We start from the raw sequence: 55546 nt of genomic DNA on the forward strand, positions 1-55546 counted from the left end.
CGAGGGCCTGCGACGCATGGTGCTCAGCGACTGGGACGTCGCGGCGCATCCCCCGCGCGCGCAGCTGCTTTGCCTTTCGGCCGCGGGCGCACAACGCGTCGACCTGCGCTAGCCGATGTTCAAGTGGCTGCGCCGGCTGCGCGCCCTGCCCCCGATCCCCGATGCCGCTTGGCAGGCCACGCTCGCGCGCTATGCGTTTCTGCGCGAACTGCCTGCGGCCGACCAGGAGCGGCTGCGCGCCTTCACGGCCGAGTTCCTGCGCGACAAGGAATTCCATGGCACGCAAGGTTTCGTGATCACCGACGAGGTGGCACTCGCAATTGCCGCGCAGGCGGTGCTGCCGGTACTTCACCTCAAGGGGGGGCTCGACTGGTATGCCGATTTCGTCGGCATCGTGGTTCACCCGTCGGAGGTGGTCGCGCGCCGCAAGGTGGTCGACGAAGCGCAGGTGGTGCACGAGTACGACGAGGTGGTCGCCGGCGAGGCCATGGACCGCGGGCCGGTGATGCTGAGCTGGCAGGACGTGCTGGCCAGCGGCATCACGCGCGACGGCGGCTACAACGTCGTGATCCACGAGTTCGCGCACAAGATCGACATGCGCGGCGGCGACGCCGACGGCTGCCCGCCGCTGCCGCCCGGCTTCGGCGGCAAGCGCAACGCGCGCGAGGCCCGCGCCGCCTGGCTCGCCGTGCTGCAGCCGGCCTACGAGGATTTTCGCGAGAAGACCATCCTGGCCGAACGCTTCGGCGCCGAGCCGCCGTGGCTCGACGACTATGCGGCCACCTCGATCAGCGAGTTCTTCGCGGTGGCGTGCGAAGCCTACTTCGTGAACCGCGCCAATTTCGGCCGCGACTTTCCAACGGTGCTCGCGCTGTTCGACGCGTTTTTCGGCCGCCGCAGCACCTGATCGCCCTGCATCGCGCAAAAGAAAAAGCGCCCGTCGCGGGCGCTTTTTCTCGTCAGCCTTCAGGCTCGGCGCGGCCTACTTCCGCAACAGTGCCTTGAGCGCATTCTGCAGCCGGCGCGCGGTCGCCGGATCGTGCGGCGCGGCCAGCACCTTGCCGGCGTCCTGGCCCCAGGTCTGTGCCGGCGTGGGATCGCCGCGCTTGGTCAGCAGCTTGAGCTGAAGCGCGCGGCGCGCGTCGATCTGCTCGGCGGGCGTCGGCACTTCGGCCGCCATCTCGAGGCGCAACAGCGCTTCAGACGCTTCGTCGGCTGCCGCCTTGGGCGGCGAGCCCACGGCCTGCGACCAGCCGCTGCGCACCGCCGGCGACACCGCGCGTCCGAGTTCCTGGACGTTCGGCAGCCGCGAGGCGTCGCGCTGCTCCCAGGCGCCGAGCACTTGCGTCAGCGCTTCGCCGTGGGCCTGCGCCGCGAGCTTGCGCAGCGACAGTTCGGCGCGCTCTAGCGCTTCGCGCTGGGCGCGGAACGCTGCATCGCCGAGCCGCGGTCCTCGGTCTTCGAAGCGGGGCGGACGGTCGCCGAAGCGTCCGCCCGGCGCGCCGCGGTCGCCGCGGGCATCGCCGCGCGGCGGTGCGCCGCGGTCGCCCGGGCGGCCTGGACCACCAGGACCCGGCCGGCCGCCATCGCGACGGTCGCCAAACCGGCCGCCGGCGCCGCGACCCGCGGGCGCGGCCGCCTCGTTCCTGCGGCTGCCGGGACGGTCGTCGCCGCGCATCGCCACGACCGGCTTGGGCGCCGGCTTCGGTGGCGCCTTGGCTTCTTCGGAACCGGCGGGCTCGGCACCTTCTTCGCGCGCTTCGCTGTCGGCGCGCGCGGAACTGTCGGCACCTTCGGCCGGTGCAACAAGATCGCCGCCGGCGGTCGGCGCGGCTGCCGCCGGCGTGCCCGGCTGGGCCTCGGCATCGCTGGGTGCGGGCGCCTGCTCGGCGCTTTCGCCGAATTCGGCCGCGGCCTGGCCGGGCGCGACCTGTTCGGTGGCGCCGACCGACGGACCGTCGGCGGACGCTGCGGCCGCGGGCTTCGCAGCCGGTGCCGGCGCGGGGGCCGGCGGTGGCGCCTCACCGCGCAGCGCGGCTTCGAGACGCGCGATGGCCGCGCGGATCTTCTGGGCGTCGCCCTCGGCATTGGCGGCGTCGAGCGCCTTGGAAGCCTCGAGCACGTGGCGGTCGTGCTCGCTCATCGCGGCGGAGGCCTTTTCGCGCTCGGCGGTCTTGCGGTTGAAGGCGTCGTCGATCGGCGCGCGGAACGCATCCCAGAGCTTCTGCTCGTGGCGGCGGTCGAGCGGCACGCTTTGGGCTTCCGCCTGCCAGCGCTGCTGCAGCGCCTTGACGGCATCGATGCGCAGCATGGGCTGGGCACCGAGCTCGGTGGCCTCGGCGATCATGGCCTGGCGCCGGTCGATGCTGGCCTTCTGCGCCGCCTCGATCGGCGCACGCGCCGCACCGAAGGCCTCGTTCCACTGCGGCTGCAGTTCGGCGAAGACCTTCTCGCCGACATGCCCGCCATCGCGCCAGCGGTCGGCGAACTGATGCAGCGCGCGGTTGTGCGCCTTCAGGTCTGTGGGTTCGGCATTGGCTGCCGCCCAGGCACGCACCTCCTCGATCAGGGCAACGCGGTGGGCACGATGTTCGGCCGCATCGGCGCGCACCTTTTCGAGCCAGGCTTCGACCACCTTGTGGGCTTCGTTGCACGCTTCGTCGAAGCGCTTCCAGAGCGCATGGTTCGGTACGCCGCCTTGGTCGGCCTGCTTCCACTGGTCGCGCAGCGAGCGCAGCGTTTCCTGCATCTTGCGGCCGCCGAGCGCCTGGCCTTCGGGGCGCTTGAGCAGGCCTTCGGCCTTGGCGACAAGGTCTTCGCGCACCTTGTCGGCGCTCCAGCGCTGCCAGCCTTCGAGTTCGCCGGCCGCCACCAGCGCCGCATGCACGCGCGCTTCGAGCGGCGCATCGACCAGCTTGCCGTGCTCCTTGAGCACCGCACGCAGTGCGGCGGCAGCGCCGGCGCTGGCCTTGCCGTGGCCTTCGGCCGTTTCCTGCTCCAGCTTGACGAGCGCAGCCTGCACGGCCTCCTGGGCGGCGGCACGCACGGCCGGATCGACCTTGGGTGCCGCGGGCTTGGCAGGCGCCGCCTTCGGCGCCACCACCTCGCCGCGGGCGGCGCGAAGTTCGTCGGCCCACACGGGCACCGGCGGCAGCGGCGCTGCTGCATCTCCGGCCGCGGCCTGCGCCTGCGCCAGTGCCGCGTGGAACGCGTCGGACACCACGAGCAACTGGGCCTTCGACGATTCGAGCTGCGGCGCAAAGCGCGCGTCGAGACTGTTCCAGTTGGGGTCGGCCGTGATCTCGCCGGCCTGCTGCTGCCAATGGGCCACGTCGTTGCGCAGCGACTCCTCGGCGGCCTGGGCGTCCTGCCAGCCCTTGGTCGACAGCACCTCGAAGCGCTGGGCGAGCAGCACTGCGGCCTCGCGATGCACCTGCGCGCGATGCTGCAGGTCTTCGATGCCCTTCACACGGTCGGCCAGTTGCACCTTGAACCCGGCGAGCGGTTCGCGCGACAGGGGTGCGCCGGCCTTGGCGGCATCGCGCTGCCAGGCCAGTGCATCGGCGATGTTGAGCTTGGGCTGGGCCAGCAGCGCTTCTGCTTTTTGCGCCCATTCGGCCGCGATGGCCTCCTGGCCCTTGGCGCGCTTGAGCTCGTCGAGCTTTTCGCGCAGCAGGCGGGCCGCGCCCTTGTCGCGGCCGCTCAGCTCCTTGAAGACCTCCTGCATCTGCTCGGGCGCGGGATTGCCCGCGAGCCATTCGCGGATGCGCGCAGCGCGCTCGCCGGAAGTCGGCGCGGTGAAGGCGCCGCCGGTGAGCGTGTCGAGGGCTTGGAGGTCGTTGGGCTTGGAAGAAGTAGAGGTCACTTGCGCGAGTCGTTGTCTGAAGAGAGAAAGCGAAGGCGCCGGCAAAGGCCGGCGCACGCGACATTTTCACCCACTTGGGGGCGCGGCGTTGAATTCCACGGCGCAACTGAAGCTAAAAGACGCTGGAATCGTGGCGCGCTGCCCGCATATGGGCTGGCTGCGACCGAAACCCTCGGCCGGCCAGCGTTGCACTGTTTCTACCTCATGGCCAGATCGAGTTCAGCGCCGGGCTTCCAATCGGCGCCACTCGCCTTGGTCTTGACGGCGCCCAGGAACAGCCGCTCGCTCGCAAGCTTCTGTGCCAGCAGGTAGTCGCGCACGACGGCGCCGCGCTCCACGGCGAGTTGCCGGATCGACTCCTCGTCGACCGGGATGCTCGCGAGCAGCAGGTCTTCCATCTCCTTGACCGGCAGGTCCCGGGTCAGGCCGACCATGTTGCGCGGCTTGGTGATGTCGGCACGCTTGTAGACGGCCGCCAGCAGTTCGGGGTATTCGGCGTCGGTGACGGGCGGCACTTCGGTGCCCGCCTGCCCGCCGCGCACCGCGATGCGTCGCTTCTCGGCCTGCGCGAGCTGGCGCAGGCGCTGGCGCTGGTAGGCATCGCGTTCGCGCTCCAGGCTCGCGGTGCCGACCACCGTCATCTGCAGCGTGGGACGCTCGGTCAGCGCCTTGGCGACCTTGTCGAGGCTCTGTCTGGCGCTGTCGCCGAGCACCGCGCTGCCGGGCTCGAAGGCAATGGTGCTCGATTCGCCGCTGCCGCCGCCGAGCCCGCCGGTCAGCAGGCTGAACGGCGAAGTCACCGCCTTGACGATGAGGTTGACCACTGCCTTGAAGATCAGCGGGCCGATGCTGAACTGCGGATCGTTGAGCGAGCCGCTGAGCGGCAAGTCGACGTCGATCACGCCGTTGCGGTCGGCCAGCAGGGCCACCGCGAGCCGCACCGGCAGGCTGTTCGGCGCGCCTTCGACGGCGTCGCCGAACTGCAGCTGATTGAGCACCAGCTTGTTGCTGGCCGTGAGCTGCCCGTCGGGCGCCACCTTGTAGTTGACGTCCATGCTCATCTTGCCTCGATTGATCCCATGGCCGGCGTAGCGCACCGCGTACGGTGACAGCGGCGCCAGGTCGAGATCGCGCATCTTGGCGGTGATGTCGAGTTCGAGCGGCTTGGCGAGCGGGTTGAGCTTGCCGGTGATCTCGAGCGCGGCGGTCTGCTGCGCCTTGCCGCGCAGTTCGAGGGCGGCGAGCGCGGGGCGTCCGCCCTCGCCCTTCGGCGGGTCGGACGAAAAGGCGCTGAGCCGGCCGGTCAGCTCGCTCAGGTCGGCCGAGTAATTGGGCTTGACGAACAGGTCGGTGAAGTCGATCTTGCCATTCACCAGGCTCATCGGGCCGAAGTTGATGACCGGCTTGGGCCCGGTGTCGGCCTCGGCCTGCGCAACGGCAGCGGGCGGCGCTGCCGGCGCGGGCGTGGGGCTGCCGCCCACCATGGCTTCGGCCGACAGCGGCGCGCCGCCCGCACGCGGCTGCTGCGGCTGGGGCTGCGTGGGGCCGCGCGTCGTGGTCGTGGTGCCGCCCAGGCTGCGACGGGTTTCGGCCGCGGCCGCGGTCGCGGCGTTCGCCTCGGCCTCGCCCTTCTTGGTGAGGCTCAACAGGTTCAGCTGGCCGTTCGGATCGACGATCACACGGGCGAAGAAGTCGGTGAGCGTGGTCTCGCGCACATCCACCGTGGGTGCGGCCTTGGGCGCCAGGCCCACCTGCAAGCCGCGCAAGCTCAAGGTCTTCCAGCTCAGCAGCTGGTTGTTGTTGCGGTCGAACCCCGGCGACTGTGTGAGCGAGGTGCTGTTGGCGCGGAAATCGTCGAGGGCCGTGTCGCCGGCCAGCTTGAGGCTCATGCCGGCAGGCGCGCTCGAATAGCTCACAGTGCCACGGTAGCTCAGGAAGGCCCGGCGGATATCGACGTTCAGCGCGTCGGCGTAGTACGCCTTGAACGCATGCGCCGGGAACGAACCCACTTCGAGCCGGCCTTCGGCGGCCAGCGGCTTGAGCACGACGTGGCCCTTGTAGTCGAAGCGGCCCGGATCGGCCCGGCGTCCCGAACCGATGCGCCCCGACACCTGGAGCGGCGACTTGACGGCCGTCTCGGGCGCGAGCTTCTGCGCCTGCAGCTTGAAGGCGGTGATCTCGACCGCAACTGGCGTGGCGCTGGCCTTGTCGGCATAGGAGAGCGTGCCGTTGTCGACCGCCAGGGTGCCGATGGTCAGCGCCCAGGGCTTGGTGTTGGCGCCTGCCGGCGCCGCGCCGGGGCCGCTGCCGGCCGGCTTGGGCGCAGCCACCTTGGCCGGCGCGCCAGCGGCGCCGCCCGCGGGCGCCTTGAGCCAGCGCTCGAACATCCAGCGGCTTTCGCTGTCGCGCTCGACGCGAACCTTGGGATTGGTGGCCGTGAACGAGGCGATGTTCAGCGTGTGCCGGGTCATGTCGACCTCGGCGTCGACCAGCTCGAAGCGGCCGACGCTCGCGAGCGCGGTCTTCTGCTGTGTGAGCGCCAGGCCATCTGCCGCCAGGCGCCGCGCCTTGAACTTGAGTTCGGGCGCGGCCCATGCCACGTCGATCTGGCCACTGAGCTTGCCGTCGAGCGTGGGCTCCAGGCTTTGCGCGAGGTACGGCGCCGCGAGCGACAGCGGCAAGGCCTCGACCTCGGTCTGGACATTCGCGGCCTTGTCGGTCGCATCGCCCTTGAACCGGAGCGTGGCGCCGGCCACCGCCGTGCTGCCGCTGAACTGGGCCGGCTTTTCCATCGGCCATGTGATGCCGGCAAGCTCGATGCCGAGCGCCGTGGCCTGGATCGCCGCCGCAGGCTGCACCGTCTCGTCGCGCCAGCCGATCCGGCCGCCGCTCAATGCCACCTTGTCGACCTGGACCCGGAGCTTCGGCTTCGGGGGTGCCTTGCCGTCCGGCGCGCTCGCCGCCGGGGCCGGCACAGCCGCCACCTTCTCGGGCGCACCGCCCGCGGGATCGGTCGCGAGCAGGTTGAGCCGGCCCTGTGCGTCGCGGGCCACCGCGAGCTGCGGCCCCGCCAGCGCGACTTCGCTCAGGTGGAACACCGATTCGAGCGGACGCACATCGGCCAGCGCGAGCTTGAGCGAATCGAAAGCCAGCAGGTCGCGCCCCCGCGCATCGCCGAGCTTCGCGCCATGCGCTTCGACCGTGCCCGTGATCTTGAGTCCGGCCGTCTCGGCGCGCGCGAAATCGATCTTCAGGTCCGCGTCGAGGGTGCCCGCCTGCAGTTGCACCGGCACGCCGGCCGGGATGTAGCCCAGGTACGGCACCAGGTCGAGCCCCTTGAACTGCACGTGCGCGTCGGTCTTGCGGCTTTCGGCGAACGGCGTGGTGAGTGCGGCCGAATCGAACTGGCTGCCGTTGAGCGAGAAAGCGAGCTTGGGTTCGGTGTCGACGTCGCGCTGGGAGGCCAGGTTGCTCAGGAACGGCACCTTGAGAACGAAATCGCGCAACTCATGCTTGCGCTTGACCGTCTGGTCGTCGAAGTCCACCGCACCGTCGGTGATCGAGATGTTGTAGATCGCGAAGCGCGCGGGCTCCGCGTCAGGGTCCGGCTGCGGGCCGGCGGCGAGCTTCTGGAGGATGTCGTCGATGTCATACCGGCCATCCGCCAGATGCGTGAGCAGGATGGCCGGGGCCTCGACCGTGACGGCGTCAATCACCGGCGCCAGGCGGATGATCGATTGCAGCTCCGCGTCGGCATAGATGCGCTTGATCGCCACCTGCGGCCGGCTGCCGTCCGCCGTGGCGATGCGCAGGTCGTTCAGCGTGACTTCGAGCGTCCAGGGCTTGAAGTCGATCTTGCCGACGGTGACCTGGCGCCCCAGCTCCTCGCTCGCGATCTTCTGCAACTGGCTCTTGGCGATCGGCGGCACCGCGAGCCAGGCAACGGCCCAGAGCCCCAGCACAACCAGCAAGGCGACGATCCCGCGTCGCAACCATTTGTTTTGTTTGAGCGAAGCTGCATCCATCGCGGGAGTGTGCCGCAAAGAAGCGCTGGACCAGAAGCAAGAAAGCCCGGCAACGCGACGTTATGTCTTGTTACCGGGCTTGATGGCGGGCATAAGACCCATGCCATCTTTTCGCGCAACAGGAAGACAAATGGTTCCTGCCGAGCTGGCAGCAAGAGATTGCCGCCTTGGATCCTCCGTCGTTCGAGCCCAACTTGCACAGGGCCGTTCGACTTCGGAAAGCCGCCTGACAAATCAGGCAGGTCCAGATTAGGCGCCTCGCGCCGGCAATGCAACGCCTCTTTATCAGGGTTTTCCCCAAGGCATTGTTTAAACTTGTAATGGCATAAGAATGCAAGTTCATATGCTTGACCGGGTATTTAGCCACGATAGAATCCCGCCTGCTCCTGGCTGTCCATCCAGCAGGAGGTCCCTGGATCCGCCGCCGAATTCCCCCGGCTTGATCAGGCCGCCGCGCTCCCACCCACATCTTCCCTCCTCGCGCGGAGCCTGGTTCGTACCAATCAAGCGCCGCCGCCTCCTTCCATCGCCTCGGCGCTGAGAACAGGTGCCGCATAGAAAGGAAGAGCGATGAACAAGGCGTTTGATGCCACAGCCCGCGGGCTACGGACTTTTCTGTCCGACGTGGCAGACGGCTTTTTTGAAATCACCCACAACGGGTTCGCACTGGTCGGGCTGGCCATCGTGTTCGCGGTGCTCGCGCTCGCGGCACGACCCGACCTGCGCCAGACCGGCGAGGAGCAGCTCATGGGCTGGCTGCAGTCACGCAAGCCACCGCCCGAAGCCACCGACCTCGACGCCTCCGCGATCGTGCGCACCACGGCGGCGAGTCCGGATGACCTGCCCAAGCAGCAGGCAGCGGTAGCCTTCTGGCTCAGCAAGAAGTACCGCGTCGCACCGGAGCCGCTGAGCGTGCTGGTCGCCGAGGCCTATCACCTCGGCAGCCGCACCAAGCTCGACCCGACGCTGATCCTCGCCATCATGGCGATCGAATCGAGCTTCAATCCCTTTGCCCAGAGCCATGTGGGCGCGCAGGGGCTGATGCAGGTCATGACACGCGTGCACGGCGAAAAGTACGAGAGCGCGGGCGGCACGCTCACCGCCTTCGACCCCGTGACCAACATGCGCGTGGGCGTGAAGGTGCTGCAGGAGTGCATTGCGCGCGCCGGTTCCGTCGAAGGCGGCCTGCGCCATTACGTCGGTGCCGCCAACCTCGACGACGACGGCGGCTATGCCAGCAAGGTGCTCGCCGAGCGCGACCGGCTGCTGCAGGTGGCCAATGGCCGCGGCCTCCCGACCATCGTCGTCCCGCCGGTCGTGCGGGCGCAGGCCATCCCGGTTGCGGCGCCGCCCAAGACCGAACAGCCCGCCGATCCTGCGGCAGCGGACGGCCAGAAGGTCGCGCTGCTCTTCGGCGTTTCCTGAGTCCTTCGGCATCGGCAAAAACGCCGGGTGCGCTACACTTGGCGCCGTACGCGACTGGCGATAGGCGCAGCATCCTCACCGGTGCCCCGCGCTGACGTGGAATACCACTGGGAAGCGTGCCGCCTGGCATCCGATACAGGCGTTCAGCCGTTCGCCTGGGCAGCCCTTGTTTGGTTGAAGAACAAGGACCTCGTCTTCAAAGGACTGCCATGTACCAACGCAACATTCTGGTCGAACAGACCGATCCCGAGATCTGGGCCGCCATCCAGGCCGAGACCGCGCGCCAAGAACACCACATCGAGCTGATCGCAAGCGAGAACTACGCTTCGCCGGCCGTCATGGCCGCCCAGGGCTCGCAGCTCACCAACAAATACGCCGAAGGCTACCCGGGCAAGCGCTACTACGGCGGCTGCGAGCACGTCGACGTGGCCGAGCAACTGGCCATCGACCGCATCAAGCAGATCTTCGGTGCCGACGCCGCCAACGTGCAGCCGCATTGCGGCGCCTCGGCCAACGAGGCCGTGATGCTCGCCTTCCTGAAGCCCGGCGACACCATCATGGGCATGAGCCTGGCCGAAGGCGGCCACCTCACCCACGGCATGCCGCTGAACATGAGCGGCAAGTGGTTCAACGTGGTGAGCTACGGCCTGAACGACAAGGAAGAAATCGACTACGACGCGATGGAGCGCAAGGCGCACGAGCACATGCCCAAGCTCATCATCGCGGGTGCCTCGGCCTATTCGCTGCGCATCGACTTCGAGCGCTTCGCGAAGGTGGCCAAGGACGTCGGCGCGATCTTCATGGTCGACATCGCCCACTATGCAGGCCTCGTGGCTGCGGGCGTGTACCCCAACCCGGTGCCCCATGCCGACGTGGTGACCTCCACCACCCACAAGAGCCTGCGCGGCCCGCGCGGCGGCATCATTTTGATGAAGGCGCAGCACGAAAAGGCCATCAACAGCGCCATCTTCCCCGGCCTGCAGGGCGGCCCGCTCATGCACGTGATCGCCGCCAAGGCGGTGGCGTTCAAGGAAGCGATGGCGCCGGAGTTCAAGGCGTACCAGCAGCAGGTGGTCACCAACGCGCGCATCGTGGCCGAAACGCTCACCGCGCGCGGCCTGCGCATCGTGAGCGGCCGCACCGAGAGCCACGTGATGCTCGTCGACCTGCGCGCCAAGGGCATCACCGGCAAGGAAGCCGAAGCCGTGCTGGGCGCCGCCCACATGACGATCAACAAGAACGCGATCCCCAACGACCCCGAGAAGCCGATGGTGACGAGCGGCGTGCGCATCGGCACCCCGGCCATGACCACGCGCGGCTTCAAGGACGAGGAGGCCCGCCTCACCGCGAACCTGGTGGCCGACGTGCTCGAGAACCCCCGCGACACCGCCCACATCGACGCGGTGCGTGCCAAGGTGCACGCGCTAACGAGCCGCTTCCCTGTCTACCGCTGAACGTCATCGGCAAGCGGTGGCCGCATGAAATGCCCTTTTTGCGGTCATCTGGAAACGCAGGTCGTCGAGACCCGCGTCTCGGAAGACGCCGACTTCGTCCGCAGGCGCCGCCAATGCAGTGCCTGCGACAAGCGCTTCACCACCTACGAGCGACCGGACGTCAACTTTCCGGTCGTCGTCAAGAAAGACGGCAGCCGCGCCGATTTCGATTCGTCCAAGGTGCGGGCCTCGATGATGCTCGCGCTGCGCAAGCGGCCGGTGAGCATCGAGCAGATCGACAACGCTCTCCTGCGCATCGAACAGAAGCTGCTCGCGAGCGGCCTGCGGGAAATCGACTCGACCAAGGTCGGCGAACTCGTGATGCGCGAACTCAAGAAGCTCGACAAGGTCGCCTACGTGCGATTTGCATCGGTGTACCGCAGCTTCGAGGACGTGGACGAGTTCAGGCAGCTGCTGCGGGATATCTGAGAGGCTGAGGCTGGCCCGCGGAGGGCGGTGCCAGCCCGCGTTGCCGCATCAGCGGTTCCAGCACGACTGCACCACATCGCTCGAGGCATCGGTGCTGTCGTTGGCCAGCTTCACGCCTTGTTGGTTGACGGTGAGCGTGCCGCATTCGTCGTTGGCCGAGACGCCCTGCGGAACGGCCCGCAGCGTGTAGGTGGTGGCGGTTCTGCCGTCGACATAGCCGATGCTGTAGCTCGCAGTGCCCGACGAAGGGGACTGTGCCAAGCCCGCAGGCAGGTCCACGTCAACGGGCGGATATCGGCCATTGGCCGACATGTAGCGTTCGGTCCATTGCGCCGCCTGCAGCAGTTGCTGCTTCGCATCGGCGCGCTTGGCGCGCAGCACGTAGCGTGAATAGCTCGGGTAGGCGATGGCCGCGACGATGGCGATCACCGCCACGACGATCATGAGTTCGATGAGGGTGAAACCCCGCGAGCAGGAGTTCGCAAGGATCCAATGCCTGGTCTTCTTGTTCATGGGCAGATCCACGCTCATCAATATGACGAGAACAGGCTGCGCCAGCCGAAGCGGCGTACTGCGTCTGGCCGCTTCACGTCCGTGCAATCTCCTGCTGCGTTGCAGATCACGTCCGCGTTCTTCCCGTCGCCGGGCGGCATGAAGCTGAGATCGTCCCGACCCGAGTAGTTTCGGTACCCGAGATAGAGGCCAGCCGCAGCAGAATCGGCATAGACGATGCCGTCAGGCGCCGAGCCACTGAAGAAGTCGATCAGTAAGGTCCAGCCGTCGTCAGGGGTGCCAGGCGTGCAATCGACGCGGTCAGCAGCAGTGCCTGGGATCGTTGTGGAGAACAATCCAACGCTGTTGCTCAGCACGTCGCCCGGATAGACGATCCGCTCCTTGCTGGTTGGCAATTCGAGATACCAGCCGCGCTTGCCGCTTTCTTCCCGATAGCGCACGCTGTTGTTTGAAACGGTGCGGAACTCGGTGCCGAACCTAGCCTCCCCCGCTTCAGTGCTCAGATCCGTGACCGTCTCGGTGTCGATGGTCTGTTGCACAAGGTCGGTCAGCGCCACAGTATCTGAAGCCGCGCCCGCCCGATCCCATATGCCGTAGAGATATTGAGCGCTGATCGTGCTTTCATCGCCCTCGGCAAACAGTTGACCCGTGCCGAATACCACCATGTAGCCGCCCATAGGATGGTCGACGACCATTGGTGCGGCTGTGATCGGTTGCGTGACGCCAGCTGCGAACAGCGGCAACTTTTTGGGGCCCGAGGCGGTCGCACTCGACTCCATCGCTTTCCAGCTGCTGCTCTCGGCCCCGCTGAGATCGAACTTCCAGAGATTGCCGAGCAGGTCACCTGCATAGACAAGGTCGATCTTGCCATCGCCATTGCGGTCCATCGGCCGCGGAGCGGACAGGCCGTTGGCGGCGCCCGCTACCTGACTGGCCGGCGCTGGAATCTTGAGGATCGATTTGTCTCCGTCGAGGTACTGAATCCAGAGAATCGCTTTCTCGTTCTTGCTGTTGTAGCCGTTGCCCAGGATCAAAGCTCTGCGGCCATTGTTCAATGATGCGACCTGCACTGCTCGTCGCGAGAAGGAGTCGAGCGCGGGTTGCTGGAACTGATAGCCCAAATCGTCGTCCGCGAGGACCGTTGTATCGGCAAGAACGACGCCGGTCGCATTGCGCTCCAGAACATTCTCCGGATTGGTGACGTCAAGCACGAAGTAGCCCCTGCCTCCCGCCCCGAGGGTTCCGACGAGCACCGACTTCCAGAAGTTCTCTTTCAGCTTGCTGTCGTCGGAACCCATGTAGATATCTGCCACGAACGGGCTTCCGTCGACGTAGTACTGATGCGAATACGCTTGCTCGCTGAGCCGCTTGAGAACAGGCGCGTCCGCAGTGCCGTAGAGGCCTGCAGGCACATAAGCGAATGCCTCGATGCCGTCCTCTGCATTGAAGGCGTGCATCATGCCGTCATTCGCCCCGACATAGACCATCGCCTTGCGAGGCTTCGCAGCGAAGGAGGCATACGCGTCGCGAGTGAAGCCGCTGCTCGGCTGCCCGGCATACCACAGGCTGGAGCCGACGATATCGCCCAGCACATGGTCGCGCTCTCTGAAGTCATCTCCGCCGGGTCCCTCCTTGCTGCGGTCGCCGCGTAGAAAGTCGAGCACCCCTTGTCCATGCGTTTTCTTCTTCTCGTCGGCCGCAGCATTTGCCACGCCTGCAAGCGCATCCTGCTGTGCACCGCTAAGGCTGTCCCAGAGGAATGGAATGCCGGAACCGCCCGCTTCGGTGCTCGAGAAACTCAGCACCTCCCGAGTGGCGTGCGCACCCGTCTCAGCCATGCGTTCGTCGAGCAAAACGCGCGCATCCCAGATGGTCTCGTTATGGAGTCGCGCTTTCTCGCCGAACTTGGTGGCCGTAAGCATGCCTGACCAGTCTCCCGTGTCGTACCCTGCTCGATAGGCCGTGGTGCTGGTCGAAATCTTGGAAGCATTGGCCGAGATAGAGGTACGCGACTTGCTGGGTTCAGAGCCGAGCGGGGCGAGGATCGATTCGAATGCGTCATTGAGCGCACCCGCATTGGCAGCCGGCAGAAAGCGACCCCGACCATTGATTGCGGCATGCCAGAGGTCCATCCGCACGATGGAGGGATTGAACGCGTCGTAGTCGAAACCAAAGCTGAATCCGGCTTCGTCCCAACGCAGCCGCGCGTCGTTTTTCGGCCTTGTCCCGTCCAACGGATTGGGCCAAGCGAGGGTGCCCGCGGCCAAGGCCGCGAAATCTTTGCTGTACGTGGGTTGCGATGCCTTGTTGTCGAATGCGGGCCTTCCCGTCCACGACGACGCAGAGCCAAAGCCGATCGTGTGCGTCCTCAGGTGCTGCCAGTTGGCAGGGTCGTTACGCGGGTTCCAATATTCGGAGTTGCTGGCCAGGTACTTCGGCTCATCAAGCTTGTTCACGTTGTCAGGCACCTGCGGCTGCAGATCGATGGCCCAATAGTGGAACGCCAGGTCGGCGAGCGTGGGCCGATACTCTTCGGTCGGCCTCCACACGCCATCCTCGCCCTTTGTCCAGGGGTGCGCCTCAATCTTGGCTCCTGCGTAATCGGCATAAGGAGCGCGCGGCTCGTATCTGATGCCGCCCGGCAAGTCGCGCCGGGTGCCATCTGCGTTGCCGATGTCGGGTATGCCAAATGTCTCGGGGTCGTTTTGAAAGCCGAACAGCGTGTATTCGCCATCGGTCATGAAAATGTGGAACGACTTGCGGCAGCTCGACTGGCTGGCGCCTTCCACGCCCGGATCGTCGGAATAGGGACTCAGCCTTCCCGTGGTCTTCATGTATTCGCCAGCACGCACCATCATCGCGTGCATGGGGGTGCCACCGTCGGCGTGCAGCGCGTCAACCCAGGTCATGAAGTTCTTCCGATGGGCACCCTTGAATGGGCGGAGCAGGTTTGCGTTTGCGGTGCCATCGACGACACAACTGCTCGCTCGGTAGTCAGCGGCCGCTTTTTCATCGGGGGCAAAGCCCACGCAGCTCTCGGTCGTCGTGTGATTCATCGCCTGCCAGGCGAGGCGAATGCGACGATCAGGGATCTTGCTCTCCGAGAAATTGGACTTCAATGCCTTTTTCAGCGCAGCCAGGCGAGTGGGTACGCCGCTCGGAGGGTACCTGCTGCCGTCCGACGCACGCGACGACCACCGCATGCTGTACGAGTTGTCGACTGACACGATCACGTTCGGCGCTGGTTGCTCGACGCTGGCATCGCGCGGCTCCTGGGCCAGCGAGAAAGCGGCTGCATGACCGAGTGTCTGTACCAGCACCTGGATCAGCACGCATCCGAAGACGCGACCTGAAAACCTGTTGATATTCATATTGCTTGTTTCCACAGCGCTCAGTTCAAGGTCTTCACGGGATCCGGATCCAGGGAGATCTGCAGCATCACCTCGGTGCCGCCGGCCGCGCTTGCGGCGCGGGCGCCCGCGGCCATCGCGGTGATCCGGTACAACGGGTATTTGCTGTTCGGACGGTCGATCACCTCGATCCAATACCGCGCGCTGGACAGCGCCGGACTGTCAGCGGTGGGTGCAGCAGTGAATTGCCCGTACTTGGCGTACTTTTCTGCGTAGTTCTTCTTGGTCCAGAAGCGATAAGCCTCGCTGTCCTTCGCAGCCATGCCGGATTCGGGCGCAGCGAAATAGCAGATGCCGTCCGTACAGCTGTTGCTCTCGGTTAGCACGTAGGCTGTCACCCAGCCGGTGTCCCGGTCGGGAAAGACGCGGTTGCGCTCTGGCGTGCGACAGGGCGCATCCATGACGGCCGAACAATGGACGTAGGTCTTGGTCGCGGTGTCGAAGACCTTCTGTCGAATGTCGTGCTCCGCATCGAGCAGCGCCGCCTCGGCCGCCTCGAACGCTCGTTGATGGTCGCGCTCGTTGCCCGCCATCGATTCGAGCAGTTGGGCGATGCGAGCGCCTCCGATGACCAGCAACCCCGAAATCAGCAGCATGATCACGACGATGAACAAGGAAAACCCGCACTGGCGGAACCCGGCGCGGCGAACGCCGGCAGCGCGCATCGGCCGTGGAGAGATGCAGATGAGGGAGCTCATTGATTTCTCAGAGCGAACACGGCCGTGTGAACGCGCCGCAGCCTCCCGTCCGTGCTGGCCTGCGCTTTTCCGTCGCAATCCATGTAGCTGCCGTCCGGGTTGTTGCGCGACCTTCCCACGAGCTGCAGGCATACACGTACCGTACGGACCCGTCCGAAATCGGGCACGCCGGCAGCCGTCACATAGCGCCCCGCCTGCTCACCTCCGCCCTCCGCTGCGATGCCATACATCACGTCGAAGCGCTCCACGCCGTCGATGATCGGCTGGGCGCCGTTGCCGCCGCTGCCTGCGCAGCGCAAGGTACCCTTCACTACCGAGAACTCGCTGGTGATCAGGCGAGGGTTGAATGGGTCAGCGGGGTTGGCAGGGTCGTAGTCGGCTCTCGCATCGCTCTCCGCCCGCTGATTGAGGCAGTCCCTGAAATAGTCAGGGGCTGGCGCATAGCCAACCGCCAGCGTGTCATTCACAGAACCGCTCGATGCCTCCTGTCCATTGAGGGCGAAGAAATCGCGGTCACCTCGAAGGTTGGTCGCCAGATTGACGTTGAAGTAGTAGAGCGGCCCCGTCGGGTCGATCGGGATGTAGCCGGCTTGCCGAATCTGCTGTCCCAGCATCCTGAGGGCGAGCGCGGCCGATTGGTTCAATGTGCTGACATCGCTGCCCGTCAGAGCGGTGCTGCGCGTGCCGAACAAGCTGGCGATGGCGGCAAGCATCACGAGCATGCCGATGATCAGCGCGACCAGGAATTCGACCAGCGTGAAGCCGGCTGATCGCGTGCAATGGGGAGTGATATTGCTCATGGTTCGGGCACCGCAACGATGACTTCCTGGCAGGACTTGCCCGGACATCCCCAACTCGTATCCGGCGCGATGGGATGGGTGGCCGCAGCGTCGTTCCAGGTGACATGGACGAAGAGCAGGCCGCCTGCGTTGTCCTTGGATTGCACATCGCCGAGGCCGCCTGGCAGCGCGGCGGCCACCCTGCGCTTCCAGGCCCACAAGTCCCAGGCCGCAAGTTCCGCCTGGCTGCAGGCGCTGTCGATATCTGCACAGGAAGGGCTCGGCTCGCTCTCGGGCGCAGGCGTAAAGTCAACCTTGTAAGGACTCCCGGCCGTAGCGCCTTTCACAGGATTCGCGCGGATGCGCTCGGCCATTTCACTTGCCAGTTGCGCCGCAATGTTCTGATTGCTCGCGCCCGAACTGTCGGAAAGCACCCGCAACTGAAAGCCGGCCAGAGCGAGTAACCCGAAAGAGAGCACGAGAATGGAGACGAGGGCCTCGATCAGCGAAAAGCCGGCTTGCCTTGCGGGCACGCGGCTCAGGATCCGGGGCATCTCTCAACCCCCTTCACAAGGAGAACTCGACCTCCGCTCGCCACGCAGACGACGATCGCATGGGGCGAACTCGGCCGACCGACCGGAAAGAACCTGAAGCCCGCCGAAGCGGAGACATGGCCAGTGGCGTCGAAAGACAAGCCGCCAGCAGCGGTCCGTTCGACCACGACACCGCTGTCAGACCCTTGCTGCTGGAGGATCTCGGTCGTCGCTCCATCGATGACGAGCGTGTCCCAGCCACAGCTCCAGTCCTTGTCGCTGCAGGCCACACCCTTTCGGATGCTCACCGTCCGCCCGCGGCGCACGGCCTCTGAACGGGCATGGCTGATGCTCGCTGCCAACGCCGAAGCCATGCGTTCGACCCGGTAGTTTTCAATCAGATCCCGAAAGCCCGGCAGGGCCAGGGCCGCGAGGATCGCCATCAGTACGATGACGACCAGCATCTCGACCAACGTAAGTCCCCGTCCCGTTCCGATGGGCCGCTTGGGCCGCCGGGCGAGCGCGCAGAATCGGTGATCCATCTTGTAGCTCGCGCCGCCCCGCAAATGCATGCGTGGCGACGCTCTTCTCCCTGATTTCCTTGTATGGCCACGAATCTAGTTCGTCGAATTTCTTTTGAACATCTAGTGAACGACAAGCGGTCAAAGCAAATGGATCGACGGTCTTTTTCTACTCACTGCACCAATTTGTTCAAAATACTTCCGTAAAAGAAAAACAATGGGAACTGAAAAAGATTTCATGGCCCTGGCCCTGGCCCTCGCCTGTCAAGCCGGCCCCGAAACCGACCCCAATCCCCGCGTCGGCTGCGTCCTCGTCGGCGCCGCCGGCGCCGTCATCGGCGAAGGCCACACCCAGCAGGTCGGCGGCCCGCACGCCGAAGTCATGGCGCTGCGCGACGCTGCGGCAAAAGGCCATTCGGTCGCAGGCGCCACCGCCTTCGTCACGCTCGAACCCTGCGCCCACCACGGCCGCACCGGACCCTGCTGCGATGCGCTGATCGCCGCGGGCATCGGTCGGGTCGTGGCGTCGATGGCTGACCCGAACCCGCTGGTCGCCGGCCAGGGCTTCGACCGGCTGCGCGCCGCCGGCGTGACGGTCGAGATCGGGCCGGGCGCGGACGAGGCGCGCGAGCTCAACATCGGCTTCTTCAGCCGCATGGTCCGCAAGACGCCCTGGGTGCGGCTCAAGGCCGCGGCCTCGCTCGACGGCAAGACCGCCCTGCGCAATGGCGTGAGTCAATGGATCACCGCCGAGCCGGCACGCACCGACGGCCACGCGTGGCGGGCGCGCGCCAGCGCGGTGCTGACCGGCGTCGGCACGGTGCTCGAGGACGCCCCCCGGCTCGACGTGCGGCTGGTGGCAACCACGCGCCAGCCGCACCTGGTGGTGATCGACAGCCATCTGCAGACGCCGCCCGCCGCGCGCCTCTTCATGCCGGGCCGCGCCGTCTGGATCTATGCCGCGGCACGCGACGAGACCAGGGCGGCGGCCCTCGAAGCGCGCGGCGCCACCGTCACCTGCCTGCCCAATCCGCAGGGCAAGGTCGATCTGGCGGCGGTGCTGCGTGATCTCGCGCGGCGCGAGGTCAACGAACTGCACGTCGAGGCCGGCCACAAGCTCAACGGATCGCTGCTGCGCGAAGGGCTGGTCGACGAGCTGCTCCTCTATCTGGCGCCCAAGCTCCTGGGCGACGGCATGGAGATCGCCTCGGGCATGCATGCGGGCGGGCCGCTCGCCGAACTGTCGGGCGCGCTGCCGCTCGATTTCAGGCAGTTCGACCGGATCGGGCCCGACCTGCGGATCGTCGCCCGCGTCGCGGGACGGGATACTTTCTAGCGCCGAATGGGCGCCGCCGCCCGGGAAGCCCAGGATGTCTGCGAAAATGCGCGGATGTTCACCGGAATCATCACCGGCGTGGGGCGCATCGCCGCCATCCACGACCTCGGCCCCTCCTCCTCCCACGGCAAACGACTCGCCATCGCGGCGCCCGACGGCTACCTCGACGACGTCGGCCTGGGCGACAGCATCGCCCTCAACGGGGCCTGCATGACCGTGACCAGCCTCGATGCGGCCGCGCGGCAGTTCACCATCGACATCTCTGCCGAATCGCTCGACAAGACCGCGGGCCTCACCGAACCCGACGCGCGCCTCAACCTCGAGAAGGCCCTGCGCGCGAGCGACCGCCTCGGCGGCCATATCGTGTCGGGCCACGTGGACGGCATCGGCACCGTGAGCCGCTTCGCGCCCGTCGGCGAGAGTTGGGAACTGCGCGTGGTCGCGCCGCCCGCCTTGGCACGGTTCCTGGCCTACAAAGGCTCGATCACCGTCAATGGCGTGAGCCTCACGGTCAACAGCGTGGCCGATATGGCCGACGGCGCCGAGATCAGCATCAACCTGATCCCGCACACCGTCGAGAACACATCGCTCGGCAGCCTCCAGGCCGGCGCCAAGGTCAACCTCGAAATCGACACCGTGGCGCGCTACGTGGAGCGCATGCTCCAGGCCGGCGTGCTGGCGGTGCCCTCCACAGCGTCCACGCCCACGTATTCCAAGGACACCGCCGAATGAACGCCTCCGTCACGCCGATCGGCGCCCCCCGCAATACGCGGGCTCCCGCGCCGATCTCCCCGGTCGAGGAGATCGTCGCCGAGCTCGCCGCGGGCCGCATGGTGATCCTCGTCGACGAGGAAGACCGCGAGAACGAAGGCGACATCGTCATCGCGGCCGACCACATCACGCCCGACGCCATCAACTTCATGGCGCGCCATGCACGCGGGCTGATCTGCCTCACGCTGTCGCGCGAGATGTGCGAGCGACTGCAGCTGCCGCCCATGGTGTCGCGCAACGGCGCCAAGCATTCAACGGCGTTCACCGTGTCGATCGAGGCGGCCGAAGGCGTGACCACCGGCATCTCGGCGGCCGACCGCGCGCGCACCGTGCAGGCTGCCGTGGCCCGCGATGCGGTGGCGAGCGACCTGGTGCAGCCCGGGCATATCTTTCCACTGCAGGCGGTCGACGGCGGCGTGCTGATGCGCGCGGGCCATACCGAAGCCGGCTGCGACCTCGCGGCCATGGCCGGCTGCTCGCCGGCCTCGGTGATCTGCGAGGTGATGAACGAAGACGGCACCATGGCCCGGCTGCCCGACCTGCAGGTCTTCGCGGCCGAACACGGGCTCAAGATCGGCACCATTGCCGCGCTGATCGAGCACCGCAGCCGCACCGAGTCGCTGGTCGAAAAGGTCGGCTGCCGCGAGATCCAGACCGCCTGGGGCAGCTTCACCGCCCACGCCTTCACCGACAAGCCGAGCCGCGGCGTGCACCTGGCGCTGGTGCGCGGCCAGTGGACGCCCGACGAGACCGTGTCGGTGCGCGTGCACGAGCCGCTCTCGGTGCTCGACGCGCTCGAGATCAACCGTTCGCTGCACTCCTGGAGCCTCGACGCCAGCCTCGCGCACATCGCCGGCGAGGGCAAGGGCGTGGCGGTGCTCCTGAACTGCGGCGAGACCGGCGCCGAGCTGCTCGCGCAGTTCGACGGCACCGCGCGCCCGGCGCAGGCGCCCGAACGCGGCCGCATGGACCTGCGCAGCTACGGCATCGGCGCGCAGATCCTGCGCGAATGCGGCGTGCACAAAATGAACCTGCTCGGCACGCCGCGCCGCATGCCGAGCATGGCGGCGGGCTATGGCCTCGAGATTGCCGGCTACCTTTCCAAAGACTGAAGACAACAAAAGACGAACCCGACATGCAAGGTGCAAACAAGGGAGCGGATGCGAAGCCGCTCGACGGAAAAGGACTGCGCATCGGCATCGTGCAGGCGCGTTTCAACGCCGACATCACCGACGCGCTCGCTGCCGCCTGCCTCGCGGAGCTCGAGGCGCTCGGCGTGGCCGCGGACGACATCCACCACGTGAACGTGCCCGGCGCCCTCGAAGTGCCCGTGGCGCTGCAGGCCATGGCTCGACGCGGCGGCTACCACGCGCTGGTGGCGCTGGGCTGCATCATCCGCGGCGAGACCTACCACTTCGAACTGGTGGCCAACGAATCGGGCGCGAGCGTGAGCCGCGTCGCACTCGACCATCGCCTTCCCATCGCCAACGCGATCCTGACCACCGAGAACCTCGAGCAGGCCGTGGCGCGCCAGACCGACAAGGGCCGCGACGCGGCCCGCGTGGCGGTCGAAATGGCGCAGCTGCTGGCCGCCCTCCAATGACCGACGACACCCCCAAGACCACCGGCGCCAAGCCGCGCCCCGCACGGCAGCTGCGCACCGGCCTCACGAGCAGCGGCGTGCGCAAGGCCTCGGCCAAGTCGAACCGCAGCCGCGCGCGCGAATTCGCGCTGCAGGCGCTCTACCAGCACCTGGTGGGCCGCAACGACGCTTCCGACATCGACCACTTCACGCGCGACCTCGCGGGCTTCCACAAGGCCGACGCCGCGCACTACGACGCGCTGCTGCACGGTTCGATCGAGAACGCCGAGCAGCTCGATGCGCTGATCCGGCCGCTGCTCGACCGCAAGTTCGAAGAGATATCGCCCGTCGAACACGCGGTGATGTGGATCGGTGTGTACGAATTCCAGCATTGCCTCGACGTGCCCTGGCGCGTGGTGCTCAACGAGTGCGTCGAACTGGCCAAGGAGTTTGGCGGCACCGACGGCCACAAGTACGTCAATGCCGTGCTCAACGGCCTGGCGCCGCAGTTGCGCGCCGCCGAAGTCGAGGCCGATCGCGCCTCGGGCAAGGCCAGGCCGTGAGGATTTCGGCGCGCGCCCAGCGCATCGAACCCTTCTACGTGATGGAGGTCGCCAAGGCCGCCGGCGTGCTCGCGCGCGAGGTGGCACACACCGAGCGGCCGATGATTTTCCTGAACATCGGCGAGCCCGACTTCACCGCGCCGCCGCTGGTGCAGGAAGCCGCAGCGCGCGCGGTGCGCGCCGGCGCCACGCAATACACCCAGGCCACCGGCCTCGACGCACTGCGCGAGCGCATCAGCGGCTGGTATGCGCAGCGCTTCGGCGTCGACGTGCCGGCGCGGCGCATCGTGGTGACGGCCGGCGCCTCGGCAGCGCTGCAGCTTGCCTGCCTGGCGCTGATCGATGCGGGCGACGAGATCCTGATGCCCGACCCGAGCTATCCGTGCAACCGGCATTTCGTGAGCGCGGCGGACGGCAAGGCCGTGCTGGTGCCGACCACGGCGGCCGAGCGCTTCCAGCTCACGGCCGCCAAGGTCGAGGCCGCCTGGACCGCCAACACGCGCGGCGTGCTGCTGGCGTCGCCTTCCAACCCCACCGGCACCTCCATCGCGCCCGACGAACTGCGCCGCATCCACGAGGTGGTTTCGCAGCGTGGCGGCATCACGCTGATCGACGAGATCTACCTGGGGCTGTCGTACGACGCGCAATTCGGACAGACGGCGCTGGCGATCGACGACAACGTCATCAGCATCAACAGCTTCAGCAAGTACTTCAACATGACCGGCTGGCGGCTCGGCTGGCTGGTGGTGCCCGAGGCGCTGGTGCCGGTGGTCGAGCGCCTGGCGCAGAACCTCTTCATCTGCGCGAGCACGGTGTCGCAGTACGCAGCGCTCGCCTGCTTCGAGGACGCCAGCATCGCCGAATACGAACGCCGCCGCGCCGAGTTCAAGGCCCGGCGCGACTGGTTCATTCCGCAGTTGAACGCACTCGGCCTCGACGTGCCGGTCGTGCCCGACGGCGCCTTCTACGCCTGGGCCGACTGCACCCGCATCGCCGAACAGCTCGGCATTTCGGGCAGTTGGGATTTCGCCTTCGAAACCATGAAGCGGGCCCATGTCGCCGTGACGCCCGGCCGCGACTTCGGCAGCGCCGAAACCTCGCGCTTCGTGCGCTTTTCGACAGCCAGTTCGATGGCGCACCTGCAGGAATCGATTGAGCGCCTGCGGGCCATGATTGCGAGATGAGCTTCGCGTTCCCCATTCGCGTCTACTGGGAAGACACCGACGCCGGCGGCATCGTGTTCTATGCCAACTACCTCAAGTTCATGGAACGCGCGCGCACCGAATGGCTGCGCTCGCTGGGCATCGAACAGCGTGCGCTGCGCGAGCGAACCGGCGGCCAGTTCGTGGTGAGCGAGACGCAACTCAAATACCACCGCCCCTCGCGGCTCGACGACGAACTGCTGGTGACAGCCGAACTTCGACAATCGGGCACTGCATCGCTGATAATCGGACAGCGAGTGCTATCAAAAACAGAGCAAACGCGGACCGACGCGGCCGACCCCGTGCTGCTGTGCGAGGGCACCATCCGCATCGGCTGGGTGGACGCTTCCACACTGCGCCCCGCGCGCATCCCGGCCGAAATTGCGGGAACCCTCGAGCGCCGCGCGGCTCCATGACTCAACCTTTCAAGCCATGAACCAAGATCTCTCCATCGTCAATCTCCTGCTCCAAGCGAGCATCGTGGTCCAACTGGTCGTGCTCTTGCTCGTGATCGTCTCGATCGCCAGCTGGGCCGCGATCATCCGCAAGTACTTCGCGCTGCGCCGCATGCGCGCGCTCAACGATGAGTTCGAGCGCGAGTTCTGGTCGGGCACCAGCCTCAACGAGCTGTTCGCCTCGGCCGCGCAGAACGCCAAGTTCTCCGGCCCCATGGAGCGCATCTTCGCCTCGGGCATGCGCGAGTACCAAAAACTGCGTGAACGCCACGTGAGCGACGCCCCCACGCTGCTCGACGGTGCCCGCCGCGCCATGCGCGCGAGCTTCCAGCGCGAGCTCGACGCGGCCGAACAGAACCTGTCGTTCCTGGCCACCGTCGGTTCGGTCTCGCCCTACGTCGGCCTCTTCGGCACGGTCTGGGGGATCATGCATGCCTTCACCGGTCTGGCCGCGCTCGCGCAGGTCACGCTCGCCAGCGTGGCGCCCGGCATTGCCGAAGCGCTGGTGGCGACCGCCATCGGCCTGTTCGCGGCGATTCCCGCGGTGGTCGGCTACAACCGCTTCGCGCGCGAGATCGACAAGATCGCCATCGCCCTCGAGACCTACATCGAGGAGTTCTCCAACATCCTGCAGCGCAACCTGTCGGCCAACCCGGGTGCGGCAACGGCCACGTCGGCGACGGCCACCAACCGCTGAGCGGAGAAGACAAACCCATGCCCGCCGTTTCATCCCGAGGCCGAGGCCGCCGGACGATCAACGAGATCAACATGGTCCCGTTCATCGACGTGATGCTGGTGCTGCTGATCATCTTCATGGTCACTGCACCGCTCATCACGCCGAGCGTGATCAACCTGCCTTCGGTCGACCGCGCCAACAAGCAGCCCGACAAGCCGATCGAGATCGTCATCAAGAGCGACGACGAAGTGCAGATCAAGAAGGACCCGTCCACCGGCAGCGGCGGCACGTCCATCCCCATGACCCAGATCGGCGATGCAGCCAAGACGGCCCAGGGCGGCGACGACCAGCGCCCGGTGGTCATCAGCGCCGACAAGTCCGTCAAGTACGAAACCGTCGTGAAGGCGATGAACCAGCTCAAGCGCAGCGGCATCGAGCGCGTGGGTCTGTCGGTCACCACCACGGGCGGCAAATAAGGCATGTCGCTCGCGCTGGACCGCCCCGAATTCGCACCCCCGCCGCAGCGCGGCACGCCGCGCGCGGTGCTGCTGGCGCTCGTCGCGCATGCGCTCCTGATCGCCGCGCTGACCTGGGGCGTGAGCTGGCGGCGCGAAACGGCAGACGCCGCCGTCGACGCCGAGCTGTGGTCTTCGACCGTGCAGCAGGCCGCGCCGCGTGCCGTGGCGCCCACACCGCCGCCGCCCGCGCCGGCGCCGGCCCCCGCGCCCGAACCCCCACCGCCCCCGCCGCCCCAGGCCGTGCGGCCGCCGGAACCGGCGCCCCCGCCGCCCAAGGAGCCCGACATCGCGCTCGAACGCGAGAAGAAGCTCAAGGAGCAGAAGGAGCGCGAGCGCCAGGAAGAACTGGCGCGCGAGCAGCGGCAGAAAAAGCTCGAAGCCGAGCGCAAGGCCGCGCAGGAAAAGAAAGAGCAGGAAGCGCGCGAGCGCGCCGAGCGGCTCGAGGCCGAGCGCAAGAAGGAAGCGCAGCAGGAGCAGCAGGAAAAGAAGCTGGCCGAAGCTAAGAAGAAGGAAGCCGAGGCTGCTGCGGCCAAGAAGAAGGAAGCCGAAGCCGCTGCGGCCGCCAAGAAGAAGGAAGCCGAGGCCAAGGCCACCGCGCAGGCAGCCGCCGATCGCGCCGCCACGCTCAAGCGCATGCAGGCCATGGCGGGCAGCGGCGGCGAGGGCAATGCCGCGCGCTCGTCCGGCCCGTCGGGCAGCTATGGCGGCAAGGTGGCTGCGGCCGTCCGGCCCAACGTGGTGTTCCCCGAGGCCGATCTGATCAACGGCAACCCCGGCGCCGAATTCGACGTGCGCCTCGCGCCCGATGGCACGATCGTCGGAACGCCTTCGCTGGTGAAGAGCAGCGGCGTGGCGAACTGGGACGAAGCCGCGCTGCGTGCGCTGCAGAAGACCGAGAAGCTGCCGCGCGACGTCGACGGCACCGTGCCGTCGCGGCTGATCGTCACGCTCAAGCCCAAGCGCTGAGCCGCTGAGGGCCGGCGCCCGCGCGGGCGCCGCTCAGCGCGCCACGCTCAGGCGCTTGACGTCGAGCTCGGCCTTGTTGCCGACCATGTCCTTGTCGAACTCGCCCGAGATCTCGACGCGCACCTTGTCGTCGATCTTCACGCCCGGCTGAAAGTGCTTGGCGTCGATCTCGACCTTCATGCGGCCGCTGTCGTCGGCAAAGGTGTAGTGCTCGCCGCCATCGTGCGAGACGATGAAGCCGCGCAGAGTCGCATGCTGGTCGTCCTTGCCGGTGTCCAGCAACTGCTTGACCGTCATGGCCTGCACGCTGCTCGGGCCGCTGTATTGGGCCAGGGCCGGCGTCAGCGCGACCGCCAGGCCGAGGGCGAACGTGGTTTTCTTCAGTTTGGCTGCAAGCGTCATGGCGGTGTTACTCCTTGTTGAACGATGTCATTCGTGTCATTCGTAGACGACCGAGGCCTTGCCGGCTTCGGCCTGCGCAGTCCAACTCGCGAGCGCGGCATCGGTGGGAAAGAACTTGGCCCGCTCGCCGAGCTGCAGTTCGACCTGTGCGCCGCCGCGCGCCATCGACAGGCGCACCGGCAGGCCCTGCACCAGGTCGCCGTGCTCGCTCTGCTCGGTGCGCGGCGGAAAGTCCTTCACGAGGCGCGCGATGTCGGGCGCCTTGCCGTTCACCGCCACCCGCAGGAACTTGCCGAAGCGGCAACGCGCCGCGGCCAGGTCCCAGACCTGCTGCACCTGGAAGCGTGCCTCGAAGCCGCCGCGACCCGGCTGCAGCCGGCCGCTCACGATCACGAGCTCGTCCTCCTTCAGCGTGTTGCGGTTGGCATTGATCAGCGCCTCGTCGGCGGTGGCCTCGATCGAATCGGACTTGTCGTCGAGCTTGAAGATCGCGAGCCGGCCGCGCTGGCCGTTGATGACGCGCAGGTCGCTCACGATGCCCGCGATCACCTGCTGCTCGCGCGTGTCCATCAGGTCGCCGATCTCGCGCTTGCAGAAGCGCCGCACCTCGTGCGCCACCTCGTCGAACAGGTGGCCCGACAGGTAGAAGCCGACGGCGGTCTTCTCGAAGGTCAGCCGCTCCTTCACGCCCCACGGCGTGGCATCGACGAGCTCGGGCTCGGCGGTGGCCGAGCCGTGCTCGCAGTCGCCGAAGATGTCGACCTGCGCCGCATTCGCCTCGGTGGCGGCCGAGAATTCGAAGGCGCGGTCGAGCGAGGCGACGAGCGACGCGCGGTTCTGCTGGATCGCGTCGAAGGCGCCGGCCTTGATCAGCGCCTCGACCGTGCGCTTGTTGATGCGCTGGCGGTCGATGCGCACGCAGAAGTCATAGAGGCTCTTGAACGGGCCGCCCTCCTCGCGCGCGCGCACCAGCGCCTCGACCGCGAGCTGGCCCGTGCCCTTGACAGCGCCGAGCCCGTAGCGGATCACCTTGTCGGTCACCGGCTCGAAGCGGTAGTTGCCGCGGTTCACGTCCGGCGGCTCGAAGCTGATGCCAAAGTTCTTCTGCGCGTCCTCGAACAGCACCTTGAGCTTGTCGGTGTTGTCCATTTCCACGGTCATGTTGGCGCAGAAGAACTCGGCCGTGTAATGAACCTTGAGCCAACCCGTGTGGTACGCCAGCAGCGAGTACGCGGCCGCATGCGACTTGTTGAAGCCGTAGCCCGCGAACTTCTCCATCAAGTCGAAGATCTCGTCGGCCTTGTCCTGCGGGATGCCGTGCGTGGCGAGCGCGCCCGCGCGGAACTTCTCGCGGTGCTCGGCCATTTCCTCGAGCTTCTTTTTGCCCATGGCGCGGCGCAGCAGGTCGGCGCCGCCGAGCGAGTAGCCGCCCAGGATCTGCGCGGTCTGCATCACCTGCTCCTGGTAGACCATGATCCCGTAGGTCTCGGAGAGCATCTCGGCCACGGCCGGGTGCGGGTACTCGACCTCTTCGCGGCCGTGCTTGCGCGCCACGAAGCTCGGGATCAGGTCCATCGGGCCGGGGCGGTACAGCGCGTTGAGCGCGATCAGGTCCTCGAGCCGCGTCGGCCGCGCATCCTTCAGCATGCCCTGCATGCCGCGGCTTTCGAACTGGAACACCGCCTCGGTCTTGCCTTCGGAGAAGAGCTTGTAGGTCTCGCGGTCGTCGAGCCGGATGTTCTCGTAGGCGAAGTTCTCCTGGCCCTTGTGGCGGCTCGCGATGAAATCCTTCGCGATCTCGAGGATCGTGAGCGTCGCGAGGCCCAGAAAGTCGAACTTCACCAGGCCGATGGCCTCCACGTCGTCCTTGTCGTACTGGCTCACGGCCGAGTCGCTGCCGGGCTGCTGATAGAGCGGGCAGAAGTCGGTGAGCTTGCCCGGCGCGATCAGCACGCCGCCCGCGTGCATGCCGATGTTGCGCGTCATGCCCTCGAGCTTCTGCGCCATCTCGACCAGCGACTTGACCTCTTCCTCGCGCTCGATGCGCTGCGCGAGCTGCGGCTCGGCCGCGATCGCGTACTTCTCCTTGTCGTCTTCGGACAGGTCGGCGGGCGGGTACTGCAGCGTGACGGGCTTGCCCGGCTTGTTGGGAATGAGCTTGCTGATGCCGTCGCAGAACATGTAGCTCATGTCCATCACGCGGCCCACGTCGCGGATCGCGGCACGCGCGGCCATCGTGCCGAAGGTGGCGATCTGGCTCACCGCGTCGCGGCCGTACTTGTCCTTCACGTAGTCGATCACGCGGTCGCGGTTGCCCTGGCAGAAGTCGATGTCGAAGTCGGGCATCGACACGCGCTCCGGGTTCAGGAAACGTTCGAACAGCAGCTTGTATTCGAGCGGATCGAGGTCGGTGATCTTGAGCGCATAGGCCACCAGCGAACCGGCGCCCGAGCCCCGGCCCGGTCCGACCGGGCAGCCGTTGCTTTTGGCCCACTTGATGAAGTCGCCCACGATCAGGAAGTAGCCCGGGAAACCCATCTTCAGGATGGTGTTGATCTCGAACTCGAGCCGTTCCACGTAGCGCGGGCGCTCGGCCTCGCGCTTCGCGGCATCGGGGTAGAGGTGCGCGAGGCGCTCCTCGAGCCCCACGAAGGATTCCTGCCGGAAGAACTCGTCGATCGGCATGCGCACGCCGTCGCTGATGAACGGCGTCGGAAAGTCGGGCAGCTGCGGCTTGCCGAGCACCAGCGTGAGGTTGCAGCGCTTGGCGATCTCGACCGTGTTGGCGAGCGCGCTCGGCACGTCGGCGAAGAGCGCCTCCATCTCGGCCGCCGACTTGAAATACTGCTCGGGGGTGAACTTGCGCACGCGGCGCGGATTGCCGAGGATCTCGCCCTCCGAGATGCACACGCGCGCCTCGTGCGCCTCGTAGTCCTCGCGCTCGGCGAACTGCACCGGGTGCGTGGCCACCACCGGCAGCCGCAGCCGGGCCGCGAGCTTCACGGCCGCGATCACGTGCGGCTCGTCCTCGGGGCGGCCGGCGCGCTGCAGCTCGATGTAGAAGCGGTGCGGGAAGATGCCCGCGAGTTGCAGCGCCAGTTCGGCCGCGCGTTCGTGCTGCCCCTGCAGCAGCGGCTGGCCCAGCGGGCCCGCCTGCGCGCCCGAGAGCGCGATCAGCCCGCCCTGCAGTTCCTGCAGCCATTCGAGCTTGCAGGCCGCCTGCGACTGGCCGCGGCCGACGTTCTGCGTCCAGGCGCGCGCCAGCAGTTCGCACAGGTGCAGGTAGCCTTCGGTGTTCTGCACCAGCAGCACGATGCGGGTCAGCGCCCCGGGCTCCTTGCCCAGGCCCTCGACGAAGACCTCGGCACCGATGATCGGCTTGACGCCCTTGCCGCGCCCCTGCTTGTAGAACTTGATGGCCCCGAACAGGTTGTTGAGGTCGGTGATCGCGAGCGCCGGCTGGCTGTCGCCGGCGGCGGCCTTGACGACTTCGTCGATTCGGATGGTCCCGTCGACGACGGAAAACTCGGTGTGCAGGCGCAGGTGAACGAACATCCGCCCATTGTAGAAAGCGCAGCCTCCACGATGTGGGTTGGCATACCCTCGAAGCCGGCCGCGCGGGTCGCGACACCTACAATCGGACCCCGTGCAACAAGAGATTCTGAATATCGCGGCCTACAAGTTCGTGGCCATCGACGACGCCCCCGCGCTGCGCGAGGACCTGCGCGAACGCACCGGGGCGCTCGGCCTCATGGGCACGATCCTGCTGGCGCCCGAGGGCATCAACCTGTTTCTGGCGGGCGCCGCCGACGCGGTGCGCGCCTTCGTGGCCCACCTGCGCGCCGATGCGCGCTTCTCGGATCTCGAAACCAAGGAAAGCTGGTCGGCCACCCAGCCGTTTCGCCGCATGCTCGTCAAGCTGAAGCGCGAGATCATCCGCATGGACCACCCCGCGATCCAGCCCGCGGCCGGCCGCGCGCCCGGTGTCGATGCGCCCACGCTCAAGCGCTGGCTCGACCAGGGCCACGACGACCAGGGTCGAGAGATCGCGCTGCTCGACACCCGCAATGCCTTCGAGGTCGACCACGGCAGCTTCGAAGGCGCGATCGACTGGCGCATCGGAAAGTTCACCGAGTTCCCGCCCGCACTGCGCGAACACCGCGCGGAGTTCGCCGGCAAGACCATCGTGAGTTTCTGCACCGGCGGCATCCGCTGCGAGAAGGCCGCCATCCTGATGCGCGAGGAAGGCGTCGAGAACGTGCTGCAGCTCGAAGGCGGCATCCTCAAGTACTTCGAGCTCGTGGGCGGCGCGCACTACAGCGGCGACTGCTTCGTGTTCGATGGGCGCGAGGCACTGGCGCCGGACCTGAGCGCGCGTTCCAACAAGGCCAGTGCGCGGGCGTCGGAAGACCCAGACCTCGGGATCAAGACTTAGCGCGCGCTGCTGTTCGGGGCGTGATCGTTGCGCAGAGCGGTCGTTGATCAGCGATGCACTGCGAGCGTGCCCTGTGCCCAGGGTACCGGGTGCTCCCCGCAGCGAAATAAGGAGGAGCCGAAGGCGGGGGACATTCGCGGAGGGGAGTACCCGGTGGCCTGGGCACGCGCCCCGAACAACCGCCCAGCGAAGATCAGACCGGCGTCGTCCCCACATCCGGCTCCCGCACCCCAAACGGCTTGCCCGGCAACGGAATGAACTCTGTCTCCCCCGCCACATGGCCCATGCGCTGCGCGGCCCAATCTTCGCCGGCCTGCAGGATGCGCTCGCGCCGGCTCGAGACGAAATTCCAGGTGATATAGCGCGGGCCGTCGAGCGGCTCGCCGCCGATGACCACCAGCCGCACCGGCGCCGTCACGGGCGCCGTGAGGCGCGCGCCCTGCCCCTCGGCCAGCACGGCCATGGTGTGCGCCGGCACCGCGCTGCCGTCGACGCCGATGTCGCCATCGATCGGGTACACCGCGAGCTCGGGTGCGAGCGCCGGCAGCTCGAAGCTTGCACCCGCGGGCAGCGCGATGTCGAGGTACACCGTCTGCGAGAAGGTGCGCACCGGCGAGCGCGCACCAAAGGCCTCGCCCACCAGCACCCGCACGCCCACGCCCTGCTCGACCACGGCCGGAATCGCATCGGCCGCCGTGTGCTCGAAGCTCGCTTCGACCTCTTCATGCGCCTGCGGCAGCGCAGCCCAGAGCTGCAGGCCGTGGTTGACGTAGTGCTCGGCCAGCAGGCGCTCGGGCTTGCGCTCCGAATGCACGATGCCGCGGCCCGCGGTCATCCAGTTGATGGCGCCCGGCAGGATCTCCTGCACGCTGCCGATGCTGTCGCGGTGCATCATCGCGCCCTCGAACAGGTAAGTGACCGTGGCCAGCCCGATGTGCGGATGCGGGCGCACATCGTGCGCATTGCCGGGCTGTTCGGTGGCGGGACCGAAATGGTCGAAGAACACGAAGGGGCCTACGGATCGGCGCACCGCCGCGGGCAGCAGGCGCCGCACGTTGAAGCCGCCCCCCAGGTCCTTGTCGTGCGGTTGAAGCAATCGGGTGGCGGGCGCGGCATCGGTCATCGTGTTCTCCTTGTGTCGGCGTGGTTCAGGCGCGCGATCTTGCCACCGTGGCAATGCGTTCGCCGAAGGCGCGCGCGGTGTCGAGATCGCCCTTCGGGATCTCGGCCGGGCTCGCGTCCGAGGGCGACTGCGTGAGCAGGCCGCCGTAACCGCCGACGTAGTTGGTCGAGTCGCGCGTCGCGGCCTTGTTGTTGGTCGGCATGATGCCCATGCTGACCCAGATGCCGCTGTGCTGCATCGCGAGCGTCCACAGGTAGGCCATCGTGGTGACCTTGTCGCCGTTCATCGTCGCGCTGTTGGTGAAGCCCGCGAAGAGCTTGTCCTTCCAGCCCTGCGTGAACCAGACCTTCGACGACGCATCGGCGAATTTCTTGAACTGCCAGCTCACGTTGCCCATGTAGGTGGGCGAGCCGAAGATGATCGCGTCGGCCGCAGCCAGCATTTCCCAGCCGCCCTCGGGCAGGTTGCCGTCGGCGTCGATCGCGAGCAGTTGCGCGCCGGCGCCATCGGCCACGGCCTGGGCCACGCGCTGGGTGTGGCCGTAGCCGGAATGGAAGACAACGACGATGTCGGCCATGGATGCTTCTCCTGAATCTTGGATGGTTGCGGATCGGTGAGGAAGCTTACTTCCTGTCGATGCCGAAGCGGCCGCCACCGAAGGCGGCGATCGCGAGCAGGCCACCCACGACGGCCACGTTCTTGAAGAACATCAGCTGGTTCACGAAGGCCTTGTCGACCGGCATGCTCCAGTAGTTGTGGAACATCACGGTAGCGACGAGCGTGAACACCGCGAGCACGATCGCCGCGAGGCGCGTCCTGTAGCCCACGAGCAGCGCCAGGCCCACGCCCAGTTCCACGAGGATCGCGATCACCGCGCCCACCTGCGGCAGCGGCGCGCCCACCGATGCGATGTAGCCCACGGTGCCGGCAAAGCCGGTGAGCTTGGCAAAGCCCGCGGGCACGAACAGCAGCGCGATGAGGATGCGGCCCACGAGCGCGAGCGTGTCCTGTGCGGCGTTGGGGTTGGCGGCGGTGTTCAGCGGAAGGGAAGCGGTGGTCATGGGAAAACTCCTCGGGAATGGTTGAGGTGAAAAGACGAGCGAAAGAAAAAGCCGGGCGGCGCGCGCCCGGCCGAGGGGAAACATCAGGCGGCCAGGTCGAACACCAGCACTTCGGCGTCCTTGCCTGCGCCGAGCGTCAGCTGCGACTCGCCTTCGAGCATCGCGGCGTCACCGCCCGCGAGCTTCTGGCCGTTGACCTCGAGCTCGCCGCGCACCAGGTGCACGTAGCTCTTGCGCGCCGGGTCGAGCGCCAGGCTGGCGGTCTCGGCGCCGTCGAACAGGCCGGCCATCAGGCGCGCGTCGGCATGCACCGTGACCGAGCCCTCGGCACCATCGGGCGAAGCCACGAGGCGCAGCGTGCCGCGCTTCTCGGCGTCGGCGAACTTCTTCTGCTCGTAGCCCGGCGCAATGCCGCGCACGTTCGGCTCGATCCAGATCTGCAGGAAGTGCGTGGTCTCGTCGGCCTTGTGGTTGAACTCGCTGTGCATCACGCCCCGGCCCGCGCTCATGCGCTGCACGTCGCCCGGCGGAATGGTTTCCACGTTGCCGAGGCTGTCCTTGTGCGCCAGCTCGCCCGACAGCACGTAGCTGATGATCTCCATGTCCTTGTGACCATGGGTGCCGAAGCCGGCGCCCGCGGCGACGCGGTCCTCGTTGATCACGCGCAGGTTGCCGAAGCCCATGTAGGCCGGGTCGTAATAACCCGCAAACGAAAAGCTGTGGAACGAGCGCAGCCAGCCATGGTCGGCATAACCGCGTTCCTGGGATTTGCGAATCTTCAACATCGTCGAACTCCTTTTTCGACGACCGCGCCGTCGTGGGCACCGGGCCGTCTTGCTTGCATGCCGCGCCGGATGCGCAGCGGATGAGATGAACTTTAGGCCTTCACTCACAAGTGAAAAGCGCTGTGTTTTGATGGCATCATTCAAATTTTTTGAATGATCCGAACGCTTCGAAAACCATGCCGAATGCCAGAGACGTACTGACCCCCGATGCGCTCGCCATGCTCCAGACCGTGGCGAGCACCGGCAGCTTCGCGGCCGCGGCGCGCTCGCTCGACCTCGTGCCCAGCGCGCTGAGCTACCGCGTGCGCCAGATCGAAGACGCCCTCGATGTGCTGCTGTTCGACCGCAGTGCGCGCCAGGCCCGGCTCACTGAGGCCGGGGTCGAGCTGCTGCGTGAAGCCGCGCGGCTGCTCGGCGAGATCGATGCCGTCGCCAACCGCGTGAAGCGCGTTGCCACGGGCTGGGAGCCGATGCTCACAATCGCGGTCGACGGCGCGATCGCACGCGATCCGCTGCTCGACCTGGCAACCGCCTTCTTCGCGCTCGATCCGCCGACACGGCTCAAGCTGCGCGACGAGACCCTGCTCGGCACCATCGAGGCGCTCACGAGCGGCGAGGCCGACCTGGCCATCGGCGCCGTGCTCGACGCCGCGAGCCTTGCCTTCACCGCCACCGGCATCCGCAGCCGCCCGATCGGCGAACTGCGCTTCGTCTACGCAGTCGCGCCGCACCATCCGCTGGCCCGGCTCGACGAGCCGCTCAGCGATGCGGTGCTGCGGCAGTACCGCGCGGTGGCCGCGGCCGACTCGGTGCGCTCCGGCCCGAGCATGACGGTCAACCTCGTCGGCGGTCAGGACGTGCTGACCGTGCCCACGCTGCAGGCCAAGCTGGCCGCGCAGCTGCACGGCCTGGGCGGCGGCTTTCTGCCCGAGCCGATGGCGCGGCCCTACATCGAGGCCGGCCACCTGGTCGAGCGCCGCACCGAGCGCCAGCCGCCGCTCGCCACCATGCACTGCGCCTGGCGCGTGCCGAGTGCGGGCGGCCCGGGCCGCGCGCTCGAATGGTGGCTTGCGCAGTTCGAGCACGAGGCCACGCGCCGCGCACTGCTCGAACGCCACCGTGGCCGCTGAAGAAGCACGCCGCTTCGACCGTTGTAGAGTCCGTCCACGTCCATCGTCTTCCCTGCAAAAGAAAAGAGTCCACATGACCACTCGCGCCCAACCCAAGCCCGCCGCCGAACGCCGCCGAGCCCCCGCCGCGCCGCGCCACTACGCCGTCATCGGCGCCGGCATGGCGGGCGTTGCCTGCGCGCGCACGCTGATGCAGGCGGGCCACCGGGTCACGGTGTTCGAGCGCGAGGCCGCACCGGGCGGGCGCATGGCCAGCGTGGACACCGCCTACGGCCGCTTCGACAGCGGCGCGCAGTACTTCACCGTGCGCGATCCGCGCTTTGCGCTCGCACTCGAACCCACGCCGGGTCTCTGCCGGCCCTGGAGCGCCAACCTCGTGCGCGTGCTCGACGCGCACGGCCGCGTGGCCGAGGCCGCGCTGCCAGGCCATGAGCCGCACTGGGTCGCGCAGCCCGGCATGGACGCGCTGGTGGGCCACTGGGCCGCACCGCTCGGCGACCGCCTGGTCGCCGGCATCCAGGTCACGCAGATCGAGCCCGATGCGCTCGATGCCAAGCGCTGGCAGTTGCGCACCACGGGCGCCGACGATTCGCAGCATGTGTATTCGGGCTTCGATGCCGTGCTGCTCGCGGTGCCGCCGCAGCGCGCGCGCGTGCTGCTCGGCGACGGCAGGCTCTCGGCCGCCATCAGCCAGAAGATCGAGCCGGTGCGCATCGCGCCGTGCTGGACGCTGATGATCGCCTTCCCGCAGGCCAACCAGCCCACCATGTCGCACCTCGGGCCGCAGTGGAATGCCGCGCGCAGCACCCACCACCGCGTGGCATGGCTCGCGCGCGAATCGTCCAAGCCCGGCCGCGAGCGCATCGAACGCTGGACGCTGCAGGCCAGCGCCACCTGGTCGCAGGAGCACCTGCGCGACGATGCCGCGCGCGTGCAGGCCAAGCTGCTGCGCGCCTTCTCCGAGATCACCGGCATCCATGCCGCGCCCACCCATGCCCAGGCGCGCTGCTGGACCGAAGCCCAGACCCAGGTGCCGGTCGGCAAGAGCCACCTCTGGGACGCCAAGGCGCGCATCGGCGTGGCGGGCGACTGGTGCATCGGGCACCGCGTCGAAGACGCTTTCCTGTCGGGCCTGTCGCTCGCGCTGGCGGTGATCTGACGAGGGCGCGATGCATGCGACCGGCCGCTTCGCGCCTTCGCCGACCGGTGCGTTGCATGCCGGTTCGCTGGTGGCCGCGCTCGCAAGCTGGCTCGACGTGCGCGCGCGCGGACCGCAGGCGCGCTGGCTGATCCGCATCGAGGACGCCGACACCGAACGCTGCCTGCCCGGCATGGGCGAGCACATCCTGCGGCAGCTGGCCGACTGCGCCCTCGTGCCCGACGCGCCGCCGGTGTGGCAGACACGGCGCACCGCGCTGTACGACGCGGCGCTGGCGAGGCTGCGCTCGCTTGGCCTGGCGTACCCCTGCGGCTGCTCGCGCAAGGACATCGACATCGCGCTCGCGCGCCTCGGGCAGCGCCACGAGCGCCATGGCGAGCGCGTGTACCCCGGCACCTGCCGCAACGGCCTGCACGGCAAGCCCGCACGTGCCTGGCGCTTCGCCACCGAGAAATTCGAGCAGGCATCGCTCGCGACCGGCGAACTCCACTGGACCGACCGGCGCCTCGGGACGCAGCGCCAGGACGTCGCACGCGAGGTCGGCGACTTCGTGCTGCGCCGCGCCGATGGCCCCTGGGCCTACCAGCTCGCGGTGGTGGTCGACGATGCCGACCAGGGCGTCACCGACGTGGTGCGCGGCGAAGACCTGGCCGACAACACCGCGCGCCAGATCCTGCTGCAGCGCGCGCTCGCCCTGCCCACGCCGGGGTACCTGCACACGCCGCTGGTGCGTGGTGCCAACGGCGAGAAGCTCTCCAAGCAGAACGGCGCGCGCGCCATCGACACCGCCACGCCCGCAGCCGCCCTTGCCGCGCTCGACACCGCCGCGCGCGCGCTCGGCCTGGGCGCGGCAACGGGCGGCAGCTGCGCCGAGGCGCTGGCCGGCTGGGTCGGCGAATGGCGCGATCTCTACAATCCACGGGCCACATGAACCCTTCCGACACCGTGCCCCCCGATTCCCCTTCCGCAGACGATCCGGCCGACCATCCAGCCGGCAGTCCGGCCAGCGATCTGCCGCATCCGCTGCACCGCCGGCTCAAGAGCTTCGTCAAGCGCGCCGGCCGCACTACCGACGGCCAGGCACGCGCCTTTGCCGAACTGGGCCCCCTGTTCCTGCTGCCCTACAAGCCCGAGCCGCTCGACCTGACGGCCGCTTTCGGCAGCCGCGCCGCACCGACCGTGCTCGAGATCGGCTTCGGCATGGGCGAGGCCACGGCGCACATCGCCACGGTGCTGCCCGAGACCAATTTCCTGTGCTGCGAGGTGCACGAGCCCGGCGTGGGCGCACTGCTCAAGCGCATCGGCGAACAGTCGCTCACCAACATCCGCATCTGCGCGCACGACGCGGTCGACGTGCTCGACCACATGCTGCAGCCCGCCTCGCTCGCGGGCGTGCATGTGTTCTTTCCCGACCCCTGGCACAAGAAGCGGCACAACAAGCGCCGGCTGATCCAGCCCGAGTTCGTGAAGAAGCTCGCCCAGCACCTGCGCCCCGGCGGCTACATCCACTGCGCGACCGACTGGCAGCCCTACGCCGAGCAGATGCTCGAGGTGCTGTCCGCCGAGCCGCTGCTGCGCAACACCGCCGCCGACGGCTACGCACCCAAGCCGTCGTACCGGCCGCTGACCAAGTTCGAGAACCGCGGGCTCAAGCTCGGCCACGGCGTCTGGGACCTGGTGTTCGAGCGCGCCTGAGGCACCCCCGCGCGCAGCGGGCGCGCGCCATTCCCTTCGTTGTAGGTGTAAGCACCGCCGGTCGCCGCCTTCGCGGCAGGCATCCAAATTGCTACACTTTTACTTACAACTCACCATCAGGGGGAATTCATGCAGAACACGCGCAGACAGTGGTTGGGCAAGGCATGCGGCGCACTGCTGCTGGGCAGCGGCACGGCACTGCCGGCCTTCGGCCAATCGACCCGCGCCGCAGGCGACCGCGTCGTGGTGCTGGGCCAGTCGGTACCGCTCACGGGCGACGCGAGCGAAATCGGCCTCGCGTTTGCGGCGGGCAGCCGGCTCGGCGTGAACGATTTCAACGAGCGCCACGCCGGAACCGGCCTGCAGCTCAAGCTGATCCAGCTCGACGACGGCTACGACGAAACCCGCGCCGCGCGCAATGCCCAGACGCTGCTCGCCAAGGAAAAGGCCGACATGCTGTTCGGCTTCGTGGGCACCGCGGGCAGCACCGCCGCCGCCAAGATCGCCACGCAACACGGCAGCCTGCTGTTCGCCCCGTTCGCGGCCTCCGACGTGCTGCGCGGTGCGGACCATCCCCACGTGTTCCACGTTCGCCCCGGCATGATCGACGAGGCGCTGAAGATCGTGCGCCAATGCGCCACCGTGGGGCAGACGCGCATCGCGCTGGTCGGCGACGACAACGCCATGGGCCATGCCGGCCGGACCGCCGTGCAGCAGGCGCTGGCCGAGCGCAAGATGGAACCGCTGGTCGCGACGGCGATGGTGCCCCCGGGCGGCGGCGACGCGCTCGACGGCCCGCTGAAGGCAGTGCTCGAACAGAAGCCGCAGGCCATCGTGCTGGTCTCGCTTTCGGGCACCACGGCCAGCGCGATCCGCAAGCTGCGCAAAAGCGGCTACAGCAGCACCTTCCTGGCCTTCTCGATCGTCGGCATCGACCCGCTCTATGCGGAACTCGGCAAGGACATGGGCGGCATCGTGATCTCGCAGGTGGTGCCCTCGCCGCGCCCCTCGGCCATTCCGATCGTCAAGGAATACCGCACCGTGCTCGACAACTCCGACCAGGCGCCCTCGTACGAAGGCCTCGAGGGCTTCATCGCGGTCAAGGTCGTGGGCGAGGCGCTGCGCCGCGCGGGCCGCGGCTTCACGAGCATGAGCCTGCAGAAAACCATGACCGCCATGACCGACTACGACGTGGGCGGCTTCCGCATCAATCTGCGCCCGGGCCTGCGCGACCCCTCGCGCAGCATCGACCTGATCAGCATCTCGGCCGACGGGCGCGTGCTGCGCTGAGGCCTATCCAGCGTTCACCAACGCCTGCAGCGCCCCGGGCGACGCGAGCGCGATCCGCCCGTAACCGAGCACGATCGCACCGGTCGCGGCCAGCGCATTGAGCTCTTTCGAGAGCGTCTGGCGCGTCACGCCGAGCATCATCGCCAGCGCCTCCTGCGACAGCCTCAGTTCGCGCCGCAGCTGCACCGACTGCGTGGCATCGCCGCGCGCCAGCACCAGCAGCCGGTGCGCCACGCGCGCGCGCAGGCTGCGCAGCGTCGCATCCTCGGTCAGGCCGTAGAGCATGCGCACGCGCGCGGCGAGCAGCGCCGCCATCGCGGCGGCGAACACCACGTCGCGCGTCTGCTCGGCAAAGGCATCCGGCGGCACCACCAGCAGGTCGAGCGCGTCGAGGGCGGTGGCATCGTGCGTGCGCGGCGAGCCGTCGATCAGCGTGATCTCGCCGAACCAGTTGCCGGGCTCGAGCACGGCCAGGATCGCCTCACGGCCGTCGCGCCGCAGCGACGAGATCTTGATCGTGCCGGCCAGCAACCCGTAGAAGCCGCCGCCCGCGGCATGGACCGGATCGCCCTGGCGGAACACCATCGCGCCGCGTCGCACGTGGATGAGTTCCCCTGCCGCGAGCAGCGTCTCGCGCTGGCCGCGCGGCAGGCTCATGAACCACGGGTTGCGCTCCACCGCGGCGCGGTGCGCGGCGGAAAGGCGCGGCTTGGATGCGGGCATGTGAGCGCGGACTAAAGCCTCGGGGGCGGGGGTTTACCAGGGCCTTGCATTGTCAAATTCTTGACAGTTGATGGTCAAGTGCGGGTCTACAGTGGCCGCCACCTCACGACACGATGGAGACCACACCATGGGCGAACGCGCAACATTCACGAGCATGCAGGACAGCACCGCCGAAGACTGGCAACGGATCGGCGGCGAGTTCAGGCAGTTCGCGGGCGACCTGCCCGCGCGCATCGTCCGCCACCTGCAGATCCTCGAAGGCGACTACGGCGGCTTTCCGGTCGACCGCTACACCCACTCGCTGCAGACCGCGACCCGCGCTTTACGCGACGGCCGCGACGAGGAGTACGTGGTCTGCGCGCTGCTGCACGACATCGGCGACACGCTCGGCAGCTTCAACCATCCCGACATCGCCGCGGCGATCCTCAAGCCCTTCGTGAGCGAAGCCAACCTCTGGATGGTGCAGCACCACGGCATCTTCCAGGGCCACTACTTCTTCCACCACATCGGGCTCGACCGCGACATGCGCGACGGCTTCAAGGACCATCCGCACTACGAACGCACGGCCGAGTTCTGCGCGCTCTACGACAACCCCGCATTCGACCCCAAGGCCGAGACGCTGCCCATCGGCGAGTTCGAGCCCATGCTGCGACGCCTGATGGCGCAGCCGAAGCAGAGCATCTACAAATCGGCGCTGAACAAACCGGCGGCTGTTTGAGGCACGCAGAACGGCAGCCCGATTTCAACAACCTCCAACAAGACCCCCCATGAATGCCACTACCCCCTCCCAAGTCCAGCAGCAAGTCTCCCCCGAGGAATGGCAGCTGCGCGTCGACCTCGCCGCCTGCTACCGCCTCGTGGCGCTGCACGGCTGGAGCGACCTCGTGTTCACGCACATCAGCGCACGCGTTCCCGGCCCCGAGCACCACTTCCTCATCAATCCCTACGGTCTCATGTTCGACGAGATCACGGCGTCGAGCCTGGTCAAGGTCGACCAGCAGTGCAACAAGGTCATCGATTCGCCCTACCCCGTGAACCCGGCGGGCTTCGTGATCCACAGCGCGGTGCATGCCGCGCGCGAGGACATCCAGTGCGTGCTGCACACGCACACGCGCGCCGGCATCGCCGTGAGCGCGCAGAAGAACGGCGTGCTGCCGATCAGCCAGCAATCGACCTTCGTGCTGGCCTCGCTCGCCTACCACGACTACGAGGGCGTGGCCTTCCGCGACGACGAGAAGCCGCGCCTGCAGGCCGACCTCGGCCACGCCAATTTCCTCGTGCTGCGCAACCACGGCCTGCTCACCTGCGGCAAGACCATCGCCGACGCGTTCCTGTCGATGTACACCTTCGAGAACACCTGCCAGATCCAGATCGCGGCGCAGGCCGGCGGCGGCGAGCTCACGCAGGTGAACCCGCGCATCGTCGAAGGCGTGGGCCATGCCATGAAGGTGCAGACCGGCGGCATCGGCGGGCAATTCGTCTGGCCCTCGCTGATCCGCAAGCTCGACCGGACCGACGACAGCTACAAACAGTAGGCCTGTTCAGGCGCTAGCCGCGCCTGCGCGATGATGCGCGCATGGAACTGAGGCAACTGCGCTATTTCGTCAAGGTCTGCGAACTCCGCAGCATGGGCCGGGCCGCGGTCGAGCTCGGCGTGGTCACCTCCGCGCTGAGCCAGCAGATCAGCCGGCTCGAAAGCGAGTTGTCCACCCGCCTGCTGCAGCGCAGCTCGACCGGCGTGGTGCCGACCGACGCCGGCCTGGCCTTTCTGCAGCAGGCCCAGCTCACGCTGCGGCATGCCGACGATGCGGTGCGCGCCGCGCAGCAGGCACGCCTTTCGGGCCACGTGAGCGTGGGCCTCGCCCCCACCACCGCTTCGGTACTCGGCGTGCCGCTGATGCGCGCCATGCGCGAGCGCTACCCCGACGTGCGGCTGCACATGGTGGAAGCGCTTTCGGGCCACCTCACGACCATGCTGCATGCGCGCCAGCTCGACCTGGCGGTGCTGTTCCAGACCGAAACGCCGCGGCGCTGGAGCGTGCTGCCGCTGCTCGAAGAGAAGCTCTTCGTGATCGCCGCGTCCGATCTCGCGCAGCGCCCCACCGGCGCGAAGGTGCGGCTGTCGCAACTGGCCGGTCTGCCGCTGATCCTGCCGAGCGGCAGCCACGGCCTGCGCGCCACGCTGATGGCGGCATTTGCACGTGCGCGCATCGCGCCGAACATCGTTGCCGAAGTCGACGGGCTGGCGCTGCTGATGGACGCGGTGCGCGCCGGCCACGGCGCGACCATCCAGCCCGGTGCCGCCACCGCGCGCCACGACCAGGGCGACCTGCAGCGCACGCAGATCAGCGATGCGCACGTGGGCCGCCACAACCTGCTGGTGAGCCTGTCCGACGACGAGCTGTCGCCGGCGGCGCTGGCGGCGCGCGTGGTGCTGGCTGAAACCGCGCGCGACCTCGTTCGCGCCGGGCACTGGGCCGGCGCCACCCTTCACAAGAACTGAACACCCGTTGCCCGATGCGGCCTTTCGGGTGAAGGCCGCTCTCCTTAGAGTCCACGCATTCCAAGGAGACCCACGATTGATCGACGTACTGGTGGTAGGCGGTGGCAATGCCGCGCTCTGCGCCGCGCTGATGGCGCGCGAGGCCGGCGCCTCGGTGCTGCTGCTCGAAGCCTCGCCGAAGGCGTGGCGCGGCGGCAATTCGCAGCACACGCGCAACCTGCGCTGCATGCACGATGCGCCGCAGGACGTGCTGGTCGATGCCTACCCCGAAGAGGAATACTGGCAGGACCTGCTGAAGGTGACCGGCGGCCTGACCGACGAGCACCTCGCGCGGCTGGTGATCCGCGCCTCGTCGAACTGCCGCGACTGGATGCGCCGCCACGGCGTGCATTTCCAGCCGCCGCTGTCGGGCGCACTGCATGTCGCGCGCACCAATGCCTTCTTCATGGGCGGCGGCAAGGCGCTCGTCAACGCCTACTACCGCAGCGCCGAACGGCTCGGCGTGCAGGTGCGCTACGACACGCCCGTGGCCTCGGTCGAGCGCGACGGCGAGCGCTTCGTGGCGGTGCGCACCGAGGCCGGCGAACGCATCGCGGCGAAGAGCTGCGTGCTCGCGGCCGGCGGCTTCGAGTCGAACCGCGAATGGCTGCGCGAGGCCTGGGGCCAGAACGCGCTTGGCGAATGGCCGGCCGACAACTTCCTGATCCGCGGCACCCGCTTCAACCAGGGCGTGCTGCTCAGGCACATGATCGATGCGGGCGCCGACAGCATCGGTGACCCGTCGCAGGGCCACATGGTCGCGATCGATGCGCGCGCACCGCTCTACGACGGCGGCATCTGCACACGCATCGACTGCGTCTCGCTCGGCGTGGTGGTCAACCGCGAGGCGCGGCGCTTCTACGACGAAGGCGAGGATTTCTGGCCCAAGCGCTATGCGATCTGGGGCCGCCTGGTGGCGCAGCAGCCGGGCCAGATCGCCTGGTCGGTCATCGACCAGAAGGCGGTGGGCCGCTTCATGCCGCCGGTGTTCGAAGGCACGCAGGCCGGCACGCTCGGCGAACTGGCGCGCAAGATCGGCCTGGACGAAACCGCCTTCGTGCGCACCGTGCAGGACTACAACGCCGCCTGCCGCCCCGGCCGCTTCGACCACACCGCGCTCGACGACTGCCGCACCGAAGGCCTCACGCCCGCCAAGACGCATTGGGCGCGCCCACTCGACACCGCGCCGTTCCATGCCTACCCGCTGCGGCCCGGCATCACGTTCACCTACCTCGGCCTGAAGGTCGACGAGACCGCGGCGGTGCGCTTCGGCGGCCGGCCGAGCCCCAACCTGTTCGTGGCCGGCGAGATGATGGCCGGCAACGTGCTCGGCCAGGGCTACACGGCCGGCGTCGGCATGAGCATCGGCACGGCCTTCGGCCGCATCGCCGGCACGCAGGCGGCGAAAGCGGCAGCCGCACTGTCCAACAAGAATCCGGAGGCCCGCCTTGCAGCAGCTCACTGACCTGGTCGCGCGTGCGCGTGCGGATGCCGATGGAGATGCCGACGGCATCGGCAGCGCCTCGCCGCGCGTGATCCCGATCCGCCCCGCCCTGCCGCTGGCCGCGAGCGAGGCCGAGGTCGCGCGCATCCTGCAGATCTGCAATGCCTGCCGCTACTGCGAAGGGTTCTGCGCCGTGTTCCCGGCCATGACGCGACGGCTCGAGTTCGGCAAGGCCGACACGCACTACCTCGCCAACCTCTGCCACAACTGCGGCGCCTGCCTGCATGCCTGCCAGTACGCGCCGCCGCACGAATTTGCGGTCAACGTGCCGCAGGCCATGGCGCAGGTGCGCCTGCAGACCTACCACGACTACGCCTGGCCGCCCGCCATGGGCGCGCTCTACCGCCGCGCGGGCCTCACGGTGGCGCTGGCGCTCGCGGGCGGGCTGGCGCTGTTCCTCGTGCTGGCGGTGGCCATGTCGGGCTCGCTGCTGCACGAACCGCTCGCGGGCGACTTCTACGCGATCTTTCCGCACAACTTGCTGGCGGGCCTGTTCGGCGCGGTGTTCCTGTTCGTGGTGTTTGCGCTGGCCATGGGCACGCGGCGCTTCTGGCGCGAGGTGTCACCCGCCAACGACGTGCGCGACGCGCCGTCGGTGGCGGGCGTGCGCGCCGCCGCGGGGGCCGAGGCCGCACACGACGTGCTGCGCCTCAGGTACCTGGGCGGCGGCCACGGCGAGGGCTGCAACAACGAGGACGACCGCTTCACGCTCTGGCGCCGGCGCTTCCACCATTTCACCTTCTACGGCTTCATGCTGTGCTTCGCCTCCACCAGCGTGGCCACGCTCTACCACTACCTGCTCGGCCTGCCCGCACCCTATGCGCTCACGAGCCTGCCGGTGCTGCTCGGCACCGCGGGCGGCATCGGCCTGGTGATCGGCCCGGTCGGCCTGCTGTGGATGAACCTGCGGCGCGACGCCGCGCATGGCGACGTGGCGCAGCGGCCGATGGACCGCGGCTTCATCGCGCTGCTGCTGCTCACCAGCCTCACCGGCCTGGCGCTGCTCGCCTGGCGCGACACCGGCTTCATGGCGCTGCTGCTCGCGGTGCATCTGGGCGTGGTGATGGCGCTGTTCCTCACGCTGCCCTACGGCAAGTTCGCGCACGGCATCTTCCGCTCGGCGGCGCTTTTGAAGTTCGCGATCGAGAAGCGGCTGCCGAACCGCCTGCAGCTCGGCGCCGACTGACCGCCCTCCTTTTTTCTCTCTTTCATGAACCCGTCGCAAGGAACCCCACGATGAACGCTCCCGGCGTGCTCCAGATCCCTTCCATGAAAGGCCGCTGCTCCGAAGCCGAATGGCAGGCCCGCATCGACCTCGCGGCCTGCTACCGGCTGGTCGATCTCTACGGCATGTCCGACATGATGGCCAACCACATCTCGTCGCACGTGCCCGGCGAGCCGGGCGCCTTCCTCATCAATCCGTACGGGATGATGTACGAGGAGATCACCGCCTCGAGCCTCATCAAGGTCGATGCGAACGGCGAGATCCTCGCCAAGCCCGACTTCGGCGCGCTCGACTACGGCATCAACAAGGCCGGCTACGTGATCCACAGCGCAGTGCACGCCGCGCGGCCCGAGGTGGCCTGCGTGATCCACACGCACAGCTGGGCCTCGATGGCCGTGTCCTCGCTCGAATGCGGCCTCTTGCCACTCACGCAGACAGCGATGCGCTTCCTGAAGATCGGCTACCACGACTACCAGGGCGTGGTGCTCGACAAGGCGGAGCAGGCGTCGCTGCTCGCCGACCTCGGCGACCGCGAGGCCGTGATCTTCCGCAACCACGGCGCGCTCGTGGTGGGCCGCAGCGTCGGCGAAGCCTTCAACTGGATGCACCGGCTCGAGCTGGCCTGCCGAGCGCAGATCGGCGCGATGTCGTGCAACACGCCGCTGCGGTCGGTGCCGCAGCACGTGCTCGAAGAAACCTGGAACAACTACCAGCCCGGCACGCGACGGCCCTACGGCCTCATGGAATGGCCCGCGCTGCTGCGCAAGCTCGACCGCATGGACCCGGGCTTTCGCGACTGAACACAAGACGCACCCCAAACGCAACCACACGAAAACACAACGGAGACAAAGACAATGACCGCACTCACCCCCGCCCTCCCGCGCCGCCGCCGCGCAGCCACTGCCGGCCTGGCCGCGCTGCTGCTGGCCGCCGGCCTTTACGCCCCACGCCCTGCCGCCGCGCAGGCAAGCGACTACCCGAACAAGCCCGTGCGCGTGGTCGTGGCCTTCACCGCCGGTGGCACCACCGACATCCTCGCGCGCGCCGTGGCGCAGAAGCTGAGCGAGAAGCTCAAGCAGCCTTTCGTCATCGACAACAAACCCGGCGGGGGCGGCAACATCGGCACCGAGTTCGTGGTGCGTGCACCGGCCGACGGCTACACGCTCATCGTCAATTCGGTCGGCCCGATGGCGGTGAACCAGACGCTCTACAAGAACATGCCCTACGACCCGCTCACCGACCTCGTGCCCGTGGTGCAGATCGCCGACGTGCCGAACGTGCTCGTGGTCCATCCCGACGTTCCCGCGAAGACGCTCGAGGAATTCCTTGCCTACGCCAAGGCCAACCCGGGCAAGCTCAACTACGGCTCGACGGGCATCGGCACCTCGTCGCACCTGTCGAGCTTCATGCTCAGCAAGCGCGCGGGCGCCGAGACGCTGCACGTGCCCTACAAGGGCGCGACCGCGCTCAACGACCTGCTCGGCGGGCGCGTGCAGTTCATGTTCGCGACCATCCCCTCGGTGATCTCGCACATCAAGGCCGGTAAGCTGCGCGCGCTCGCGGTCAGCAGCCCGAAGCGCTCGCGCTCGCTGCCCGACGTGCCCACGGTGGCCGAGAAGGGCTTTCCCGACTTCTCGGCCGGTTCGTGGTTCGGCTTCTTCGCGCCAAAGGGCACGCCGCAGGCGGTGGTTGCGCTGCTCAACAAGTCGGTCAACGAGGTGCTGCCGCCGCTCGAGGCGCAGATGATCCGCGAAGGCGCCGACCCGATCGGCGGATCGCCCGAGCAGTTCGGCAAGTTCACGCGCAGCGAGTACGAGAAGTGGAAGACGATCGTGCGCGAGTCGGGCGCCGTGGCCGAGTGACGCCGCCGCTGCGCATCCTGATGTCGCCCGGCGGTGCGGCGCAGACCGCCGCCGGGCTCGCGGCCGCGCTCGCCGGGCGGCCGCACGCGATCGTCGTCCCGGGCGAGGACGCCGACGTGGCTTTCGTCTCGCGTGACGTCACCGGCTTGTCGACCAAGCACCGGCTGCAGCCGCACACACAGGTCTTCCACGATGCACTGCGCAATGCACTGTCGCTGCGCTGGGTGCATGCGCATTCCGCCGGCGCCGACCGGCCGGTGTACGGCGAGCTGCGCGCGCGCGGTGTCGAGGTGACGACTTCGTCGGGCGCCAATGCGGGCGTGGTGGTGCAAAGCGCGCTGGCCGGCCTCCTGATGCTCGCGCGGCGCTTTCCGCAGCTGATGGAAGCGCAGCGCCAGCATGCGTGGGCCCCGCTCGTGGCCGGCGACGCGCTGCCGCGCGACTTGGCGGGCCAGACCGCGGTGCTGGTCGGCTGGGGCCCCATCGGCCGCGGCCTGGGCACGCTGCTCGCCGCGTTGGGCCTGCGCGTGGTAGCGGTGCGCGGCAGCGACGTGGCCGCAGGCGCGCCCGCCGAGCAAAGCGTGCGCTACGAGCAACTGCATGCCGTGCTGCCCCGTGCCGACTGGCTGGTGCTGGCCTGCCCGCTGAGCGAGCGCACGCGCGGGCTCGTCGATGCACGGGCGCTCGCGCTGCTGCCGCGCGGCGCCTGCGTGGTGAACGTGGCGCGCGGCGAGGTGGTCGACGAGCCCGCGCTGATCGAGGCACTCGCGAGCGGCGCGCTGGGCGGCGCCTTCCTGGACGTGTTCGCCGAAGAGCCGCTGCCGCCCGCGTCGCCGCTGTGGGCACTGCCCAACGTGATCGTCACGCCGCACACGGCGGGCCATTCGGACGGCAACGAGGCGCGCGTGGCGGCGATGTTCCTCGACAACCTGGGGCGCTGGGTCGAGGGACGGGGGCTGGTGAACCGGGTGGATTGAGACGCAGCGCCACTTCGCGCACGCTGCCTGCCCCCACCCCAACCCTTCCCCGGAGGGGGAGGGAGAAACACTTCGTAGCGTCCGGCGGTTCGGGTCCTGCTTTGCAATCGTTTAAAAATGGGGGCAATGCGCATCTGCCTCCACGCCCTCCTCCTCTCCTCCTCCCTTCTTCTCACCGCTTGCACCACGGGCGCGCCGCCGCCGCCCGAGGCCCAGGCCGATGCGCGCACCGAAGCGCTGATCGCGCGCATGACGGTGGAGGAAAAGGTCGGCCAGCTGAGCCTCTACGGCCCGGCCGACACCAACATCCCGGGCAACCCGGCCGCGAACCAGCGCAATGGGCAGCGCGAGATCGACGACGTGCGCGCGGGCCGCGTCACGGGGCTGTTCAACAACGAAGGGCTCGCGCGCAAGCTGCGGCTGCAGCAGGCGGCCGTACGCGAGTCGCGGCTCGGCATTCCGCTCCTGTACGGCGCCGACGTGATCCACGGCTTTCGCACCATCTTCCCGATGCCGCTGGCCGAGACCGCCAGCTGGGAGCCCGATCTGGCCGAGCGCACGGCGCGCGCGGCGGCGGTCGAGGCCAGCGCCGACGGCTTCCGCTGGACCTTTGCACCGATGCTCGACATCGCGCGCGATGCGCGCTGGGGCCGCGGCATCGAAGGCATCGGCGAAGACCCGTACCTTGGCAGCCTGTTCGCGGCCGCGCGCGTGCGCGGCTTTCAGGGACCCGACCTCTCGCGCGGCGACGCGCTGCTGGCCACGCCCAAGCACTTCGCGGCCTATGGCGCGGCCGAGGGCGGGCTCGACTACAACACCACCGACATCTCCGAGCGCACGCTGCGCGAGGTCTACCTGCCGCCGTTCAAGGCCGCGGTGGATGCCGGGGCGCTGTCGATGATGAGCGCCTTCAACGAGATCTCGGGCATTCCGTCGATTGCCAACCCCGCCCTTCTCACCGGCGTGCTGCACCGCGAATGGCAGTTCCAGGGCTTCGTGGTGTCGGACTACACGGCCGACGAGGAACTGATCGCGCACGGCTACGCCGCCAACGGCCGCGAGGCCGCGAAGCAGGCCTTTCTCGCCGGCACCGACGTCAGCATGCAGAGCGGCCTGTACATGCGCGAACTGCCGGGCCTCGTCGCCTCGGGCGAGGTGCCGATGGCGCGGCTCGACGATGCGGTGCGGCGCGTGCTGCGCGTCAAGCAGAAGCTCGGCCTGTTCGAGCATCCGTTCCGCGGGCTCGAAGGCCCGCCCGCCGCCGAGCGCCCGTCGGATCCGGCCACGCTAGCACTCGCGCGCGAGAGTGCGCGCCGCTCGGTGGTGCTGCTCAAGAACGAAGGCGAGCTGCTGCCGCTGCAGAAGGCTGGCCAGAAGATCGCGCTGGTCGGGCCCTTTGCCTCGGGCACGCAGGACCTGCTCGGCGCCTGGAGCCTGTTCCCGGGCCAGGCGGCGCCCGTGGGCATCGACGACGGCCTGCGGGCCGCGCTCGGCGATCCGGCCTCGCTCACGGTGGTGCGCGGCTCGAACGTCGACACCGCGCTCGCGGGCGGCATCGAAGCCGCGGTTGCCGCCGCGCGCGCCGCCGACGTGGTGGTGCTGGCCGTGGGCGAGAGCGAGCGCATGTCGGGCGAGTCGCGCTCGCGCACCGACATCGGCCTGCCGCAGGCGCAGCAGGACCTGGCCGAGGCCGTGGCCGCCGCCGGCAAGCCGGTGGTCGTGCTGCTGAGCAACGGCCGCGCGATGGCGCTCAGGGGCGCGGTACGCAATGCGCGCGCGATCCTGGTGACGTGGTTCCTCGGCGTGCAGACCGGCCATGCGATCGCCGACGTGGTGTTCGGCGACTTCAACCCCTCGGGCCGGCTGCCCGTGAGCTTTCCGCAGACCGCCGGGCAGGTGCCGTTCTACTACGCCCACAAGCGCACCGGCCGGCCGCCGCCCGACAACGATGCGCAGATGGCCTTTCGCACGCGCTACCTCGACACCACCAACCGGGCGCTCTTTCCCTTCGGCTGGGGCATGGGCTATGCGCCGGTGCGCTACGACGGCGTGGCGCTCGGCAGCGAGCGCCTGGCGCCCGGCGGCGCGCTCGACGTGCGGGCCACGGTCACCAACACCGGCCGGCGCGAGACCGAGGAAGTGGTGCAGCTCTACATCGCCAAGCGCGCGGCCAGCGTGACGCGCCCGGTGCGCGAGCTCAAGGCCTTCCGCAAGGTGCGTCTCGCGGCGGGTGAGTCGAAGGCGGTCGAGTTCAGGCTCGCGGCCGCCGACCTGGCCTTCATGGGTCGCGACATGAAGCCGGTGGTCGAGCCCGGCGAGTTCGACCTGTGGGTCGCGCCTTCGGCCGCGGGCGGCATCCGCAAGCGCTTCGTGCTCGCGGGCAAATGATCCGGCACCGCCTCAGTCGAAGACGCCGGTGAACGCCACCCGGCTCACCACGCCCGAACTGGTCGCGCCCACGCCGAGCGTGACGCTGTAGCGCCCGTCCTGCGAGGTGCGGCGCAGCGATCCGCCCATGGCGCTCTCGCTGCGGAAGTTGCCGAGCCCCACCGCGTAGCTGATCTTGCCGGGCACGATCGGCGCAGCTTCCATCGCCGCGACGCCCGCGATGCCTGCATAGGCACGCCGCGCGTTGTCGTCGATCCGGTTCTGCAGCCATGCGGCCGTGAGGTCGGTGTAGGCCTTGCCGAAAGGCAGGCCCTGCGCGGCGACGGTGTCGGTGTAGGTGTTGGCCGAGGCCACGCCGTCCTGCACCATGCCCTGCACCTGCCCCACGTTGGTTGCGTCGGTCGGTTCGCTGCCGGGCGCCACGCCGGTGAGCTGGCGGTTGCCGAGCGCCACTTCGCCCGCCGACGACTGCGGCGCCGCCAGGCCGGCGGCCACGTAGTTCGACTGCGCGCCGCGGGTGGTCGCGCTGCCCGCGCCCAGTGCCACGCTGCCGGCGTGCGAAGCCGTTGCGTTGCTGCCGATGGCCATGGCGTCGTCGGCGCTCGCGCGCGCGGCGGTACCCAGCGAGATCGCCTGGCTCGCGTTGACGTACACGCCGGCATCGGTGCCGATCGCGATGTTGCCGCTGCCCACGACGCTCTGGCCCGCGCCGCTGCCTTGCGCGATGTTGTGGTTGCCGACCACGCCCTGCCCCGCCGCGTCGCCGACCGCTACGTTGCGGTGGCCCTCGACGCCACCGCCCGCAGCCTGCCCGATGCCGACGTTGTAGTTGCCCGCAACCTGCGCACCGGCCATCTGCCCCGACGCCTGGTTGCCCGTGCCGCTCACGCCGGCGCCCGCACCCTGGCCCGTGGCGATGTTGTTGCTGCCGTTCACGCCGCGCCCCGCATCGGCGCCGTAGGCCTGGTTGCCGTTGCCGACCACGTTGCGCCCCGCGTTGCTGCCGTAGGCCTCGTTGCCGCTGCCGGTCACGTCGGTGCCGGCCCAGAAGCCGGTCGCGTTGTTGTAGTCGCCGGTCACGTTCTGGCCCGCACTGCGGCCCATCGACTGGTTCCACCCGCCAACCACGTTGGTGCCCGCGTAGTAGCCGATCGCCTGGTTGGCGTTCTTGCCCGACACGTTGGAGCCCGCGCCCTCGCCAATCGCCAGGTTCCAGTTGGTGCCCACGTTGTTGCCCGCGCCCTGGCCGAAGGCCTGGTTGTTGCTGCCGGTGACGGTGCGGCCCGCATTGGTGCCGTAGGCGCTGTTGTGCGACCCGGTCACGTTGGTGCCGGCCCAGAAGCCCGTGGCGTTGTTGTAGTTGCCGGTCACGTTCTGGCCCGCGCTGCGGCCGATGGACTGGTTCCATCCGCCCACCACGTTCTGGCCCGCATTGAAGCCGATGGCCGTGTTGGCGTTGCCGCCGCTCACGTTGGTGCCGGCGGCCTCGCCGATGCCCAGGTTCCACTGGGTCGAGACATTGTTGCCGGCATTGCCGCCGATGGCCTGGTTGTTGCTGCCGGTGACGCCGGTGGTGCCGGCGTTCTCGCCGATGCCGAGGTTCTTCTTGGCCGGATCCCAGGCGACCGGCTGGGCCGACGCCATGCTGCAGGCCGCACCGAGCGCGACGGCCAGACCGAACACGGCCGCGGCACGCGCGTGGCGATGAAAGTGAATGGGGTGCGTCATCTGTTTACCCCTCCAGGTGCATCGCCATGGCGGGATCGCTCACGCCGGGCTTGCCCGTTTCGACGCGGCCCGCGAAGCGGCGCTCGAAGTGTTCGGCGGTCACCGTGAAGTCGTACCAGTGGCCGCTGCCGTCGAGGTTCCAGTGCAGCACGCCGGTCTGGCCCGCGGCCACGTCGAGCGTCCAGGGGCCGTCAGTGCGGTAGGCGTTGGCCGTCACCGTCACGGTGCCACCCGCCTTGCCGGTGTTGTGCACCTTCACGTAGACCTGGCCGTTCGCGGGCTCGTAGCAGACCTGCACCTCGGGCTTGAAGGCCGCGGTGTCGGTGGCGAGCGCATCGCCCGAGAAGCTGCGCACGAAGCCGTTGCTGCTGCAGACCCAGAGGTCGTACTTGCCGCTGTCGCTGGCGCCGGTGTTCCAGTGGTCGGCCAGCTGCTTGCCGGCCTCGACCGTGTAGCGGCGCGGAATGCGGTCCAGGTGCAGCTTGTCGTAGACGTGGAACACCGCGCCCTGCGTGCCGGTGTTGGCGAACACCAGCGACACCAGGCCGCGCGGCTCGATGCGCGCGCTGGTGTGCAGCTCGTACGGCAGCGCGCGCGAGAAGCGGGTGCCGGTCTCCTGGTAGAGCGGCTGCGGGGTGGCGGGCGCGGTCCGTACGGGCGCCGTCGGCAACAGTCGCTGCGCCGCGTTGACAGCCGGAAAGTTGCTGGTGTCGGGCAGCGCGGGCATGACCGGATCGTTAGGGCTCACGAAGTCGAAGCACGAAGTCAGGTCGCCGCAGACGGCGCGGTGCCACGGGCTGATCGCGTCCACCGTGATGCCGAAGCGCTTCTCCAGGAAGCGGCCGACCGAAGTGTGGTCGAACACCTCCGAATTGACCCAGCCGCCCTTGCTCCACGGCGAGATCACGTACATCGGCACGCGCGAGCTCAGGCCCCAGGGGCGGATCTTGCCGCTGGTGGTGTCTGCGGCGCTCAGGTAGCTGCCCACCGAGGCGTCGAAGTACTCGCCGTCGAGCGGCACGGTCGACTTGCCCATCAGGTTGCCGCTGGCGTCGTACGACGGCACTGCGGGCATGGCCAGGTGGTCGAAGAAGCCGTCGTTCTCGTCGAAGGTCACGAACAGCGCCGTCTTGCTCCAGACCGCCGGGTTGGAGGTGAGCGCGGCCAGCACGTCGGCGATGAAGTCGGCGGCACCCGCCACGCCTTCGCTGCTGCCCGGATGCTCGGCCAGCGCCTGCGTCGGCAGCACCCACGAGACCTGCGGCAGCGTGTCGTTCATCACGTCCTGCTTGAGTTGGGCGAGGAAGTTGGTCGCGCCGTCCGCCGTATTGGGGCCGCCCGTCAGGCCATGCTCATAGATCGGCGAACCCGGCTGCGCGGTGCGGAAGCTTTCGAAGGCCAGGCCGCCGTGCATGGCGCCGGTCCAGTTGTTGTTCATGTTCTGGTAGATGTGCCAGCTGATGCCCGCGCGCTGCAGCAGGTCGGGCAGCGTGTCCCACTTGAACGCGCTGTTGACGTACTTGTAGTTGTGCACACCGGTGGCCGGATCGATCTGGCCCGAGCCGTCGGCCTGCTGCGCACGGCCCGCGACCCAGTTGGCAGGCTTCGGCCAGCAGCGCGAGTTGACAGGTTCGGAGTCGGTGTCGGTGCAATTGATGCCCTTCTTGCGCAGCTCGGGGTTGAAGTTCGAGCCCGACATGAACACGATGCGGTTCGGGTCGGTGCCCGTGAGGATCGAGCAGTGGTAGCCGTCGCAGATCGTGAAGGCATCGGCCAGCGCGAACTGGAACGGAATGTCTTCGCGCACGAAGTAGCCCATCGTCGCCTGGTTCTTGAACTGGATCCAGGTGTCCATCTTTCCCTGGTTCCACGCGGCCTGCTGGTCGGGAAAGTTGTGCGGCGTGCCCGAGCCGATCAGCGCGTTGGCGATGCGCGAGTCGCGGCGGAACGGCTGGATCTCCGGGCCGCCCGCGGGGTCGGCCTGGAAGAACACCGGCTTGCCGTTGGCCAGCGGGATCGGAAAGCGGTCGCCGAAGCCGCGCACACCGCGCAGCGTGCCGAAGTAGTGGTCGAAGCTGCGGTTCTCCTGCATCAGGATCACGATGTGCTTGACGTCGTTGATGGTGCCGGTCTCGACGGCGGCCTCGATCGCGAGCGCCTTGCGGATGGCCGGCGGCAGCATCGTCATGGCCGAGGCGGCGCCGATGGCGGTTGCCGACTTGCGGAAGAAATCGCGGCGGTTGGAGGTGTTCATGGGTGTTCTTTCAACGCAGGGAAGTTGCAAGGCAAGCGTGGCGCTCAGGGCGCGCACTTGAGAACGGGCGCGGCCGGCGTCTCGGGCGGGTTCGGCTGGTCGGTGGGCGGTGGCGTCTGCCCGGGCGGCAGGAACGGCAGTCCACCGCCGCCGCCGCCACCACCACCGCCGCAGGCGGCAAGGCTCAGGCACAGGAGAAAGCCCGCCGCAGCGAGGCCATACCGGGAGGAACGTGGGGTCATGAAGCTGTCCTTTTCTGTGGTCGAAGGGGCGTGAAAAGCAAATGCAGGGCGAAGCCGGGCCGCGCAGGCCTTGAAGGGCCTGCGCCGCGGCGGAGAAAAGCAAAGGGAGTCGGGTGGCCCGGGCGGGCGTTCGTCAGGGCTCAGGCATAGCGGCTGCGCAGCCTGGCTGCGACCCTGTCGAGCAAGAGCACCGTCAGGAAGATCGCGATCAGGATCGTTCCGACGTGCGCGTAGTTGTACATGTCGTAGCGGCCCTTGAGCTCCTGGCCGATGCCGCCCGCGCCCACCAGGCCCACCACGGTGGCCATGCGCACATTGCGGTCGAGGATGTACAGCGTGTAGGCGATGAACTGCGGCATCACCTGCGGCAGCACCGCTAAGCGCATCACCTTGAGCTTGTTGGCGCCGATGGCGCGAAGGGCTTCCTGCGGCCTGTCGTCGGCGGTCTCGATGTCTTCGGCGTAGAACTTGCCGAGAAAGCCCGCCGAGTGCAGCGCAAGCGCCAGCACGCCGGCGATCGGGCCGAAGCCGTAGGCGATCACCAGGAACAGCGCGCTCACCAGTTCGGGCACCGCGCGGAACATGCCGACCACGCTGCGCGCGAGCGTGTACACAACGGCGTTCGGCGTGTAGTTCTTCGCGCTGCACCAGGCGAGCGGCGCGCTCAGCACCATGGCCAGCAGCGTGGCCCAGATGGCGATCTCGAAGGTCTCGAGCATCTTCACCGCCACATGCCAGAGGTAGCCGAAGGGCTCCACCAGCACCTCGCGCCGGTCGACCGCTTCTTCCATCTGCAGCGTCTGGGGATTGAGCTTCGGCTGGCGCGAGGTCTCGGTCTCGACGTGGGAGAACCAGGGCAGGCGATCCGCATCGAAGCCCTCGATGCGCGAGACCTCGGTGCGTTCGGACACCTGCGGCGGAAAGAGCGAGCGTGCGATGGTGCCTAGGCCCGACAGCACCTGCGACTGGTCGCGCAAGCCCACGGCCGCGAGCACGGCTTCGCCTGAGAGCGACAGCATGCGGCCCATCTCGACGCGCTGGCCCGCGAAGAAGCCCGCCACCACCACGATGAGCAGCACGGCAAGGCTGCGGGCGCCGAACGGGCGCGGAAGTTCCCAGGCCGATGCGGGCCGACTCATGGCGCGAGCTCCAACGCACCGGTATGCAGCGGCGGTCGAGCTTCGGGTGCCGCCCGCAACGGCGCCGGCTCGCGCCCGTAGACCGCATCGAACACCATCGGGTCGAATCCCGCGGGCGCGCC

General features: G+C 68.2%; 50 protein-coding genes and 1 riboswitch (2 of these 51 running past the window's edge). Of the genes, 30 read left to right on the forward strand and 20 right to left on the reverse strand.

All coding sequences use genetic code 11. From position 1 onward, the window contains the following. Both AC3A6J_RS18615 and AC3A6J_RS18620 read left to right on the forward strand, forming a co-directional pair. A protein-coding gene (locus AC3A6J_RS18615) for a UDP-2,3-diacylglucosamine diphosphatase (RefSeq protein ID WP_487861460.1) crosses the window boundary here: on the forward strand, positions 1–112 show its end. Its footprint begins 659 nt before the window's first position; 112 of the gene's 771 nt are visible here — the last part of the coding sequence; its start codon lies beyond the left edge, outside the window; its stop codon occupies positions 110–112. Positions 113–115: 3 nt separating this feature from the next. Beyond that, complete coding sequence (locus AC3A6J_RS18620) at positions 116–907, forward strand: M90 family metallopeptidase (protein WP_487861461.1); 792 nt, start codon at positions 116–118, stop codon at positions 905–907. Positions 908–982: 75 nt separating this feature from the next. Here the strand turns inward: AC3A6J_RS18620 and AC3A6J_RS18625 are convergent, their stop codons facing one another. Together AC3A6J_RS18625 and AC3A6J_RS18630 are read right to left on the reverse strand one after the other, a co-directional pair. Beyond that, entirely contained in the window at positions 983–3865 is a 2883-nt protein-coding gene (locus AC3A6J_RS18625) for a DUF349 domain-containing protein (protein WP_487861462.1), read from the reverse strand. A gap of 197 nt (positions 3866–4062) precedes the next feature. Then, positions 4063–7890, reverse strand: a complete 3828-nt coding sequence (locus AC3A6J_RS18630) for a DUF748 domain-containing protein (protein ID WP_487861463.1) — start codon at positions 7888–7890, stop codon at positions 4063–4065. Positions 7891–8460: 570 nt separating this feature from the next. Between AC3A6J_RS18630 and AC3A6J_RS18635 the strand changes: the two genes are divergently transcribed. From AC3A6J_RS18635 to nrdR, 3 genes are all read left to right on the forward strand, one after another. Further along, on the forward strand, positions 8461–9315 hold the full coding sequence (locus AC3A6J_RS18635; RefSeq protein WP_487861464.1) for a transglycosylase SLT domain-containing protein: 855 nt from the start codon (positions 8461–8463) through the stop codon (positions 9313–9315). 40 nt (positions 9316–9355) lie between these two features. Beyond that, a riboswitch (ZMP/ZTP riboswitch) is annotated at positions 9356–9483 on the forward strand. 41 nt (positions 9484–9524) lie between these two features. Next, positions 9525–10769 carry a serine hydroxymethyltransferase gene (glyA, locus tag AC3A6J_RS18640; protein ID WP_487861465.1) on the forward strand — a complete coding sequence of 415 codons (1245 nt, stop codon included), beginning with the start codon at positions 9525–9527 and terminating at the stop codon, positions 10767–10769. A 24-nt stretch (positions 10770–10793) separates the two neighbouring features. Beyond that, positions 10794–11237: a transcriptional regulator NrdR gene (gene nrdR, locus AC3A6J_RS18645; RefSeq protein WP_106934830.1), complete on the forward strand. Its 444-nt coding sequence runs from the start codon at positions 10794–10796 to the stop codon at positions 11235–11237. A 48-nt stretch (positions 11238–11285) separates the two neighbouring features. On the opposite strand, the gene AC3A6J_RS18650 is transcribed toward nrdR, so the two are convergent. Genes AC3A6J_RS18650 through AC3A6J_RS18675 form a run of 6 tightly spaced genes read right to left on the reverse strand, consistent with a single transcriptional unit; the run spans position 11286 to position 17742 of the window. Next, entirely contained in the window at positions 11286–11750 is a 465-nt protein-coding gene (locus tag AC3A6J_RS18650) for a type IV pilin protein (protein WP_487861466.1), read from the reverse strand. A gap of 17 nt (positions 11751–11767) precedes the next feature. Then, on the reverse strand, positions 11768–15121 hold the full coding sequence (locus AC3A6J_RS18655; protein ID WP_487861467.1) for a pilus assembly protein: 3354 nt from the start codon (positions 15119–15121) through the stop codon (positions 11768–11770). Positions 15122–15141: 20 nt separating this feature from the next. After that, the gene (locus AC3A6J_RS18660) at positions 15142–15858 is read right to left on the reverse strand and encodes a pilus assembly PilX family protein (protein WP_487861468.1); all 717 of its coding nucleotides are present in this window, start codon (positions 15856–15858) and stop codon (positions 15142–15144) included. Beyond that, positions 15855–16658: a PilW family protein gene (locus AC3A6J_RS18665; RefSeq protein WP_487861469.1), complete on the reverse strand. Its 804-nt coding sequence runs from the start codon at positions 16656–16658 to the stop codon at positions 15855–15857. The genes AC3A6J_RS18660 and AC3A6J_RS18665 overlap by 4 nt, the downstream gene beginning before the upstream one ends. Beyond that, complete coding sequence (pilV, locus tag AC3A6J_RS18670) at positions 16655–17191, reverse strand: type IV pilus modification protein PilV (RefSeq protein ID WP_487861470.1); 537 nt, start codon at positions 17189–17191, stop codon at positions 16655–16657. Before pilV ends, AC3A6J_RS18665 begins: the two co-directional genes overlap by 4 nt. After that, a complete protein-coding gene (locus AC3A6J_RS18675; RefSeq protein ID WP_487861471.1) occupies positions 17176–17742 on the reverse strand; it encodes a GspH/FimT family pseudopilin in 567 nt (188 codons plus the stop codon). The genes pilV and AC3A6J_RS18675 overlap by 16 nt, the downstream gene beginning before the upstream one ends. A gap of 187 nt (positions 17743–17929) precedes the next feature. Between AC3A6J_RS18675 and ribD the strand changes: the two genes are divergently transcribed. The 10 genes from ribD to tolA are packed head-to-tail and all read left to right on the forward strand — an operon-like array spanning position 17930 to position 25760. After that, positions 17930–19027 carry a bifunctional diaminohydroxyphosphoribosylaminopyrimidine deaminase/5-amino-6-(5-phosphoribosylamino)uracil reductase RibD gene (ribD, locus tag AC3A6J_RS18680; RefSeq protein ID WP_487861472.1) on the forward strand — a complete coding sequence of 366 codons (1098 nt, stop codon included), beginning with the start codon at positions 17930–17932 and terminating at the stop codon, positions 19025–19027. A 54-nt stretch (positions 19028–19081) separates the two neighbouring features. Then, positions 19082–19759 carry a riboflavin synthase gene (locus AC3A6J_RS18685; protein WP_487861473.1) on the forward strand — a complete coding sequence of 226 codons (678 nt, stop codon included), beginning with the start codon at positions 19082–19084 and terminating at the stop codon, positions 19757–19759. Beyond that, the gene (gene ribBA, locus AC3A6J_RS18690; RefSeq protein WP_487861474.1) at positions 19756–20910 is read left to right on the forward strand and encodes a bifunctional 3,4-dihydroxy-2-butanone-4-phosphate synthase/GTP cyclohydrolase II; all 1155 of its coding nucleotides are present in this window, start codon (positions 19756–19758) and stop codon (positions 20908–20910) included. Before AC3A6J_RS18685 ends, ribBA begins: the two co-directional genes overlap by 4 nt. A gap of 23 nt (positions 20911–20933) precedes the next feature. Further along, complete coding sequence (ribH, locus tag AC3A6J_RS18695; RefSeq protein WP_487861475.1) at positions 20934–21401, forward strand: 6,7-dimethyl-8-ribityllumazine synthase; 468 nt, start codon at positions 20934–20936, stop codon at positions 21399–21401. Beyond that, entirely contained in the window at positions 21398–21943 is a 546-nt protein-coding gene (gene nusB, locus AC3A6J_RS18700; RefSeq protein WP_487861476.1) for a transcription antitermination factor NusB, read from the forward strand. The genes ribH and nusB overlap by 4 nt, the downstream gene beginning before the upstream one ends. Further along, positions 21940–23127, forward strand: a complete 1188-nt coding sequence (locus AC3A6J_RS18705; protein ID WP_487861477.1) for a pyridoxal phosphate-dependent aminotransferase — start codon at positions 21940–21942, stop codon at positions 23125–23127. The genes nusB and AC3A6J_RS18705 overlap by 4 nt, the downstream gene beginning before the upstream one ends. Next, the gene (ybgC, locus tag AC3A6J_RS18710) at positions 23124–23561 is read left to right on the forward strand and encodes a tol-pal system-associated acyl-CoA thioesterase (RefSeq protein WP_487861478.1); all 438 of its coding nucleotides are present in this window, start codon (positions 23124–23126) and stop codon (positions 23559–23561) included. Before AC3A6J_RS18705 ends, ybgC begins: the two co-directional genes overlap by 4 nt. A 16-nt stretch (positions 23562–23577) precedes the next feature. After that, positions 23578–24297 carry a protein TolQ gene (tolQ, locus tag AC3A6J_RS18715; RefSeq protein WP_487861479.1) on the forward strand — a complete coding sequence of 240 codons (720 nt, stop codon included), beginning with the start codon at positions 23578–23580 and terminating at the stop codon, positions 24295–24297. A 17-nt stretch (positions 24298–24314) separates the two neighbouring features. Beyond that, on the forward strand, positions 24315–24752 hold the full coding sequence (locus AC3A6J_RS18720) for an ExbD/TolR family protein (RefSeq protein ID WP_487861480.1): 438 nt from the start codon (positions 24315–24317) through the stop codon (positions 24750–24752). 3 nt (positions 24753–24755) lie between these two features. Beyond that, a complete protein-coding gene (tolA, locus tag AC3A6J_RS18725; protein ID WP_487861481.1) occupies positions 24756–25760 on the forward strand; it encodes a cell envelope integrity protein TolA in 1005 nt (334 codons plus the stop codon). A 33-nt stretch (positions 25761–25793) separates the two neighbouring features. On the opposite strand, the gene AC3A6J_RS18730 is transcribed toward tolA, so the two are convergent. Continuing rightward, positions 25794–26162, reverse strand: a complete 369-nt coding sequence (locus tag AC3A6J_RS18730) for a YgiW/YdeI family stress tolerance OB fold protein (protein WP_487861482.1) — start codon at positions 26160–26162, stop codon at positions 25794–25796. Between the two features lie 36 nt (positions 26163–26198). Then, positions 26199–29717 carry a DNA polymerase III subunit alpha gene (gene dnaE, locus AC3A6J_RS18735; RefSeq protein ID WP_487861483.1) on the reverse strand — a complete coding sequence of 1173 codons (3519 nt, stop codon included), beginning with the start codon at positions 29715–29717 and terminating at the stop codon, positions 26199–26201. A 91-nt stretch (positions 29718–29808) separates the two neighbouring features. Between dnaE and AC3A6J_RS18740 the strand changes: the two genes are divergently transcribed. Continuing rightward, positions 29809–30597: a sulfurtransferase gene (locus AC3A6J_RS18740; RefSeq protein WP_487861484.1), complete on the forward strand. Its 789-nt coding sequence runs from the start codon at positions 29809–29811 to the stop codon at positions 30595–30597. A 193-nt stretch (positions 30598–30790) separates the two neighbouring features. Here the strand turns inward: AC3A6J_RS18740 and AC3A6J_RS18745 are convergent, their stop codons facing one another. The 4 genes from AC3A6J_RS18745 to AC3A6J_RS18760 all read right to left on the reverse strand — a co-directional run bounded on the left by AC3A6J_RS18745 (position 30791) and on the right by AC3A6J_RS18760 (position 33566). Continuing rightward, positions 30791–31720, reverse strand: coding sequence for a pirin family protein (locus AC3A6J_RS18745; protein ID WP_487861485.1), 930 nt, complete (start codon positions 31718–31720; stop codon positions 30791–30793). Positions 31721–31745: 25 nt separating this feature from the next. Beyond that, positions 31746–32297: a flavodoxin family protein gene (locus AC3A6J_RS18750; RefSeq protein ID WP_487861486.1), complete on the reverse strand. Its 552-nt coding sequence runs from the start codon at positions 32295–32297 to the stop codon at positions 31746–31748. A gap of 46 nt (positions 32298–32343) precedes the next feature. Continuing rightward, the gene (locus tag AC3A6J_RS18755; protein ID WP_487861487.1) at positions 32344–32781 is read right to left on the reverse strand and encodes a DoxX family protein; all 438 of its coding nucleotides are present in this window, start codon (positions 32779–32781) and stop codon (positions 32344–32346) included. Positions 32782–32864: 83 nt separating this feature from the next. Next, positions 32865–33566, reverse strand: coding sequence for a pirin family protein (locus AC3A6J_RS18760; protein ID WP_487861488.1), 702 nt, complete (start codon positions 33564–33566; stop codon positions 32865–32867). Positions 33567–33742: 176 nt separating this feature from the next. On the opposite strand from AC3A6J_RS18760, the gene AC3A6J_RS18765 reads away from it, so the two are divergent. From AC3A6J_RS18765 to AC3A6J_RS18785, 5 genes are all read left to right on the forward strand, one after another. Beyond that, a complete protein-coding gene (locus AC3A6J_RS18765; RefSeq protein ID WP_487861489.1) occupies positions 33743–34696 on the forward strand; it encodes a LysR family transcriptional regulator in 954 nt (317 codons plus the stop codon). 73 nt (positions 34697–34769) lie between these two features. Then, complete coding sequence (locus tag AC3A6J_RS18770; protein WP_487861490.1) at positions 34770–35855, forward strand: NAD(P)/FAD-dependent oxidoreductase; 1086 nt, start codon at positions 34770–34772, stop codon at positions 35853–35855. Between the two features lie 10 nt (positions 35856–35865). Next, entirely contained in the window at positions 35866–36786 is a 921-nt protein-coding gene (gene gluQRS, locus AC3A6J_RS18775) for a tRNA glutamyl-Q(34) synthetase GluQRS (protein WP_487861491.1), read from the forward strand. After that, positions 36783–37550: a tRNA (guanosine(46)-N7)-methyltransferase TrmB gene (gene trmB / locus AC3A6J_RS18780; protein ID WP_487861492.1), complete on the forward strand. Its 768-nt coding sequence runs from the start codon at positions 36783–36785 to the stop codon at positions 37548–37550. The genes gluQRS and trmB overlap by 4 nt, the downstream gene beginning before the upstream one ends. Before the next feature lie 129 nt (positions 37551–37679). Beyond that, on the forward strand, positions 37680–38840 hold the full coding sequence (locus AC3A6J_RS18785; RefSeq protein ID WP_487861493.1) for an ABC transporter substrate-binding protein: 1161 nt from the start codon (positions 37680–37682) through the stop codon (positions 38838–38840). 3 nt (positions 38841–38843) lie between these two features. On the opposite strand, the gene AC3A6J_RS18790 is transcribed toward AC3A6J_RS18785, so the two are convergent. Continuing rightward, on the reverse strand, positions 38844–39563 hold the full coding sequence (locus tag AC3A6J_RS18790; protein ID WP_487861494.1) for a Crp/Fnr family transcriptional regulator: 720 nt from the start codon (positions 39561–39563) through the stop codon (positions 38844–38846). Between the two features lie 127 nt (positions 39564–39690). Here AC3A6J_RS18790 and AC3A6J_RS18795 point away from each other — a divergent pair, with 127 nt between their 5' ends. The 9 genes from AC3A6J_RS18795 (at position 39691) to AC3A6J_RS18835 (ending at position 50061) form a co-directional block, all read left to right on the forward strand. Next, on the forward strand, positions 39691–40281 hold the full coding sequence (locus tag AC3A6J_RS18795; RefSeq protein ID WP_487861495.1) for an HD domain-containing protein: 591 nt from the start codon (positions 39691–39693) through the stop codon (positions 40279–40281). Positions 40282–40330: 49 nt separating this feature from the next. After that, positions 40331–41098, forward strand: a complete 768-nt coding sequence (locus tag AC3A6J_RS18800; RefSeq protein WP_487861496.1) for a class II aldolase/adducin family protein — start codon at positions 40331–40333, stop codon at positions 41096–41098. 41 nt (positions 41099–41139) lie between these two features. Then, positions 41140–42066 carry a LysR family transcriptional regulator gene (locus tag AC3A6J_RS18805; protein ID WP_487861497.1) on the forward strand — a complete coding sequence of 309 codons (927 nt, stop codon included), beginning with the start codon at positions 41140–41142 and terminating at the stop codon, positions 42064–42066. A 76-nt stretch (positions 42067–42142) separates the two neighbouring features. Then, a complete protein-coding gene (gene tcuA / locus AC3A6J_RS18810; protein WP_487861498.1) occupies positions 42143–43570 on the forward strand; it encodes an FAD-dependent tricarballylate dehydrogenase TcuA in 1428 nt (475 codons plus the stop codon). Continuing rightward, a complete protein-coding gene (gene tcuB, locus AC3A6J_RS18815) occupies positions 43554–44795 on the forward strand; it encodes a tricarballylate utilization 4Fe-4S protein TcuB (protein WP_487861499.1) in 1242 nt (413 codons plus the stop codon). Before tcuA ends, tcuB begins: the two co-directional genes overlap by 17 nt. 50 nt (positions 44796–44845) lie before the next feature. Further along, on the forward strand, positions 44846–45634 hold the full coding sequence (locus tag AC3A6J_RS18820) for a class II aldolase/adducin family protein (protein WP_487861500.1): 789 nt from the start codon (positions 44846–44848) through the stop codon (positions 45632–45634). A gap of 54 nt (positions 45635–45688) precedes the next feature. After that, positions 45689–46696: a Bug family tripartite tricarboxylate transporter substrate binding protein gene (locus AC3A6J_RS18825; protein WP_487861501.1), complete on the forward strand. Its 1008-nt coding sequence runs from the start codon at positions 45689–45691 to the stop codon at positions 46694–46696. Positions 46697–46716: 20 nt separating this feature from the next. After that, positions 46717–47673: a D-2-hydroxyacid dehydrogenase gene (locus tag AC3A6J_RS18830; RefSeq protein WP_487861656.1), complete on the forward strand. Its 957-nt coding sequence runs from the start codon at positions 46717–46719 to the stop codon at positions 47671–47673. A gap of 126 nt (positions 47674–47799) precedes the next feature. After that, positions 47800–50061, forward strand: a complete 2262-nt coding sequence (locus tag AC3A6J_RS18835) for a glycoside hydrolase family 3 N-terminal domain-containing protein (RefSeq protein ID WP_487861502.1) — start codon at positions 47800–47802, stop codon at positions 50059–50061. Positions 50062–50073: 12 nt separating this feature from the next. Here the strand turns inward: AC3A6J_RS18835 and AC3A6J_RS18840 are convergent, their stop codons facing one another. The 5 genes from AC3A6J_RS18840 to phnC all read right to left on the reverse strand — a co-directional run. Further along, positions 50074–51789, reverse strand: coding sequence for a YadA family autotransporter adhesin (locus AC3A6J_RS18840; RefSeq protein WP_487861503.1), 1716 nt, complete (start codon positions 51787–51789; stop codon positions 50074–50076). Positions 51790–51793: 4 nt separating this feature from the next. Beyond that, the gene (locus AC3A6J_RS18845) at positions 51794–54043 is read right to left on the reverse strand and encodes a phosphocholine-specific phospholipase C (protein ID WP_487861504.1); all 2250 of its coding nucleotides are present in this window, start codon (positions 54041–54043) and stop codon (positions 51794–51796) included. 44 nt (positions 54044–54087) lie between these two features. Next, positions 54088–54285, reverse strand: coding sequence for a hypothetical protein (locus AC3A6J_RS18850; RefSeq protein ID WP_487861505.1), 198 nt, complete (start codon positions 54283–54285; stop codon positions 54088–54090). Positions 54286–54425: 140 nt separating this feature from the next. Then, positions 54426–55424 carry a phosphonate ABC transporter, permease protein PhnE gene (gene phnE / locus AC3A6J_RS18855; protein ID WP_487861506.1) on the reverse strand — a complete coding sequence of 333 codons (999 nt, stop codon included), beginning with the start codon at positions 55422–55424 and terminating at the stop codon, positions 54426–54428. Then, positions 55421–55546 carry the final stretch of a phosphonate ABC transporter ATP-binding protein gene (gene phnC / locus AC3A6J_RS18860; protein ID WP_487861507.1) on the reverse strand. The gene runs 675 nt beyond the window's last position, so the window shows 126 of its 801 coding nt (coding positions 676–801); its start codon lies beyond the right edge, outside the window; it ends in the stop codon at positions 55421–55423. Before phnC ends, phnE begins: the two co-directional genes overlap by 4 nt.

Source organism: Variovorax sp. Soil_C_39 (assembly GCF_057656815.1).

Coding starts and splice junctions, on each gene's coding strand:
- AC3A6J_RS18635 (WP_487861464.1), top strand. CDS start 8,461: ATGAACAAGGCGTTTGATGCCACAGCCCGCGGGCTACGGACTTTTCTG.
- trmB (WP_487861492.1), top strand. CDS start 36,783: ATGAACCCTTCCGACACCGTGCCCCCCGATTCCCCTTCCGCAGACGAT.
- nusB (WP_487861476.1), top strand. CDS start 21,398: ATGACCGACGACACCCCCAAGACCACCGGCGCCAAGCCGCGCCCCGCA.
- AC3A6J_RS18845 (WP_487861504.1), bottom strand. CDS start 54,043: ATGAACACCTCCAACCGCCGCGATTTCTTCCGCAAGTCGGCAACCGCC.
- AC3A6J_RS18785 (WP_487861493.1), top strand. CDS start 37,680: ATGCAGAACACGCGCAGACAGTGGTTGGGCAAGGCATGCGGCGCACTG.
- AC3A6J_RS18750 (WP_487861486.1), bottom strand. CDS start 32,297: ATGGCCGACATCGTCGTTGTCTTCCATTCCGGCTACGGCCACACCCAG.
- AC3A6J_RS18800 (WP_487861496.1), top strand. CDS start 40,331: ATGAATGCCACTACCCCCTCCCAAGTCCAGCAGCAAGTCTCCCCCGAG.
- ribD (WP_487861472.1), top strand. CDS start 17,930: ATGGCCCTGGCCCTGGCCCTCGCCTGTCAAGCCGGCCCCGAAACCGAC.
- AC3A6J_RS18825 (WP_487861501.1), top strand. CDS start 45,689: ATGACCGCACTCACCCCCGCCCTCCCGCGCCGCCGCCGCGCAGCCACT.
- AC3A6J_RS18685 (WP_487861473.1), top strand. CDS start 19,082: ATGTTCACCGGAATCATCACCGGCGTGGGGCGCATCGCCGCCATCCAC.
- AC3A6J_RS18620 (WP_487861461.1), top strand. CDS start 116: ATGTTCAAGTGGCTGCGCCGGCTGCGCGCCCTGCCCCCGATCCCCGAT.
- ybgC (WP_487861478.1), top strand. CDS start 23,124: ATGAGCTTCGCGTTCCCCATTCGCGTCTACTGGGAAGACACCGACGCC.
- pilV (WP_487861470.1), bottom strand. CDS start 17,191: ATGCCCCGGATCCTGAGCCGCGTGCCCGCAAGGCAAGCCGGCTTTTCG.
- AC3A6J_RS18770 (WP_487861490.1), top strand. CDS start 34,770: ATGACCACTCGCGCCCAACCCAAGCCCGCCGCCGAACGCCGCCGAGCC.
- glyA (WP_487861465.1), top strand. CDS start 9,525: ATGTACCAACGCAACATTCTGGTCGAACAGACCGATCCCGAGATCTGG.
- ribH (WP_487861475.1), top strand. CDS start 20,934: ATGCAAGGTGCAAACAAGGGAGCGGATGCGAAGCCGCTCGACGGAAAA.
- AC3A6J_RS18630 (WP_487861463.1), bottom strand. CDS start 7,890: ATGGATGCAGCTTCGCTCAAACAAAACAAATGGTTGCGACGCGGGATC.
- nrdR (WP_106934830.1), top strand. CDS start 10,794: ATGAAATGCCCTTTTTGCGGTCATCTGGAAACGCAGGTCGTCGAGACC.
- AC3A6J_RS18660 (WP_487861468.1), bottom strand. CDS start 15,858: ATGAGCTCCCTCATCTGCATCTCTCCACGGCCGATGCGCGCTGCCGGC.
- dnaE (WP_487861483.1), bottom strand. CDS start 29,717: ATGTTCGTTCACCTGCGCCTGCACACCGAGTTTTCCGTCGTCGACGGG.
- AC3A6J_RS18650 (WP_487861466.1), bottom strand. CDS start 11,750: ATGAACAAGAAGACCAGGCATTGGATCCTTGCGAACTCCTGCTCGCGG.
- AC3A6J_RS18765 (WP_487861489.1), top strand. CDS start 33,743: ATGCCGAATGCCAGAGACGTACTGACCCCCGATGCGCTCGCCATGCTC.
- AC3A6J_RS18795 (WP_487861495.1), top strand. CDS start 39,691: ATGGGCGAACGCGCAACATTCACGAGCATGCAGGACAGCACCGCCGAA.
- tolA (WP_487861481.1), top strand. CDS start 24,756: ATGTCGCTCGCGCTGGACCGCCCCGAATTCGCACCCCCGCCGCAGCGC.
- AC3A6J_RS18840 (WP_487861503.1), bottom strand. CDS start 51,789: ATGACGCACCCCATTCACTTTCATCGCCACGCGCGTGCCGCGGCCGTG.
- AC3A6J_RS18675 (WP_487861471.1), bottom strand. CDS start 17,742: ATGCATTTGCGGGGCGGCGCGAGCTACAAGATGGATCACCGATTCTGC.
- AC3A6J_RS18790 (WP_487861494.1), bottom strand. CDS start 39,563: ATGCCCGCATCCAAGCCGCGCCTTTCCGCCGCGCACCGCGCCGCGGTG.
- tolQ (WP_487861479.1), top strand. CDS start 23,578: ATGAACCAAGATCTCTCCATCGTCAATCTCCTGCTCCAAGCGAGCATC.
- ribBA (WP_487861474.1), top strand. CDS start 19,756: ATGAACGCCTCCGTCACGCCGATCGGCGCCCCCCGCAATACGCGGGCT.
- AC3A6J_RS18835 (WP_487861502.1), top strand. CDS start 47,800: ATGCGCATCTGCCTCCACGCCCTCCTCCTCTCCTCCTCCCTTCTTCTC.
- AC3A6J_RS18665 (WP_487861469.1), bottom strand. CDS start 16,658: ATGAGCAATATCACTCCCCATTGCACGCGATCAGCCGGCTTCACGCTG.
- AC3A6J_RS18805 (WP_487861497.1), top strand. CDS start 41,140: ATGGAACTGAGGCAACTGCGCTATTTCGTCAAGGTCTGCGAACTCCGC.
- AC3A6J_RS18745 (WP_487861485.1), bottom strand. CDS start 31,720: ATGACCGATGCCGCGCCCGCCACCCGATTGCTTCAACCGCACGACAAG.
- phnE (WP_487861506.1), bottom strand. CDS start 55,424: ATGAGTCGGCCCGCATCGGCCTGGGAACTTCCGCGCCCGTTCGGCGCC.
- AC3A6J_RS18820 (WP_487861500.1), top strand. CDS start 44,846: ATGAACGCTCCCGGCGTGCTCCAGATCCCTTCCATGAAAGGCCGCTGC.
- AC3A6J_RS18760 (WP_487861488.1), bottom strand. CDS start 33,566: ATGTTGAAGATTCGCAAATCCCAGGAACGCGGTTATGCCGACCATGGC.
- AC3A6J_RS18830 (WP_487861656.1), top strand. CDS start 46,717: ATGTCGCCCGGCGGTGCGGCGCAGACCGCCGCCGGGCTCGCGGCCGCG.
- AC3A6J_RS18655 (WP_487861467.1), bottom strand. CDS start 15,121: ATGAATATCAACAGGTTTTCAGGTCGCGTCTTCGGATGCGTGCTGATC.
- gluQRS (WP_487861491.1), top strand. CDS start 35,866: ATGCATGCGACCGGCCGCTTCGCGCCTTCGCCGACCGGTGCGTTGCAT.
- AC3A6J_RS18755 (WP_487861487.1), bottom strand. CDS start 32,781: ATGACCACCGCTTCCCTTCCGCTGAACACCGCCGCCAACCCCAACGCC.
- AC3A6J_RS18850 (WP_487861505.1), bottom strand. CDS start 54,285: ATGACCCCACGTTCCTCCCGGTATGGCCTCGCTGCGGCGGGCTTTCTC.
- AC3A6J_RS18720 (WP_487861480.1), top strand. CDS start 24,315: ATGCCCGCCGTTTCATCCCGAGGCCGAGGCCGCCGGACGATCAACGAG.
- AC3A6J_RS18730 (WP_487861482.1), bottom strand. CDS start 26,162: ATGACGCTTGCAGCCAAACTGAAGAAAACCACGTTCGCCCTCGGCCTG.